58 protein-coding genes, 1 tRNA gene and 1 pseudogene (1 of these 60 running past the window's edge) are annotated in these 55,052 nt (G+C 68.3%); 26 read left to right on the top strand and 34 right to left on the bottom strand.

Annotated elements, in window-relative coordinates:
* Positions 1-422, top strand: the 3' portion of a protein-coding gene (locus PSV23_RS01715; RefSeq protein WP_055830056.1) for a DUF1013 domain-containing protein. 250 nt of this gene lie to the left of the window's left edge; 422 of the gene's 672 nt are visible here — the last part of the coding sequence; its start codon lies off the left edge, out of view; the stop codon is at positions 420-422.
* A gap of 61 nt (positions 423-483) precedes the next feature.
* On the opposite strand, the gene PSV23_RS01710 is transcribed toward PSV23_RS01715, so the two are convergent.
* Positions 484-657 (bottom strand): YdcH family protein, encoded by a 174-nt coding sequence (locus PSV23_RS01710; protein WP_056620699.1) that lies wholly within the window; start codon positions 655-657, stop codon positions 484-486.
* A gap of 128 nt (positions 658-785) precedes the next feature.
* Between PSV23_RS01710 and PSV23_RS01705 the strand changes: the two genes are divergently transcribed.
* The 3 genes from PSV23_RS01705 to PSV23_RS01695 are packed head-to-tail and all read left to right on the top strand — an operon-like array spanning position 786 to position 2,123.
* A complete protein-coding gene (locus tag PSV23_RS01705) occupies positions 786-1,400 on the top strand; it encodes a UbiX family flavin prenyltransferase (RefSeq protein ID WP_300465788.1) in 615 nt (204 codons plus the stop codon).
* Positions 1,397-1,861, top strand: a complete 465-nt coding sequence (locus tag PSV23_RS01700; protein ID WP_300465775.1) for a TIGR02444 family protein — start codon at positions 1,397-1,399, stop codon at positions 1,859-1,861. The genes PSV23_RS01705 and PSV23_RS01700 overlap by 4 nt, the downstream gene beginning before the upstream one ends.
* Positions 1,862-1,898: 37 nt before the next feature.
* A complete protein-coding gene (locus PSV23_RS01695; RefSeq protein WP_300465774.1) occupies positions 1,899-2,123 on the top strand; it encodes a YdcH family protein in 225 nt (74 codons plus the stop codon).
* A gap of 6 nt (positions 2,124-2,129) precedes the next feature.
* On the opposite strand, the gene PSV23_RS01690 is transcribed toward PSV23_RS01695, so the two are convergent.
* Positions 2,130-2,693: a GGDEF domain-containing protein gene (locus PSV23_RS01690; protein WP_300465773.1), complete on the bottom strand. Its 564-nt coding sequence runs from the start codon at positions 2,691-2,693 to the stop codon at positions 2,130-2,132.
* A 125-nt stretch (positions 2,694-2,818) separates the two neighbouring features.
* On the opposite strand from PSV23_RS01690, the gene purE reads away from it, so the two are divergent.
* From purE to PSV23_RS01675, 3 genes are all read left to right on the top strand, one after another.
* Entirely contained in the window at positions 2,819-3,307 is a 489-nt protein-coding gene (gene purE, locus PSV23_RS01685; protein WP_300465772.1) for a 5-(carboxyamino)imidazole ribonucleotide mutase, read from the top strand.
* The gene (locus tag PSV23_RS01680) at positions 3,308-4,381 is read left to right on the top strand and encodes a 5-(carboxyamino)imidazole ribonucleotide synthase (RefSeq protein ID WP_300465771.1); all 1,074 of its coding nucleotides are present in this window, start codon (positions 3,308-3,310) and stop codon (positions 4,379-4,381) included.
* A 415-nt stretch (positions 4,382-4,796) separates the two neighbouring features.
* Positions 4,797-5,126 carry an endonuclease domain-containing protein gene (locus PSV23_RS01675; protein ID WP_300465770.1) on the top strand — a complete coding sequence of 110 codons (330 nt, stop codon included), beginning with the start codon at positions 4,797-4,799 and terminating at the stop codon, positions 5,124-5,126.
* Positions 5,127-5,247: 121 nt separating this feature from the next.
* Here the strand turns inward: PSV23_RS01675 and PSV23_RS01670 are convergent, their stop codons facing one another.
* Positions 5,248-5,925, bottom strand: coding sequence for a COQ9 family protein (locus PSV23_RS01670; protein ID WP_300465769.1), 678 nt, complete (start codon positions 5,923-5,925; stop codon positions 5,248-5,250).
* A 190-nt stretch (positions 5,926-6,115) separates the two neighbouring features.
* On the opposite strand from PSV23_RS01670, the gene rpsU reads away from it, so the two are divergent.
* Positions 6,116-6,373, top strand: coding sequence for a 30S ribosomal protein S21 (gene rpsU / locus PSV23_RS01665; protein WP_056621430.1), 258 nt, complete (start codon positions 6,116-6,118; stop codon positions 6,371-6,373).
* Between the two features lie 235 nt (positions 6,374-6,608).
* Here rpsU and PSV23_RS01660 read toward each other — a convergent pair whose 3' ends face one another.
* Complete coding sequence (locus tag PSV23_RS01660; RefSeq protein ID WP_300465768.1) at positions 6,609-7,997, bottom strand: ABC transporter permease; 1,389 nt, start codon at positions 7,995-7,997, stop codon at positions 6,609-6,611.
* Positions 7,994-8,950 carry an ABC transporter ATP-binding protein gene (locus PSV23_RS01655; protein ID WP_300465767.1) on the bottom strand — a complete coding sequence of 319 codons (957 nt, stop codon included), beginning with the start codon at positions 8,948-8,950 and terminating at the stop codon, positions 7,994-7,996. The genes PSV23_RS01660 and PSV23_RS01655 overlap by 4 nt, the downstream gene beginning before the upstream one ends.
* Before the next feature lie 151 nt (positions 8,951-9,101).
* Between PSV23_RS01655 and PSV23_RS01650 the strand changes: the two genes are divergently transcribed.
* From PSV23_RS01650 to phoB, 6 genes are all read left to right on the top strand, one after another.
* Positions 9,102-10,499, top strand: coding sequence for a cell wall metabolism sensor histidine kinase WalK (locus PSV23_RS01650; protein ID WP_300465766.1), 1,398 nt, complete (start codon positions 9,102-9,104; stop codon positions 10,497-10,499).
* 137 nt (positions 10,500-10,636) lie between these two features.
* Entirely contained in the window at positions 10,637-12,067 is a 1,431-nt protein-coding gene (gene pstC / locus PSV23_RS01645) for a phosphate ABC transporter permease subunit PstC (RefSeq protein ID WP_300465765.1), read from the top strand.
* The gene (pstA, locus tag PSV23_RS01640; protein ID WP_300465764.1) at positions 12,060-13,346 is read left to right on the top strand and encodes a phosphate ABC transporter permease PstA; all 1,287 of its coding nucleotides are present in this window, start codon (positions 12,060-12,062) and stop codon (positions 13,344-13,346) included. Before pstC ends, pstA begins: the two co-directional genes overlap by 8 nt.
* A gap of 70 nt (positions 13,347-13,416) precedes the next feature.
* Positions 13,417-14,214 carry a phosphate ABC transporter ATP-binding protein PstB gene (gene pstB, locus PSV23_RS01635; protein WP_300465786.1) on the top strand — a complete coding sequence of 266 codons (798 nt, stop codon included), beginning with the start codon at positions 13,417-13,419 and terminating at the stop codon, positions 14,212-14,214.
* Entirely contained in the window at positions 14,214-14,942 is a 729-nt protein-coding gene (gene phoU, locus PSV23_RS01630) for a phosphate signaling complex protein PhoU (RefSeq protein ID WP_300465763.1), read from the top strand. The genes pstB and phoU overlap by 1 nt, the downstream gene beginning before the upstream one ends.
* Positions 14,943-14,956: 14 nt before the next feature.
* Positions 14,957-15,646 (top strand): phosphate regulon transcriptional regulator PhoB, encoded by a 690-nt coding sequence (gene phoB / locus PSV23_RS01625; protein WP_300465762.1) that lies wholly within the window; start codon positions 14,957-14,959, stop codon positions 15,644-15,646.
* Here the strand turns inward: phoB and PSV23_RS01620 are convergent.
* A complete protein-coding gene (locus tag PSV23_RS01620) occupies positions 15,591-16,508 on the bottom strand; it encodes a hypothetical protein (RefSeq protein WP_300465761.1) in 918 nt (305 codons plus the stop codon). The two genes, phoB and PSV23_RS01620, sit on opposite strands and share 56 nt — an antisense overlap.
* 118 nt (positions 16,509-16,626) lie before the next feature.
* Positions 16,627-16,977 (bottom strand): hypothetical protein, encoded by a 351-nt coding sequence (locus tag PSV23_RS01615; protein WP_300465760.1) that lies wholly within the window; start codon positions 16,975-16,977, stop codon positions 16,627-16,629.
* A gap of 117 nt (positions 16,978-17,094) precedes the next feature.
* Between PSV23_RS01615 and PSV23_RS01610 the strand changes: the two genes are divergently transcribed.
* Complete coding sequence (locus PSV23_RS01610; protein ID WP_300465759.1) at positions 17,095-18,927, top strand: gamma-glutamyltransferase family protein; 1,833 nt, start codon at positions 17,095-17,097, stop codon at positions 18,925-18,927.
* Positions 18,928-19,005: 78 nt separating this feature from the next.
* Positions 19,006-19,809 (top strand): hypothetical protein, encoded by an 804-nt coding sequence (locus tag PSV23_RS01605; RefSeq protein ID WP_300465758.1) that lies wholly within the window; start codon positions 19,006-19,008, stop codon positions 19,807-19,809.
* On the opposite strand, the gene PSV23_RS01600 is transcribed toward PSV23_RS01605, so the two are convergent.
* Together PSV23_RS01600 and PSV23_RS01595 are read right to left on the bottom strand one after the other, a co-directional pair.
* Positions 19,795-20,775, bottom strand: coding sequence for a hypothetical protein (locus PSV23_RS01600; RefSeq protein ID WP_300465757.1), 981 nt, complete (start codon positions 20,773-20,775; stop codon positions 19,795-19,797). The two genes, PSV23_RS01605 and PSV23_RS01600, sit on opposite strands and share 15 nt — an antisense overlap.
* 62 nt (positions 20,776-20,837) lie before the next feature.
* Entirely contained in the window at positions 20,838-21,761 is a 924-nt protein-coding gene (locus PSV23_RS01595; protein ID WP_300465756.1) for an Hsp33 family molecular chaperone, read from the bottom strand.
* A 336-nt stretch (positions 21,762-22,097) separates the two neighbouring features.
* On the opposite strand from PSV23_RS01595, the gene PSV23_RS01590 reads away from it, so the two are divergent.
* From PSV23_RS01590 to PSV23_RS01570, 6 genes and pseudogenes are all read left to right on the top strand, one after another.
* On the top strand, positions 22,098-23,504 hold the full coding sequence (locus PSV23_RS01590) for an SDR family oxidoreductase (RefSeq protein ID WP_300465755.1): 1,407 nt from the start codon (positions 22,098-22,100) through the stop codon (positions 23,502-23,504).
* A gap of 76 nt (positions 23,505-23,580) precedes the next feature.
* A pseudogene (locus PSV23_RS17345) lies at positions 23,581-24,171 on the top strand (HAD family hydrolase); the annotation flags it as partial.
* A 105-nt stretch (positions 24,172-24,276) separates the two neighbouring features.
* Positions 24,277-25,533: a phosphoglycerate dehydrogenase gene (gene serA / locus PSV23_RS17340; protein WP_370460976.1), complete on the top strand. Its 1,257-nt coding sequence runs from the start codon at positions 24,277-24,279 to the stop codon at positions 25,531-25,533.
* 89 nt (positions 25,534-25,622) lie between these two features.
* The gene (locus PSV23_RS01580) at positions 25,623-27,437 is read left to right on the top strand and encodes an autotransporter domain-containing protein (protein ID WP_300465753.1); all 1,815 of its coding nucleotides are present in this window, start codon (positions 25,623-25,625) and stop codon (positions 27,435-27,437) included.
* A gap of 220 nt (positions 27,438-27,657) precedes the next feature.
* Positions 27,658-28,281, top strand: a complete 624-nt coding sequence (locus PSV23_RS01575; protein ID WP_300465752.1) for a M23 family metallopeptidase — start codon at positions 27,658-27,660, stop codon at positions 28,279-28,281.
* A gap of 173 nt (positions 28,282-28,454) precedes the next feature.
* Entirely contained in the window at positions 28,455-30,071 is a 1,617-nt protein-coding gene (locus PSV23_RS01570; RefSeq protein WP_300465751.1) for an ATP-binding protein, read from the top strand.
* A 3-nt stretch (positions 30,072-30,074) separates the two neighbouring features.
* On the opposite strand, the gene PSV23_RS01565 is transcribed toward PSV23_RS01570, so the two are convergent.
* A complete protein-coding gene (locus tag PSV23_RS01565; RefSeq protein WP_300465750.1) occupies positions 30,075-30,284 on the bottom strand; it encodes a hypothetical protein in 210 nt (69 codons plus the stop codon).
* A 14-nt stretch (positions 30,285-30,298) separates the two neighbouring features.
* Positions 30,299-31,591: an isocitrate lyase gene (gene aceA, locus PSV23_RS01560; protein ID WP_300465749.1), complete on the bottom strand. Its 1,293-nt coding sequence runs from the start codon at positions 31,589-31,591 to the stop codon at positions 30,299-30,301.
* 148 nt (positions 31,592-31,739) lie between these two features.
* On the opposite strand from aceA, the gene PSV23_RS01555 reads away from it, so the two are divergent.
* Complete coding sequence (locus tag PSV23_RS01555) at positions 31,740-33,173, top strand: short-chain fatty acyl-CoA regulator family protein (RefSeq protein WP_300465748.1); 1,434 nt, start codon at positions 31,740-31,742, stop codon at positions 33,171-33,173.
* 181 nt (positions 33,174-33,354) lie between these two features.
* Here PSV23_RS01555 and PSV23_RS01550 read toward each other — a convergent pair whose 3' ends face one another.
* Together PSV23_RS01550 and PSV23_RS01545 are read right to left on the bottom strand one after the other, a co-directional pair.
* Positions 33,355-34,761, bottom strand: coding sequence for a hypothetical protein (locus PSV23_RS01550; RefSeq protein ID WP_300465747.1), 1,407 nt, complete (start codon positions 34,759-34,761; stop codon positions 33,355-33,357).
* Positions 34,762-34,883: 122 nt separating this feature from the next.
* The gene (locus tag PSV23_RS01545; protein ID WP_300465746.1) at positions 34,884-35,867 is read right to left on the bottom strand and encodes a YafY family protein; all 984 of its coding nucleotides are present in this window, start codon (positions 35,865-35,867) and stop codon (positions 34,884-34,886) included.
* 84 nt (positions 35,868-35,951) lie between these two features.
* On the opposite strand from PSV23_RS01545, the gene PSV23_RS01540 reads away from it, so the two are divergent.
* Positions 35,952-36,188, top strand: coding sequence for a hypothetical protein (locus tag PSV23_RS01540; protein WP_300465745.1), 237 nt, complete (start codon positions 35,952-35,954; stop codon positions 36,186-36,188).
* Here the strand turns inward: PSV23_RS01540 and PSV23_RS01535 are convergent, their stop codons facing one another.
* The 12 genes from PSV23_RS01535 to PSV23_RS01480 form a co-directional block, all read right to left on the bottom strand.
* Complete coding sequence (locus tag PSV23_RS01535; protein ID WP_300465744.1) at positions 36,189-36,614, bottom strand: DUF1801 domain-containing protein; 426 nt, start codon at positions 36,612-36,614, stop codon at positions 36,189-36,191.
* A 57-nt stretch (positions 36,615-36,671) separates the two neighbouring features.
* On the bottom strand, positions 36,672-37,052 hold the full coding sequence (locus tag PSV23_RS01530) for a hypothetical protein (protein ID WP_300465743.1): 381 nt from the start codon (positions 37,050-37,052) through the stop codon (positions 36,672-36,674).
* Between the two features lie 74 nt (positions 37,053-37,126).
* Positions 37,127-38,542 (bottom strand): NAD(P)(+) transhydrogenase (Re/Si-specific) subunit beta, encoded by a 1,416-nt coding sequence (locus PSV23_RS01525; protein ID WP_300465742.1) that lies wholly within the window; start codon positions 38,540-38,542, stop codon positions 37,127-37,129.
* A 22-nt stretch (positions 38,543-38,564) separates the two neighbouring features.
* The gene (locus PSV23_RS01520; protein ID WP_300465741.1) at positions 38,565-38,927 is read right to left on the bottom strand and encodes a hypothetical protein; all 363 of its coding nucleotides are present in this window, start codon (positions 38,925-38,927) and stop codon (positions 38,565-38,567) included.
* 25 nt (positions 38,928-38,952) lie between these two features.
* Positions 38,953-39,240 (bottom strand): hypothetical protein, encoded by a 288-nt coding sequence (locus PSV23_RS01515; protein WP_300465740.1) that lies wholly within the window; start codon positions 39,238-39,240, stop codon positions 38,953-38,955.
* The gene (locus PSV23_RS01510) at positions 39,237-39,539 is read right to left on the bottom strand and encodes a hypothetical protein (protein ID WP_300465739.1); all 303 of its coding nucleotides are present in this window, start codon (positions 39,537-39,539) and stop codon (positions 39,237-39,239) included. Before PSV23_RS01510 ends, PSV23_RS01515 begins: the two co-directional genes overlap by 4 nt.
* The gene (locus tag PSV23_RS01505; protein ID WP_300465738.1) at positions 39,536-39,865 is read right to left on the bottom strand and encodes an NAD(P) transhydrogenase subunit alpha; all 330 of its coding nucleotides are present in this window, start codon (positions 39,863-39,865) and stop codon (positions 39,536-39,538) included. Before PSV23_RS01505 ends, PSV23_RS01510 begins: the two co-directional genes overlap by 4 nt.
* Before the next feature lie 2 nt (positions 39,866-39,867).
* Complete coding sequence (locus tag PSV23_RS01500; RefSeq protein WP_300465737.1) at positions 39,868-40,095, bottom strand: hypothetical protein; 228 nt, start codon at positions 40,093-40,095, stop codon at positions 39,868-39,870.
* 7 nt (positions 40,096-40,102) lie between these two features.
* Positions 40,103-41,236 carry a Re/Si-specific NAD(P)(+) transhydrogenase subunit alpha gene (locus PSV23_RS01495; RefSeq protein ID WP_300465736.1) on the bottom strand — a complete coding sequence of 378 codons (1,134 nt, stop codon included), beginning with the start codon at positions 41,234-41,236 and terminating at the stop codon, positions 40,103-40,105.
* 239 nt (positions 41,237-41,475) lie between these two features.
* A complete protein-coding gene (locus tag PSV23_RS01490) occupies positions 41,476-41,727 on the bottom strand; it encodes an aa3-type cytochrome c oxidase subunit IV (RefSeq protein WP_300465735.1) in 252 nt (83 codons plus the stop codon).
* 92 nt (positions 41,728-41,819) lie between these two features.
* Complete coding sequence (locus PSV23_RS01485; RefSeq protein WP_300465734.1) at positions 41,820-43,163, bottom strand: serine hydrolase; 1,344 nt, start codon at positions 43,161-43,163, stop codon at positions 41,820-41,822.
* A gap of 225 nt (positions 43,164-43,388) precedes the next feature.
* Positions 43,389-45,191, bottom strand: coding sequence for a M3 family oligoendopeptidase (locus PSV23_RS01480; protein WP_300465733.1), 1,803 nt, complete (start codon positions 45,189-45,191; stop codon positions 43,389-43,391).
* A gap of 99 nt (positions 45,192-45,290) precedes the next feature.
* Between PSV23_RS01480 and PSV23_RS01475 the strand changes: the two genes are divergently transcribed.
* The gene (locus tag PSV23_RS01475; RefSeq protein ID WP_300465732.1) at positions 45,291-45,758 is read left to right on the top strand and encodes a DUF1203 domain-containing protein; all 468 of its coding nucleotides are present in this window, start codon (positions 45,291-45,293) and stop codon (positions 45,756-45,758) included.
* On the opposite strand, the gene PSV23_RS01470 is transcribed toward PSV23_RS01475, so the two are convergent.
* From PSV23_RS01470 to rplK, 4 genes are all read right to left on the bottom strand, one after another.
* Positions 45,755-46,189, bottom strand: a complete 435-nt coding sequence (locus tag PSV23_RS01470; protein ID WP_300465731.1) for an NUDIX hydrolase — start codon at positions 46,187-46,189, stop codon at positions 45,755-45,757. The two genes, PSV23_RS01475 and PSV23_RS01470, sit on opposite strands and share 4 nt — an antisense overlap.
* Positions 46,190-46,426: 237 nt before the next feature.
* Positions 46,427-46,945, bottom strand: coding sequence for a DUF2059 domain-containing protein (locus PSV23_RS01465; protein WP_300465730.1), 519 nt, complete (start codon positions 46,943-46,945; stop codon positions 46,427-46,429).
* Between the two features lie 159 nt (positions 46,946-47,104).
* Positions 47,105-47,794 (bottom strand): 50S ribosomal protein L1, encoded by a 690-nt coding sequence (gene rplA / locus PSV23_RS01460; RefSeq protein ID WP_300465729.1) that lies wholly within the window; start codon positions 47,792-47,794, stop codon positions 47,105-47,107.
* Positions 47,795-47,798: 4 nt separating this feature from the next.
* Complete coding sequence (gene rplK / locus PSV23_RS01455; RefSeq protein WP_055829960.1) at positions 47,799-48,230, bottom strand: 50S ribosomal protein L11; 432 nt, start codon at positions 48,228-48,230, stop codon at positions 47,799-47,801.
* A gap of 517 nt (positions 48,231-48,747) precedes the next feature.
* On the opposite strand from rplK, the gene PSV23_RS01450 reads away from it, so the two are divergent.
* Complete coding sequence (locus PSV23_RS01450; RefSeq protein WP_300465728.1) at positions 48,748-51,732, top strand: TonB-dependent siderophore receptor; 2,985 nt, start codon at positions 48,748-48,750, stop codon at positions 51,730-51,732.
* 243 nt (positions 51,733-51,975) lie between these two features.
* On the opposite strand, the gene nusG is transcribed toward PSV23_RS01450, so the two are convergent.
* From nusG to PSV23_RS01425, 5 genes are all read right to left on the bottom strand, one after another.
* Positions 51,976-52,566 (bottom strand): transcription termination/antitermination protein NusG, encoded by a 591-nt coding sequence (gene nusG / locus PSV23_RS01445; protein ID WP_300465727.1) that lies wholly within the window; start codon positions 52,564-52,566, stop codon positions 51,976-51,978.
* Between the two features lie 12 nt (positions 52,567-52,578).
* The gene (secE, locus tag PSV23_RS01440) at positions 52,579-52,869 is read right to left on the bottom strand and encodes a preprotein translocase subunit SecE (protein WP_300465726.1); all 291 of its coding nucleotides are present in this window, start codon (positions 52,867-52,869) and stop codon (positions 52,579-52,581) included.
* A gap of 64 nt (positions 52,870-52,933) precedes the next feature.
* Positions 52,934-53,009: transfer RNA gene (locus tag PSV23_RS01435), tRNA-Trp, on the bottom strand.
* A gap of 112 nt (positions 53,010-53,121) precedes the next feature.
* Entirely contained in the window at positions 53,122-54,456 is a 1,335-nt protein-coding gene (locus PSV23_RS01430) for a hemolysin family protein (RefSeq protein WP_300465725.1), read from the bottom strand.
* Between the two features lie 94 nt (positions 54,457-54,550).
* Positions 54,551-54,676: a hypothetical protein gene (locus PSV23_RS01425; RefSeq protein WP_300465724.1), complete on the bottom strand. Its 126-nt coding sequence runs from the start codon at positions 54,674-54,676 to the stop codon at positions 54,551-54,553.
* Between the last annotated feature and the right edge of the window lie 376 nt (positions 54,677-55,052).

Below are 55,052 nucleotides of genomic sequence, written 5' to 3'. Positions count from 1 at the left end.
AACTGATGAAGGGCGGCAAGCCCGCTCCGAAGTACACGCCCGTCTCGCGCCGCCAGGACCGCCCGGACGCCATTGCCTGGTTCGTGCGCAACCACCCCGAGGTGACCGACGCCCAGATCGCCAAGATGCTCGGCACCACCAAGTCGACCATCGAGAGCGTGCGCAACCGCACCCACTGGAACAGCCCCAACATCAAGCCGGTCGACCCGGTGACCCTGGGCCTGGTCGGCCAGCTGGCCCTGGACGAACTGGTCCGCAAGGCCGCCGACAAGAAGGCGAAGGACGATGCGAAGAAGGGCGGCGCCACCCTGCAGCCCGTCGATGCGCCCGCCGAACCGGCCGAGGAGGAGTTCGTCCCCGAGGCCCGCGAACGCCGCGGGGCCGAGCCCACCGCGGCCTCGGTATTCGGCAACAAGGACTGATCGAAAAACGACCCCGGAGATTGCTCTCCGGGGCCGATGTCTTTTTCGGGAAGCCCCCTCGCTATCCCGCGCGGGCCTCCAGGCTGGTGATCTGTTCCTTGAGCCGGAGCTTCTGCTGCTTCAGCTCCCTGACGTGAAGCGAGTCCGTGGCCGGGTGGATCATCTCCCGCCGGATGGTCTCATCCAGGTTGCGGTGACGGTTTCCCAGTTCGCGGATACGAGCTTCGATGGTCATGGCTTGCGCCTCCATGTCTAAGGGACCAGTACAGTCAGCGCCGGGTCTGACCGGCTGTAGAATCACATTCCAGTGAATTGCCGACCGTCCTGATACGGACCACCCTGGAGCCCGAATTGGCCGAAGATGTGAACGGAGCCGTAAGGAACCTTTCCGGCTCGACGCCCGCCAGACTGATCGTCGGAATTTCCGGCGCATCCGGCGTGACTTACGGCGTCCGGGTGCTGGACGCCCTGCGCGAACTGGGTGTCGAAAGCCATCTGGTCGTCACCCGCGCCGCCCTGCTGACCTTGTCGCAGGAGACCGATATTTCCGCCGACGACCTGATGGGCCGCGCCGACGTGTCGCACCGGCTCAACGACGTCGGCGCCTCGATCGCCTCGGGCTCGTTCCGGACCATGGGCATGATCATCGCCCCCTGTTCCGTCCGCACCATGAGCGAGATCGCCACCGGGGTGACATCTACCCTGCTGACCCGCGCCGCCGACGTGGTCCTGAAAGAGCGCCGGCCGCTGGTGCTGATGGTGCGGGAGACGCCGTTGCACCTGGGCCATCTGCGCACCATGACCGCCCTCGCCGAGATGGGCGCGATCATCGCCCCGCCCCTGCCCGCCTTCTATGCGAAGCCCGCCAGCATCGCCGAGATGGTCGACCAGTCCGTCGGGCGCGCGCTGGATCTGTTCGGCCTCGACTGGTCCCCCGTCCGGCGCTGGGATGGGCTGAAGGGTGCGGCGGGCGAATGAGCCTGTGGGACTGGGCCGTAGCCGCCTACGCCGCCGATGGCGTGGCCGACGCCTGCCTGGAACTGCAGGACACCGCCGGCCAGAACATTCCCTTGCTTCTCTGGGCCGCCTGGTGCGCCGCCGAGGGCCGGGCGCCCGACGAGGACGCCCTGGAAGCCGCCAGCGACACCGCCCGGGCCTGGCAGGAGACCGCCATCGCCCCGCTGCGCGCCGTTCGCCGGGCGCTCAAGTCCCGCGCACCCGATCTGGATGACGCCGACCGCGAAGCTGTCCGGTCCCGGGTCAAGGCGGTGGAACTGGAGGCGGAACGCCGCCTTCTGACCGCTCTGGAGACCCTCGCCCCTTCGTCGACGGGTCCCCGCAAACCGCCGCTCGGTGCCCTCGTGGCCATAGCCCGGATCTGGTCGCCGATCACGCCCCGCGCGGGGCTGGTTCGTCTCGCCGAGCGCCTTCCGGCCTGATGCGACGCACGGTATAAATGAGGTTCGGGATCCTGGCATGAATGACGATGAACCCTTTCTGACCGAGGAAGAGCTGGCGCTCCATGCCCGGCTGAAGCTGCTTCAGCTCGAGCACGCCGACCTCGACGCCTCGATCGAGGCCCTGGCGCGCATGCCGGTGCCGGATCAGCTGATGATCGCGCGGCTGAAGCGGAAGAAGCTGGTCCTGCGCGACGAGATCACCAAGATCGAAGACCGGATCCTGCCCGACATCATCGCCTGAACGGGATCACCGCCCCTTCTTGCGAACCCACATGGCCGCGTCGGCCTCGGCCAGCCAGACCTCGGGATCGGTGTGACCGTTGAAGGCCCGGACGCCGAACGAGCCGCCCAGACGCGCCGACTGGCCGTTCCAGGCGAATTCCTCGGCCGCCAGGGCGTCGGCCAGCCGTTGCGCCTTCTCGCGGCCGCCGTTCAGGCCGGCGTTGAGCAGCAGCAGGCCGAACTCGTCGCCGCCCAGACGACCGACGGTATCCGATTCGCGTAGATTGGCCGCCAGCAGGTTGGCGATGTGAACCAGGGCGGCGTCCCCCGCGGCGTGGCCCAGACTGTCGTTGACGCCCTTGAACCCGTCCAGATCGAGATACAGCAGCACCGCCGGCGTGCCGTGGCGCTGGCAGAAGGCCATCGCGCTCTTCATTGCGGCGATGAATCCGCGCCGGTTCAGGACCGGCGTCAGCACGTCATGATCCGCCGCCGCCTCGGCCGCTTCGGCGCGACGGCGCAGGGCCTCGATCTCGGCGCGCAGGCGCTCGATCTCGTCGTAAGGGTCGATGACAGCCGCGTTGGTCACGAGCGAAGAGGGCTCCCCGGCCAGCGACTCAACACGTCCGGCCAAGGGTCAGCCTAACGCCGTCGGTTGCGGGCGCAACGCGAGTCCTGTATCGCGCCGCTTTCCCGCGAAAGGCGTGCGCATCCATGGCGACCCAGACTCCCGTGGCGATCATCATGGGCAGCCGCTCGGACTGGCCGACCATGAAACACGCCGCCGACGCGCTGGACCGGCTCGGCGTGGCCTGGGAGGCGAAGGTCGTCAGCGCCCACCGCACGCCGCAGCGCCTGTTCGACTTCGCCACCGGGGCCAGGGCGGCGGGCTTCAAGATCATCATCGCCGGGGCCGGCGGGGCGGCCCACCTGCCGGGCATGGCCGCCTCCATGACCGAACTGCCGGTGCTGGGCGTACCGGTCGAGTCCAAGGCGCTCAAGGGGATGGACAGCCTGCTCTCCATTGTCCAGATGCCGGGCGGCGTCCCGGTCGCCACCCTCGCCATCGGCGAGGCGGGGGCCAAGAACGCCGGCATCCTGGCGGCGCAGATCCTGGCCTTGGCCGATCCAGTGCTCGCAGGCCGGCTGACGGCGTTCCGCGAAGCCCAGACCGAGGCGGTCCACGAGACGGTCGAGGACTGAGTGGCTCCTCTGGCTCCCGGCGCGACCCTCGGCATTCTCGGCGGCGGCCAGCTGGGCCGCATGCTCAGCCAGGCGGCGTCACGCCTCGGCTTTAACGTCGTCATCCTCGATCCCGAGGAGAACAGTCCCGCCGGACGCGTGTCCCAGGGCCAGATCGTCGCCGCCTATGACGATCCCACGGCCTTGATGGTGCTGGGCCAGACCTGTCAGGCGGTGACCTTCGAGTTCGAAAACGTCCCCGCGACCTCGGTCGAGCGGCTGGTCGAGGGCGGCGCGGTCGTGGCGCCCGGCCCCATGGCCCTCGCCGTGGCCCAGGACCGGGTCGACGAGAAGACCTTCCTCAACGGCGTCGGCGCGACCACGGTCGACTTCGCCGCCGTCGACAGCCTCGACGACCTGCTGGCCGGGCTGGAGCGGCTCGGGACGCCGGCGGTGCTCAAGACCCGCCGCGAGGGCTATGACGGCAAGGGCCAGGTCTGGGTGCGGTCCGCGGCCATGGCGGCCGACGCCTGGAACGCCGTCGGCCAGACCCCGTCGGTGCTGGAGGCCAAGGCCCCGTTCGTGCGGGAGCTGTCGATCATCGCCGCGCGCGGCCGCGACGGCGCCATCGCCGTCTATCCCTTGGGCGAGAACGTTCACAAGGGCGGCGTGCTGAAGACCACCCTCGCCCCCGCCGCCGTCGATGCGAAGACGGAGAAGCGGGCGCGGGCCATCGCGAAGGCGGTGCTGGAGGGCCTCGACTATGTCGGGGTGCTCGGCGTCGAACTGTTCGATCTCGGAGACGGCCGCCTGCTGGTCAACGAGATCGCGCCACGCGTTCACAACACCGGCCACTGGACCCAGGACGGCTGCGTCTGCGACCAGTTCGAACAGCATATCCGCGCCATCGCCGGCTGGCCGCTGGGCCCGACCACGGCCCACGCCCGCGTCGAGATGACCAACCTGCTGGGCGACGAGATCGAACAGTGGACGAAGCTGTCCGGCAAGGCCGACGCCCGCCTGCACCTCTACGGCAAGGCCGAGGCCCGACCCGGCCGCAAGATGGGCCATGTGAACCGGGTGAAGCCGCTCTGATCCGGGACGGTTCGAGGGGCGAGAGTCTCGTATAGCCGCCGAAAAAATGCGAGCGGCAAACTCCGCGGAAGACGCCGTGCCGGCGGAGACGTTTCGACGGCTCCCGAGGACGCGCGACGGCAGGGTGGACAGTGTCAAAGACCAGGCCCGGCGGGCATTCCTCTATTATGCACAGGCTCGCGTCAGAAACGGTCGCAGGTCTGTTTGCAGCGAGGCAGACGCCGGTTCGCCGGGGCGGAAGTAGCGGATTCCTGTCCTCAAAAGGGCGGGTCGGAAGGGGCGAGAGTCTCCATTTCTCGCCCCCTCTCCCGTTGGGAGAGGGCTTGAGCGCGCGAGAGCGAAGCGATCGCCCTTGCGCGAAAGGGTGAGGGCCGGCTATCGAACTTGTAAACTTATAGGTTGTTTCACTCACCTCATGTCATACAACCGGACTGACCGCGCTCGGGCCTTGTGTCAGTCGTCGGGACTCGCCGAGATTCGCGTCTGGTCACGTCTGCGCGGGGGTCAGGTCGATGGTCACAAATTCAGGCGCCAGCACCGCGAAGGTCCGTATTACGCCGATTTCGCCTGTGACCGGCTCCGACTCGTGATCGAGATTGACGGGGGCGTTCACACGCGTGAGGACGTGATGCTGAAAGATATTCACCGACAGCAGGCCCTGGAGGCGCTGGGCTGGGCGGTCCTGCGCTTCACCAACGATCAGGCGTTGGCGGAGCCGGAGCGGCTTGTGGCGGCCGTTCGGTAGCACGCGGCGGCGGTGGGCTTGTGAGGCTTGTCGGTGAACAGGCGACCCTCACCCTTTCGCGCAAGGACGACGGCCTGCGGCCGCCGTGCGCTCAAGCCCTCTCCCAACGGGAGAGGGGGCGCTATCGGGTTTTCGCCCCGTACCGCATCCGGCCCAGCACATCCGTCACCTTTCGCAATGGCGCGTCGAAGTCCTTGCCGGCCTTCCATTTCTCGAAGCTCATCACATTCTCGATCCGGGCGGCGACGAAGGCCTCGGCGGCTTCCCGGCCGTCGAACCAGCGCATGGTCAGGGCCGGGATCAGGATGCCCGACAGGATCGCCCGCTTGGAATAGTGGTTCCAGTCCGTCGCCGTGTCCCCGGCCCAATGCCACAGGTGGTCGGCGCTCTCCCACGCCAGCTTCAGGCCCAGATCGGCGTTGGTCGGCAGGGCGAGGAAGGCGGCGCAGCGGCGCGTGGCGTCCAGATCGGCGGCCCCCGCCTCCATCCGGGCCGAAACGGCGCGGGCGATTCGCTCGCGCATCTTCAGCGATTTCGCATCGACCCCGGCCAGAACGGCCAAGGCCCGGTCGTCATGCCGGCGCGACAGCAGGGCCGCCAGGTCCCGCGCGCCATTGGGCAGCAGCAGTTCCTCGTCTCCGGGCGACAGGCCGTTTTCGGCGCAGGCCTTCCTCGTCATCCGGCTGTTCCAGCCCAGGGCCGGGGCCAGGCGCACGGCGGCGTCCAGCACGGACTGCTCCATCCGGTCGCCCCAGTCTCCCTCGGGCGTCTCGTTCGACAGGTGTGGCGCATCGGTCATGGCGGCAGCATATCCCCGTCAGCCGGGGGTTTCGACCCTTCAGATTGAAGCGCGACGATCTGGACACGAGGGGGCCGAACGTGTATCAGCCCGCCTTCATCCGCGGACCCCTGTCCGTCGGACCGAGATTTTATTTGTCTGCCCGTCTCCCTTTCGAGGTGCGCGGCGGGCGGCCAAAGGAGAGTTCAACCTGGTACAGATTTTCGTTCGCGATAATAACGTCGATCAAGCGCTCAAGGCCCTCAAGAAGAAAATGCAGCGCGAAGGCAGCTTCCGCGAGATGAAGCGCCACGTGCACTACGAGAAGCCCTCGGAGAAGCGCGCCCGCCAGAAGGCCGAGGCCGTGCGCCGCGCCCGCAAACTGGCCCGCAAGCGCATGCAGCGCGAAGGCCTGCTGCCGCCGCCGAAGCCCCGGGTTCCGGGCGTGGGCGGTCCGAGCCGCGGCTAAACCCCGCTCGACAGCCGAACGAACAGATCAAGGGCCGCCCCGGGAAACCGGAGCGGCCCTTTTTTATTCTGCCCTTCTCCCCTTGCGGGAGAAGGTGGCCGAGCGAAGCGAGGTCGGATGAGGGGTCACGCGGGGTTCCCTCAGCGATCGCCGGATCACTCCCCGCCGGCAAGACCCCTCATCCGTCGGCCCTTCGGGCCGCCACCTTCTCCCGCAAGGGGAGAAGGATTGAGTCTTACCGCCCGCCCTTCACCGCCCCGGCGAACGTCTTCCAGCTCAGCTTCACGTCTGACAGGGCTCCCGCCCGGAACGCCCGGCCCGCGATCCACACCATCAGCAGGGCGAAGGCGAACATTCCGCCCATGGCGCCGATGACCTCGATCAGCGGCGGGTCGCTCGGCATGCGGGCGATCATCAGGAAGGGGGTGAAGAACGGGATCCACGACATGATCCGCACCACCGGCGCGTCCGGCGTCTGCAGCGCCATCTGCATGGTGATCATCGGAATGACGAGGATCATCATGATCGGCCCCATCAGCGTCTGGGCGTCACGCGGCGTCTCGCAGAAGGCGCCGATGGCCGCGAACAGGACCGCATACATCAGATAGCCGCCCAGCATGAAGGCGCCGAACCACGCCAGCATGCCGCCGTTCAGCAGGATGTCGCCGACCATGCCGCCCTGCTCGGGCGCGAACCAGAACAGCCCCGCGGCCCCGATCCCGCCCCAGGCCGCCATCACCGTCAGGGTCAGCAGCGCCACGCCCAGCACCTTGCCGGTCAGAATTTCGGTCGCCGAGGCCGAGGACAGCAGAACTTCGAGGATCTTGTTCGACTTCTCCTCCATCACGCTGTTCAGCAGGATCGAGGCTCCGGTGATGATCAGCGACCACAGCAGGAAGCCGGACGCCAGGCCGATGATGGCCGGCAGCTTGTCGCGGAAAGACACCTCCCCGCCGCTGGCCGATTTGGGCGAGAAGACGCTGACGTCCGCGCGGAAGGCTTCCGTCTGGTCGACCACGCCGGGATCGATGCCCGCGGCCTCGAACACCGTCTTGCGGTTGGCCGAGTTGAGGGCGTCGCGGATGAAGTCCTCGACCGTGTCGTCCGTGGCCCGCGCGGTCCAGACCCGCGCCGTCGGCTTGCCGTCCGCGCGGTTGAGGAAGACCACCGCGTCCAGCCGCTGATCCTTGGGCGTGTCGTCGGTCATGTGGCGTCGCACGGCCGCGTCCTGCCCGAGCCCCGCCGGCAGGGTGGAAATATCGGTCGGCGTCGGGACAAGCCGCATCTTCGGCCGGGAAAGATTGGCCATCGCCCCCTGCGCCATGCCGGGATCCGCCGAAGCGCCCGTCGAGGCGGCGGCCTTTTCGGCCGTTTCCCGGGCGCGGGCGTTCCGCCGCTCGGCGTCGTTGCGCAGGGAATCCCGCACCGCCGCCGCCAGGCCGGACGCCTGCGGCCCCTCCTCCACGATGGCCACGGCCCGCACGGGCTCCGAGGAGCGGATCATCAGCGGCACCGCCCCGCCCAGAACCGCGAACAGCGGGAAGGCCAGCAGCGACAGCCAGAAGCCGACGGTGCGGGCATAGGCGCCGTATTCACGCCGCGCGATCAGCAGGGTGCGGTTCATCGGGCGGCCTCCGCGGCTTTGGTGGATTGATCGACGTCGGGATTGTCGCCGGTCAGGCTGATGAAGGCGTCATGCAGGCTGGGCTCGCGCAGTTCGAACCGCCGCACGTCCAGCCCGCCGAGGAAGGCCGCCTTCAGCGCCTCCTGCCCCTTGCCGCCCCGGCCGAGCGCCGCCTTCAGCACGCGCACACCGTCGATGTCGGACACCACCTCGACGTCGGTGACGCCCGGGAGGGTCGCCGCCTGGGCCGCATCGATGGCCCCTTCCAGCTCCAGAAACCGCTTCGAGGTCGCGCGCGCCTCGGTCACCGTGCCCTCGAACGCCTTCTGGCCGCGCGCCAGAAGCACGACCTTGTCGCACAGCCGTTCGGCGTGCTGCATCACATGGGTGGAGAACAGCACCGTGGCGCCATCCGCCGCCAGGCCGCGGATCACCGCTTCCAGCCCCTGCTGGTTGACCGGGTCCAGCCCCGAGAAGGGCTCGTCGAGAATCACGAACTCGGGCCGATGCACCACCGAGGCGATCAGCTGGACCTTCTGGGCCATCCCCTTGGACAGCTCCTTCATCTTCTTGCGCCTGGAGGCGCCCAGACCCTGGGCGTCCAGCATCTCCCGGGCGCGTTTGCGACCCTCGCCGATCGGCAGGCCCTTCAGCGAGCCGAAGAAGGCGATGGCGTCCACGGGCGTCATCTTCTTGTAGAGGCCGCGCTCCTCCGGCAGGAAGCCGATGCGGTCGCGCACCTTGCGCCCGTCGTCGGCGCCGAGGATGACGATCCGGCCCGCCGAGACGCCCTGCAGGCCCAGGATCATGCGGATGGTCGAGGTCTTGCCGGCCCCGTTCGGCCCGAGGAAGCCGCAGATCGTGCCCTTCCCGACCTCGAAGCTCAGGTCCTTCACGGCCTGAAACTCGCCGTATCGCTTGCTCACGCCGTCCAGCGTCAATGCCGCCGCCATGGTCCCCTCCGCCGAACTCAAACCGTCGCCATCAGGGATAGGGATGTAAAGGATGTTTGACAACCCGTCGCAATGCTCATCAACGCGCCGCTGTCATGAATTCCGTGTCATGTTCGCGGCCAGCGAGTCACCCGCGCCAGCGAAAGCGTGAATGCCCTACGAAGTGTCATCCTCTCCCGTCGCCCCTCCGTCCGGATCCCGGCTGTGGACGGTCGGCGCCAGCGCGGGCATCGCGATCGTCGCCCTCATCGCGGCGGCCATCCTTCAACCGGCGACGGCATGGCTGCTCGGCGCCGCGTTTCTGGTCGGGCTGGCCACCTGGGTGATCCATCGCCCCACCCGCGTCGAGGCCGGCCCGGCGGACAAGGCCCAGATCACCGAGCCCCCCTCTGACCGGGCCCTGCTCGACAGCGTCTTCGAGGCCCTGGCCGACCCGGTGCTGGTGGTGTCGGGCGGCGAAGCCGATGACATCGCCGGCCGCCGTATCGTCCTGGCCAACACCGCCGCGCGCGATCTGCTGCGCATCCAGGCCGAGGGGGCCCTACTGGTGCCGGTGCTCCGCGATCCGGCGGTGCTGGAGGCTGTGGACGAAGCCCTGTTCGGGGGCCTGACGCGCACCACCGACTATGCCGGCGTCGGCGCCCAGACGCGGCACTGGCGCGCCCTGACCCGTCCCCTCCCATCCCCCGATGACCGGACGCTGGCCCTGCTGGTCCTGCGCGACGAGACCGAGGTGCGGCGCATGGAGCTGATGCGCGTCGACTTCCTCGCCAACGCCAGCCACGAACTCAAGACGCCGCTGGCCTCGCTGTCGGGCTTCATCGAGACGTTGAAGGGTCACGCAAGGGACGATCCCAAGGCGCGGGACAAATTCCTCGACATCATGGCGACCCAGGCCGATCGCATGAGCCGGCTGGTCGCCGACCTGCTGTCGCTCAGCCGGATCGAGCTGAACGAACACATCCCGCCCGCCGGCCGGGTCGATCTGGCGCGGGCCGCCGCGGACGTGGTCGACGCCGTCAGCGTGCTGTCCGCGGATCGTGCGGTCTCCGTCCATCTGCCGGACCGGGGATCGAGCGCGCCGGTGAGCGGAGACCGCGACGAGATTCTGCAGGTGGTTCAGAACCTGGTCGACAACGCCATCAAATATTCCCCTTCCGGCGGGACCGTCGAGATCGTCATCCAGCCCGACATCACACTGGACGAGGCCTCGGCCCCCTGGTCCGGCGGCAATCGCGGCGAGGGAGCGACCCGACTGCCGCTGGTCACGCCCGACCGCGAAACGGGCCAGCGCTACGCCGCCATCACGGTGCGCGACCACGGCCCCGGTCTGGCGCGCGAGCATCTGCCGCGGCTGACCGAACGATTCTATCGCGTCGAGGGTCAGAAGAGCGGCGAACGCCAGGGCACGGGTCTGGGTCTGGCGATCGTCAAACACATCGTCAACCGCCACCGCGGCGGGCTGACGGTCGAAAGCGCCCCGGGCCATGGCGCGGTATTTACAGCCTATTTTCCCGTCGCCGCTTCCCGCGCCACGACGGTCGTGTGACAGGACGGCGTCGCAGGGCCCTGCAGCGTAACAGAACTGTCATTCACCCGTCGTAATCCGCTGACCATTCCCGGGCAGTTATCGCCGCGGGGCGTACGGGATACCGCGCGTTCCGATTCCCGTTGTTCCGGACGTCCATGACCTGGCTTTTCCTGCCGATCCTGATCGCCGCAGCCGTCGCCGCCTATATCGGCGGCCGTGGGCTTGCGCGTCGGCGGGGTGAGGGTCAGCGCCCCCATTCCCGGCCCGGCCAGCACGGCGCCTACGCCCTGATCTGGACCGTGGTCCCAGCTCTCGCGATCCTGATCGCCGCCAACGTCTTCTCCGGCCCTCTCGAGCAGTCGCTGACCGCCTCCGGCGCGCCCGAGGCCGTTCAGCAGCTCGAGCCGTTCCGCCGCGAAGCCTTCTTCGCCGACGCCCGCGCGGTCGGCGCCGGCCGTCCGGCCGCTCAGATCTGGCCCGCCCCCTACGCCGAACTCCTGCCGGCAGAGGGCCAGCGGGCCGCGCGCATCAACCTGATGCTGCAGATCGGCGCCGGCGTGGCCGCCCTGCTCGTCGGCCTTCTCGGAGCCCTGTTCGTCTTCGGCCAGATCCGCCCCGGCATGCGCGCCCGCAACCGGGTGGAGGGCTGGATCGTCGGCGTGCTGTTCGTCTGTTCGGCCGTGGCCATCCTGACCACCGTCGGCATCATCGCCTCGCTGGTCTATGACTCGATGCGATTCTTCTCCTCGGTGCCGATCGCGGAGTTCCTGTTCGGGACCCAGTGGAGCCCGCAGACCGCCATTCGCGCCGACCAGGTCGGATCGACCGGCGCCTTCGGGGCCCTGCCCCTGTTCGCCGGCACCTTCCTGATCATGCTGATCGCCATGGCCGTGGCCGCCCCGGTGGGCCTGTTCTCGGCCATCTATCTGTCGGAGTACGCCGGGCCGACCTTCCGGGCCGTGGTCAAGCCGGTGCTCGAAATTCTGGCCGGCGTGCCGACCGTCGTCTACGGCTTCTTCGCCGCCCTGACCGTCGGACCGGCGTTCCGCGGCTTCTTCAACGGCATCGGCGCCATGCTGGTCGGCGGTCCGCTGGACGGGCTGGGCCAGTATCTGATGCTGGTGCAGAACCAGATGGCCCTGGTCGCCGGCATGGTCATGGGCATCATGCTGATCCCCTTCGTCAGCTCCCTGTCGGACGACATCATCAACGCCGTGCCCCAGTCGCTGCGCGACGGCTCCTACGCCATGGGCGCGACGAAGTCGGAGACGGTGAAGCGGGTGCTGCTGCCGGCCGCCCTGCCCGGCGTCGCCGGCGCCATGCTGCTGGCCATGTCGCGAGCCATCGGCGAAACCATGATCGTGACCATGGCCGCCGGCCTCGCCGCGCGCCTGACCCTGAACCCGCTCGACACCGTCACCACCGTGACCGTCCAGATCGTCACCCTGCTGACCGGCGACCAGGAGTTCAACAGCGCCAAGACCCTGTCGGCCTTCGGTCTCGGCCTGACCCTGTTCCTGGTGACCCTGGCGCTGAACATCGTCGCCCAACGCATCGTCCAGACCTATCGGCAGCAATATGACTGACGCGACCGTCACGCCCGAGGTTCGCGCCGACCGCCTGCGGGCGGGGCTGAAGCGCCGCTACGCCCGCGAGGGCCGGTTCAGGCTGTACGGCCTGCTGGCCATCGGCGTGGCCGTCGGCTTCCTGCTGCTGCTGCTGGGCCGCATCATCGAACAGGGCCACACCGCCTTCTACACCCACACGATCACCGTGCCCGTCTACATGGACCCGGCCCGCGTCGACCGCGCCTATCCGCAGGGCACGAATTTCGAACTGCTGGTGGCCGAGCAGCAATTGGCGCGCATGGGCGTCGCCGACGACGCCCAGGGGACGAAGGCCGCGGCCATGCGCGGCCTGTTCTCGTCCGAGCTGAAGTTCGCCGCCGCCGAACGCATCCAGGGCAATCCGAACCTGATCGGCCAGACCGTGCCGATCGCGGCGCCGGTGTCCGACGACGCGGACCTGTTCTTCAAGGGCGAAATCTCGCGCGACACGCCCGCGGACCAGCGCCGCCTCAGCGACGAACAGATCGGCTGGCTGGACGGGATGAAGGCCTCGGGCCTCGTCGCCACACATTTCAACAGCGGCCTTTTCACCAGGGGCGACTCCACCGAGCCGGAACTGGCCGGGGTGCTGGGCGCCGTGGTCGGTTCGGCCCTGATGCTGCTGGTCACCGCCTTCATCGCCATTCCGCTGGGCGTTGGCGCCGCCCTGTATCTGGAAGAGTTCGCGCCGCGCGGCCGGATCACCGACATGATCGAGGTCAATATCAACAACCTGGCCGCGGTGCCGTCGATCATCTACGGCCTGCTGGGTCTGGCCCTGTTCATCAACTGGATGCACCTGCCGCGCGCCAGCCCGCTGGTCGGCGGCCTGGTCCTGGCCCTGATGGCCTTGCCCACCATCATCATCGCCACCCGCTCGTCGCTGAAGGCGGTGCCGCCCTCGATCCGCGAGGCCGCCCTGGCCATGGGCGCGTCGAAGACCCAGACCGTCTTCCACCACACACTGCCGCTGGCCATGCCCGGCGTCATGACCGGCGCCATCATCTCCATGGCCCACGCCCTCGGCGAGACCGCCCCCCTGCTGCTGATCGGCATGGTCAGCTTCATCCCGGGCATTCCGGCCGCGATCGGCGAACCCAGCGGCGCCCTGCCCTCCCTCGTCTACATCTGGGAAAATGCTTCCGAGCGCGCCTTCCACGAGCGCACGGCCGCGGCCATCCTTGTCCTTCTCGCCTTCATGATCGTCATGAACGCCGCCGCCATCTTCCTGCGCCGGCGTTTCGAACGCCGGTGGTAGCCCGATGAAATTCAATCTCTTCCGCGCTCCTGACGGCGTCGAGGGCGGCGCGCCTTCCGAAACGCCGGTCATGGCCGCGCCGCCGGTCGTGCACAGTTCGGGGCCCGTCGGTCCAACCAAGATCGCCGCGCGCGACGTCTCGGTCTTCTACAGCGGCAAACAGGCCCTCTATGACGTCTCGCTGGACATTCCGGACAAGACCGTCACCGCCCTGATCGGCCCGTCCGGCTGCGGCAAGTCCACCTTCCTGCGGACCATGAACCGCATGAACGACACCATTCCGGGCGCCAAGGTCACCGGCCGCATCGAGATGGACGGCGAGGACATCAACGCGAAGTCCGTCGACCCCGTGCTGCTGCGCGCCCGCGTCGGCATGGTGTTCCAGAAGCCGAACCCCTTCCCCAAGACCATCTACGAGAACGTCGCCTACGGACCCCGCATCCATGGCCTGGCCACGTCCAAGGCCGAACTCGACGTCGTCGTCGAGGCCTCGCTGAAACGCGCCGGCCTGTGGGAAGAGGTCGCCGACCGCCTGCATTCGCCGGGCACCGGCCTGTCCGGCGGCCAGCAGCAGCGCCTCGTCATCGCCCGCGCCATCGCCGTCGAGCCCGAGGTCATCCTGATGGACGAGCCCTGCTCGGCCCTGGACCCCATCGCGACGGCCAAGATCGAGGAGCTGATCGACGAGCTGCGCGAGCGCTATTGCATCGTCATCGTGACCCATTCGATGGCCCAGGCCGCGCGGGTCAGCCAGCGCACCGCCTTCTTCCACATGGGCCGCCTGATCGAGACGGGCGACACCGAAGACATCTTCACCAACCCGCGCGAGCGGCGCACGCTGGACTACATCACCGGAAGGTTCGGCTGATGAACCAGCACACCGTCAAGGCCTATGGCGACGAACTGAACCAGCTGACCGCCGAGGTCGCCCGCATGGGCGGTCTGGCCGAGGCCCAGGTCGCCGACGCCGTCGACAGCGTCGCCCGCCGCGACATCGCCCTGGCCCGCGCCGTGGTCGACCGCGACGCGAAACTCGACGCCATGCACCGCGACATCGAGCGCAAGGCCATCCGCCTGATCGCCCTGCGCCAACCCGTCGCCTCGGACCTGCGCCGCACCCTGGCGTCGATGAAGCTGGCGGTGGATCTCGAGCGCACCGGCGACCTGGCCAAGAACATCGCCAAGCGCGGCCTGATCCTCGCCGAGGGCGACCCCATGCCGCCCCTGACGCGATCCATCGAGCGGATGGGCAAGCTGGTGTCGATGCGGCTGCGCGACGTGCTGGACGCCTACGCCGCCGCCGAGGTCGACCGCGCCATCGCCGTCTGGAACACCGACGACGAGGTCGACGAGCACTACAACGCCCTGTTCCGCGAACTGCTGACCTACATGATGGGCGACCCGCGCACGATCACGGCCGGCACCCATCTGCTGTTCATGGCCAAGAACCTCGAGCGCATCGGCGACCACGCCACCAACATCGCCGAAACCATCTACTACGAGATCACGGGCCAGGAATTCACCGGCGAACGCCCCCGGTGGAATCCCGACCCGCTCGCGCCGACCGACGACACTGACCCGACGACGACCGCCTGACCGGAGAGTTCGACGTGCAGCCTTATGTTCTGGTGATGGAAGACGAGGACGCCCTGGCGACCTTGCTCTCGTACAATCTCGAAAAGGAAGGCTATCGCGTCGTCGTCGCCTCGGACGGCGAGGAAGGCATGCTGCAGATCGACGAACGTCTGCCCGACCTGGTTCTGCTGGACTGGATGCTGCCCAAGCTGTCGGGCATCGAGGTCTGCCGCCGCATCCGCGGCCGGGCCGAGACGCGCAACCTGCCGATCATCATGCTGACCGCCAGGGGCGAGGAAAGCGACCGCATCCGCGGCCTCGACACCGGCGCCGACGACTATCTGACGAAGCCCTTCTCGATGTCGGAGCTGATCGCCCGAATCCGCGCCGTCCTGCGCCGCATCCGCCCGGGTCTGGCGGACGACCGCATCAACCACGGCGACATCGTCATAGACCGCGTCGCCCACCGCGTGCGCCGCTCGGGCCAGGAGATTCACCTCGGCCCCACCGAGTTCCGCCTGCTCGATCACCTGATGCAGCATCCCGGCCGGGTCTTCAGCCGCGAACAGCTGCTGGACGCCGTCTGGGGCTCGGACGTCTATGTCGAGGCCCGCACCGTCGACGTCCACGTCGGCCGCCTGCGCAAGGCCCTGAACGTCGAGGGCACAGTCAATCCGATCCGGACGGTGCGCTCTGCGGGCTATTCGCTGGATCTGGGCGGCTGATTGCCGGCTCCGCGAGCCCGCGCCTCATCCGAAGCTGAATTTCCATCTGCTGGAGGCTGAACAGGTCATCCGGTGTCACGCCGTATAGCGCGTCGATAAACGCCCGGTCCCAGCGGGTCAGCGCCCGGGGCCGGTCGGGGGCCGTCTCGTCGAACAGCGACAGGATCGTCCGCTGTCCCGCCGCCGACGGCTCGGGAGGCAGATCGACCAGGGCGATGAAAGCGATATAGGCCGCCAGCGCGTCCAGAGGCGCCGCCGACGCCCGTTCCGCATCCACCAGAATGATCGCCTGCTCGATGGCGCGGGCCGTCGATGTCATTATGCGCGAGTTGGACATCCGGCCCAGTTCGGCCGCGAAGCCCTCGGCCAGAGTCTCCTCTCTCGGGTCGACTCCGACCGGTCCGGTTCGGGTCACGTGCTGCCAGCGCACTGGCCGCGGCGGCCCCAGGAACTGCGCGACGGCTCCTGCGCGGGTCTTGAAAATCCGGTTCCGGTTGCTGCGGGAGAACGCCTCCGCGAAGGCGTCCGCCTCTGTCGAGATCACCACCGCGACCGTCGGCTCGCAGCCAGGCTTCCCGTGGGGGACATCGAGAGACCGGAAATTGGCTGTGATCTGTTCGGTCAGCCAGGCGTTCACCTCGGGCGAAGAGCCGACGACGCTGACGCACAGGTCGGCGTCCCATCGTGCGACCTGCCCCTGATACCGCCCGTGCTCGCCCGGTACCGTGATCCCCCGGACGAACTGACCGACGGGATCGCCCGGCGCGAACTGGACCACGACCTCGGGAAGGGTGACAGGCGGCTGTTGAGGGGCGTCCTGCCCCCCCAGCAGCGCAAGCGCCATGATCGTCGACACCACCATATGGCGAGGATCGCTCCTTCCGAAGGAGGGTGTCAACCCGTGGTTGCTCCGACGCGGCCTACCCGGTCTTCCACGCGCTGAACGTTCCTGGCTGGCTCAGGCCGCGAAGCCGTACCCGCTATTCGCCCGATCGGGGCGGATGAAACCGGACCGGCGGAGCGGTGCGTCCCAGTTCCCGGATGAGGCCGTCCTGCCCGTCGGGAACGGCGTATGAAATCGGCGCCGGGCAACCCCTGACCGTCCGATCCAGCAACAGATAGCGCCGGACCTCGCCAGCGGCCCTCCAGGTCATGTCAGGCCGCAGGTCCCGGGAGCCGGACGGCTCCTCGATCCGCTGATACCCGCCGCCATCGCATTGCGGCACGCCCGAGGTGTCGATTACCCGGAGGCGAATCCCGGGATCAGGCGTCGGAACCGGTGCGACTTGCGCCAGCGGGTCTGAAACAAGCATCAGCAGAAGCGGCAGCATGACAACGTCTCCGTGCGCGAACACCCTACTCCAGGTCGCGACCTTCGTCATCGCCCGGTTTCTCCTTCCCACTGGATGCGAAGCGGTTAGGTTGATCGTCCCAGACAGGAGTCCATCATGCGCCGTCGCACCTTCCTCTCGACCCTGCCCGCCGGAGCCCTGCTCGCGGGAGCGAGCGCAGCCTCCGCCGGCGCGACCTCCGCTGCGCCCAAAGCCCCTCCCCGCCAGACCCCGCCCGCCGACCCCTACGCCGGCGTCGGTCCCGGCAACCGCAATAGCGGCGTCCAGTTCGTCGGCCGCTCGACCGTCTGGGGCGCGCACGGGGCCGCCGCCACGGCCCATCCGCGCGCCACCCTGATCGGCATCGACACCCTGCGGCGAGGCGGCTCGGCCATCGACGCGGCCATCGCCATCAACGCCGCCCTGGGCTTCCTCGAGCCCACCGCCAACGGCATCGGCGGCGACGCCTTCTGCATGATGTGGGACCCGGCCCAGCGGAAGGTCGTCGGCTTCAACGGTTCGGGGAACAGCCCCCGCGGCCTGTCGCTGGAGACCGCCCGGTCGAAGAAGGCCGAGGACGGCTATCTGCCGCCCTATGGCGCGGTGACCGTCAACGTCCCGGGCACGGTCGACGCCTGGTGGAGCGCCCACCAGCGCTACGGCAAGCTGCCGTGGAAGGACGTCCTGCTGCCGGTCGCCGAGCTGTGCGAGGAGGGCGTGCCCATGCCCCAGCTGATCGCCTGGTACCTCGAGCGCAACATGGCCAATTTCGACCGGCGCGCCGCGATCATCGAGGAGAACGACAACCGCAAGAAGGTCTACGCCCGCGACGGCCGCACGCCCGCGGTCGGCGAGGTCTTCGCCAATCCCGACCTCGGCCGCACCCTGCGCCTGATCGCCGAGGGCGGCCGCGACGCCTTCTACGACGGGCCCATCGCCGACCACATCGAACGCTATTTCCGCCGCATCGGCGGCTGGCTGACCCGCGCCGACATGGCCCCGCACCGCACCGAATGGGTCGAGCCGATCCGTACTGACTATCGCGGCGTCGATGTTTACGGCCTTGGCCCCAACACCCAGGGCCTGTCGACCAACCAGATCCTCAACATCTGCGAACAGTTCGACCTCAAGGGCATGGGCTTCCAGTCCGCCGCCTCGATCCACCATCAGGCCGAGGCCAAGCGTCTGGCCTTCGAGGACCGGGCGAAATGGTTCGCCGACGAGCGGTTCAGCCGCACCCCGGTCGAATGGCTGAACTCGAAAGCCTACGCCGCCGAACGCGCCGCCCTGATCCGGCCCGACCGGGTCATGGACCGCGTCTTCCCGGGAGACGCCCCGACGCAAGGGGACACCACCTATTTCAGCGTCGCCGACAAGGACGGCATGATGGTCAGCTGGATCCAGTCCAACTATCGCGGCATGGGCTCGGGCCTGGTCTCCGACGGTCCCGACGGCGGCACCCTGGGCTTCATGTTCCAGGACCGGGGCGAGCTGTTCAACCTCAACGACGGCCACCCCAACGTCTATGCGCCGGCCAAGCGGCCCTTCCACACCATCATCCCCGGCTTCGCCTGCAAGAATGGCGAGCCGTGGATGGCCTATGGCGTCATGGGCGGCGGCATGCAGCCGCAGGGCCAGGCCCAGATCATCATCAACATGGTCGACTATGGCCTCGACCCGCAGGAGGCGGGCGACGCGCCGCGCTGGCAGCACGAGGGCTCGTCCGAACCGACCGGCCAGCCGGCCGAGGGCGTCGGGACCCTGTTCCTCGAGACCGGCGTGCCCGCCGCCTCGAAGGCACAGCTCGAAGCCATGGGCTGGGTTCTGGGCGGCCCCAACGGCGGCTTCGGCGGCTATCAGAACGTGGTGCGCCAGGCGAACGCGCGCGGGCCGTGGACCTACGGGGCGGCGTCGGAGATGCGCAAGGACGGGATCGCGCTGGCCTACTGACCCGCCACGCGACCGCCGCAATCGGGCGTCAACCCTTGCACACGCACAGGTATGGCCCATGCGTGACCGGGGGTTCTCATGATCGCACTGTTCGCCGCCGCAACGATTTTCGCCGCCGCTCCCTGTTCGCCTCCGTCCGGGCACGAGGCCTTGTGGACGCCGGAGGCCCGCTTCGTGATCGTGGGGGAAATCCACGGCGCCGCGGAGACGCCCGCCGCCTTCGCGCAACTGGTCTGCGCCGCGGCGGAACAGGGACCGGTGACCGTGGCGCTGGAGCTGCCTGTGGAAATGCAGCCCCGGCTGGACGCCTTCCTCGCGGCTCCGGACGACACGACGGCCGCGGAGGCTCTGCGCGACACCATTTTCCACAATGCGACCATGGCGGACGGTCGCACCAGCCTGGCCATGCTGGAGATGATGCAGTCGATCCGCCGGTTGAAGGCCGGCGGGGCCGATGTGGCGTTCCGCGCCTTCCAGCCCTCCAGCCCGAGGCCGGCCGCCTTCGACCAGAACTACTATGAGCTGGACATGGCGGTGGAGCTGTCGCGGGCGGCGACCGAACGGCCGGAGTCCCGGGTGCTGGTGCTGGTCGGCAACATCCACGCCAGCAAGACGCGCTTCGACCGGTTTGACCTCATGCCTGCCGCGGCCCACCTGCCGCCCAGGGAGACCATCACCCTCAACGTCGCCCAGCAGGGCGGGCAGTCGTGGAGCTGTCAGGCGGACGGCTGTCGGGCCCATGACTCCATGACCCGCTACGACGCCGAAGCGCGCGGAGTCGTCATGGGCCCCGTCAGCGACGGGGCCTATGACGGCGTCATCGCCATCGGACCATGGACCGCATCTCCGCCGGTCGCGGCCCAGGCCTCAGCGGCTCCGTAGAGCCCTCTCGATCAGCCGGTCCGCCGTGGCGCCCCGGGGAGCGAACGCCAGCGCCGGCCAGTCCGGCGTCAGGCGGTCGGCGGCCAGCATGATCCCCAGCCCTTCGTCCTGACTCCAGCGGTTGCCCCCGCCGCGCACGAAGGTGGTGGCGTCCGACGGGCTCAGATGGCCGCCGCGCGGGTCGGTGAGCCACATCCAGGCGGCCCAGTTGCCCGTGCCCTCCAGCGTCAGGAACACGTCGTCCGCCTCGGCGTAGAGCGCGTCCGGCCCACGGAACCAGCGCGCGCGCCGGGCTTCCATCGCCTGCGCGGCCGAGGCCAGACTGTCGCGCGCGGGGGCCGCGTCGGTCGCTGCGGCGGCCTGATAGAACAGGTCCCGCTCGCCCTCATAGGCCGTCCGATAGTCCGGCTGCTCGCCGAACCGGTCCTGGATCACGTCGTCATCGCTGTCCTCGGGCAGGCCGCGGGCCAGCAGGTCGTCGATCCGCACGCCCAGGCTCGCGGCCTGCTGGGTGTGGGCGAACTCGTGCATGAAGACGACCATCGACAGCCGGCGCCAGTCGCGCGGCTCGCTGCGATCCGCCCGCCAGACCGGCGGCAGGGCCATGATGAAGAACATCCGGCCGTCGGACATCGGGGAGGCGAAGGCCAGCTTCCGGGCCGGAACCGTCCCGCCGTCGGGCAGGCCCACCTCTCCTGAATGCGCCGCGCCGGCGGTGCGATAGCGCCGCGCGCCGACGCGGAAATCGCCACGGGCGTCAGGGGTCAGCGTCCAGGCGCAGGCCTCGTCGAACAGGGTGATGACCGGAGTCACGGGCTCGGCGATCCGCAGCCGCTCATGATCCAGCCGGTCCCAGGACGCCAGCGCCGCGGCCGTCCAGGCGCGCGGCTCTCCCGCGAAGCGGCACGGCGGCGGCGTGGGCGCGGCGGCGGTCAGGAAGATGGAGGCGGCGAGAATGCTGATCATGGTTCGCCAATGACGGGCCGCGACCTGAACTTCAAATGAACTCGCGGTCACGCTTCGGCGGATCAGTCGGTGGTGATCTCTTCCGGCTCCAGCTCATACACCGTCGCGCAATATTCACAGGTCACCCGGATCATGCCGTCGGCCTCGACCATTTCGGCCCGCTCCTCGGCCTTGAACGACGTCAGGACCCCGGCGATGCGGTCGCGCGAACAGCGGCAACGGGCCACCAGCGACCGCGCATCCTCCAGCCGCACGCCGTCCTCGTGGAACAGGCGGAACAGCAGGGTTTCCGGCGTGATCGTCGGGTCCAGCAATTCGTCGTCGCCAAGGGTCTGGAACAGGGCCCTCGACCGGTCCCACGCCTCCTCGGTCGAGCCGCGCGCGTCGTCGCCCGCGATCAGCTGGATCAGGGCGCCGCCGGCCCGCCAGCCCGTGCCCGCGTCCGTGGTGACCGAGCCGACCGACAGCCGGACCTTGGTCGGGATCTGCTCGGACTGCTGGAAATAGTGTTCGGCGGCCAGCGACAGGCTTTCGCCCTCGATCGGCGTGATGCCCTGGGTGCGTTCGAACTCTGGCCCCCGGTCCAGCGTCATGACGAACACGCCCTGCCCCAGCAATGAGCGCGCGCCCGGCCGGGCGAAACCCTGCGACGCCGCGGCGACCTCGGCCTCGTCGAACCGGCAGTAGCCGCGCATATGCCCCTGGGTGTCATAGTCGGCGACGACGTAACGCACGGGCCCGTCGCCCTGCGCCTGGACGATCAGCCGACCCTCGAACTTCAGGCTCGACCCTACCAGGGCCGCCAGGGCGCACGCCTCGCCCAGCAGCGCCGCCACGGGCTCCGGATAGGCGTGGGCCGACAGGATGGCGTCGATGGTCTCGCCCAGCCGCACCAGCCGGCCGCGCACGGGCCAGCCCTCGATCTGGAAGGCGGCGGCCAGATCGTCGGCGGGGTCGGCGGGCGTCGTATGCGCGTGATCGGTCACGGGCGATCCTCGAAGGGAATATGGAGCCCGACAAGATAGGGAGCCGTTGCAGCGATGATAAGGCGTCTCTCTTTGTCGTCATCCCGGGGCGCGCAGCGACCCCGGGACCCAGCGGCGCGCGAGAGCGCGACCCTGTCGCGGACACTCCCGGCAACCAGCGTAGGTGAACAGGTCGCCTCCGGCGCCGCTGGGTCCCGGCCTTCGCCGGGATGACGACAGCCGGGGAGGATTGGAGCCGAATACCGTGGGCATACGTTCTCGCCGAAGCTCCGAGCCTTGCCCATGCCCGGAATGACGGAGATACAGTCCAGACGCCCGAAGGATGAGTCCGCGATCATGACCAAAGCGACCCTCAAGCCCCTGAGCCAGCAGGCTGTCGTCATCACCGGCGCCACCTCGGGCGTCGGCCTGGCGACCGCGCAGCGGGCGGCGAAGGCCGGGGCCTGCGTCTTCCTGATCGCGCGCGGCGAAAACGACCTCAAGGCTCTCACCGAGGAACTGCAGGCCACCGGCGCCCGCGCCGCATGGGCCGTCGCGGACGTGGCGGACTATGACGCCCTGGCCGAAGCGGCGGAGAAATGCGTGCGCCTGTTCGGCGGCTTCGACACCTGGATCAACAACGCCGGGGTCTCGATCTTCGGCAATATCCGCGCGACGACGCTCGAGGATCAGCGGCGGCTGTTCGAGACCAACTACTGGGGCGTGGTCAACGGCTCGATGATCGCCGCCGACCATCTGCGCGAACGGCCTGGCGGCGGGGCCATCGTCAATGTCGGCTCGACCCTGTCCGACGCGCCGAGCCCGATCCAGGGCGTTTATTCAGCGTCCAAACATGCGGTGAAGGGCTTCACCAACGCCTTCCGTCTGGAGCTGATGCGCGAACAGGCGCCGATCACCCTGTCGCTGGTCAAGCCGTCGGCGATCGACACGCCCTACAACAAACACGCCCGCAACCTGACCGGTCAGGCGGTGCAGAATCCGCAACCGGTCTATGCGACCCACGTCGTGGCCGACACCATCCTGTACTGCGCCAGCCATCCGATCCGCGAGATCACCGTGGGGGGCGGCGGACGGCTGATCGCCAGCTTCTATTCCGCCCTGCCGGGTCTGGCGGAACCACTTCTGGCGCGGTTCGCTCCTGTCATGATGCGGGACAGGGGTTCCGCGTACCAGCCGTTCGACGACGGGCTCTACGACCCGAACGACGACGGCCTCGATGAAGAGGTTCACTATCCCATGGTCCGCCAGTTCTCCGCCCTCGCCGAAGTCCGCAAACACCCGGGAATCACCGGCGGCGTCGTCGCCATCCTGGCCGGAATCGGCGTCGCCGCCCTGTTGCTGAACCAGCGGTCGGGTCCGACCCGCTACGAGCGCATGCGCGGCCGCTTCGACCCGCGCGGCTGGGTTGACGCCGACGCCCTGCGCGACCGCTTCGGCGATCTGGCCGAGACGGTGCGTCATGGCCTGAGCGATGCCGGCGAACGCGCCACCGACATCGGCGACGAGGCGCGCCACCGCGGCGAGCGCATCCTGCACGGCGCACGACATTCCTCGCGCAAAGCCTTGAAGAAGCACGGCAAGACGGCTCGACGTTATGCGCATGACGCCGGCGCCTACGCCAAGGATCACGCTCGAGAAGGCGGAGCCGCCCTGGCCCTGATCACCATCGCCGCCGCCATCGGCGCCGCCGCCATGGACGCCCGCCGTCCCGACAGCCGGCTGCGCAGCCTCGGAAAGTTCTGAGGCCTGCGTCCGGTTCCGGCCTGACGCCATGCCAGACTGATCGCCGGTCGTCCCTCGCGGGGCGGCCGGCGTTTGCATGTGGTTTCCCCTGGCCAAACCCATTGCTGCAACTGCGAAGGTAGGCGAAGGTCGCGCCATGGCTGATCCGGCGACCTATATTTTCGACTTCGACTCGACCCTCGTCCGTATCGAGACGCTGGAGGCGCTGGCCGACATCGCCCTGGCCGGCGCGCCCGACGCCGAGGCGATCCGCGCCGAGATCGTTCGCCTGACCGACCAGGCCATGACCGGCGGCATCCCCTTCGGCGAAGCCCTGCGCCGCCGCCTCGAGTTGCTGCCCCTGACCCGCGACCACATCGCCGAACTGGCGGGCCGCATCCTCGACGAAGGCACGCCCTCGGTGCGCCGCAACCTGCGTTTCTTCCGCGAGAACGCCGACCGGATCGTCATCCTGTCGGGGGGCTTTCGCGAGATCGTCGCTCCGCTCGCCGAACACCTGCACATCGCGCCCGAGCGGGTGCTGTGCAACGACCTGACCTACGACGCCGAAGGCCGCGTCACCGGCGTCGATCAGGACAATCCACTGGCCCACGCCGACGGCAAATCCGTCGCCGTCCGCGCCCAGGGCTTCAGCGGTCCCGTGATCATGGTCGGGGACGGCTGGACCGACGCCGAGGTCCGCCTGTCCGGCGTCGCCGACCGCTTCCACGCCTTCACCGAGATCGTCCGTCGCGACCGGGTCGTGGCCGCCGCCGATGCCGTTTCCCCGTCGATGGACGAGTTCCTGCACGCCGAGGGTCTGGCCGGCCGCTGGTCCTATCCCCGCGCGCGCATCCGCATCCTGCTGCTCGAGAACATCCACCCCGCCGCCGTCGAGCGGCTGCATGAGGCCGGCTATTCGGTCGAGAGCCTGAAGGGCGCGCTCGACGAGGACGCCCTGATCGAGGCCCTGCAGGGCGTCCATGTGCTGGGCGTGCGCTCCAAGACCCAGGTCAGCGCCCGCGTGCTGGAGGCGTCGCCCCGGCTGATGGCCATCGCCGCCTTCTGCATCGGCACCAACCAGATCGACCTCGAAGCCGCCGCCGACCGGGGCGTGGCCGTATTCAACGCCCCCTATTCCAACACCCGCTCCGTGGTGGAGCTGGCCGTCGGCCTGACCATCGCCCTGATGCGCGACGTGGCCGACAAGTCGGCCGCCATGCACCGCGGAGAGTGGAACAAGTCGGCGACCGGCTCGCGCGAACTGCGCGGCAAGACCCTGGGCATCGTCGGCTATGGCGCCATCGGCTCGCAGCTGTCGGTGCTGGCCGAGGGCCTGGGCATGCGGGTGATCTTCCACGACCTGACCGAGCGCCTGGCCCTGGGCAACGCCCGCCGCATGGCCTCGCTGGACGCCCTTCTGGCCGAGAGCGACGTGGTCAGCCTGCATGTCGACGGCCGCACCGACAATACCGCCCTGATCGATGCCGCCCGACTGTCGAAGATGAAGCCGGGCGCCCTGCTGGTGAACCTGTCGCGCGGCCATGTCGTCGACATCGGCGCCCTGGCCCAGGCCCTGGGCGCGGGCCGTATCGGCGGGGCCGCCATCGATGTCTTCCCCGACGAGCCGGCGACCAACGCCGACCCCTTCGACAGCCCCCTGCGCGGACTGCCCAACGTCATCCTGACGCCCCACATCGGCGGCTCGACCGAGGAAGCCCAGGAAGCCATCGGCGAATTCGCCGCCGAACGGCTGTTGGCCTACCTCAACCGCGGCGACACCACCTTCTGCGTCAACCTGCCCAATGTGCAGCTGGCCGAGGTGACGGGCGCGCACCGCATCCTGCACATCCACCGCAACCAGCCCGGCGTCCTCGCCGAGCTGAACCGCGAACTTGCCGCGGCGGGACTGAACATCCTCGGCCAGCATCTGAAGACCGACGAACGCACCGGCTATGTCATCACCGACGTCGACCGCGACTATGATCCGGAAGCCCTCCGTGCCCTGAAGAGTGTTGCGGGAACGCTGCGTTTCAGAATGCTGCACTGAAACCTTCCCTGACGGCATCTTGCGCCGACGCGAAACCAGCGCACACTGGCCTCAACGGTCGCATCATGACGACCGAGGGAGGATCATCGATGTCTCGTTTCCTGCGCAGCGCGGCGCTTGCCGCACTGACGGTCGCCGCCGCCGGCGCCATGGCCTCGGCCGCCAGCGCCCAGAGCTACAGCCGCCTCGTCGTGTTCGGCGACAGCCTGAGCGACAACGGCAACCTGTACGCTATCTCCGGCCAGCCCACCTCGCCGCCCTATTTCCAGGGCCGCTTCTCGAATGGCCCGGTCTTCACCGAGCTTCTGGGGTTCAGCGCCGGACGCTATACGGCCGGCGCCCCCGTGACCGGCAGCGTCAACTACGCCTTCGGCGGCGCCCGAACCGACAGCTCGGCCAGCCCCCCGGGAATGCGCAACCAGCTGTTGGCCTACACCGGCGCGGGCGGCACCTTCCGCTCCACGGATCTGGTCAGCATCCTGGGCGGCGCCAACAACATCTTCCAGGCGGTTCCGGCCGCCGGCGCCTCGGCCAACCCCACCGGCGCCATCCAGCCTGTGGCTTTCGCCGCCGCGGCGGACATCAACTTCATCGTCAACAGCGTGGCCGCCGCCGGGGCCGGAACCATTCTCGTATCGAACCTGCCCAACCTGGCCCTGACTCCGCAGTTCAACCAGGGCGCGGGGGCCCCTGCCGCGCCGCTGGCCGACTACGCCGGCACGCAATTCAACGGCGCCCTGCTCAGCGGACTGATGACAACGGCCGCGGCCCGCCCGGGCACGAACATCATCCTGATGGACCTGTACAAGATCGGGACCACGCTCGCTGGCAATCCGGGCGCGTTCGGCCTGACGAACGCCAGGGACACCTGCTTCAACGGCGTGACCGTCTGCGCCACACCCGGAACCTACCTCTACTGGGACACGGTCCACCCCACCGCGGCCGGCCACCAGTTGCTGGCCCGGCTGGCCACCGACTATCTCTACTACGGCGATATCGGCGCCCAATCGACCGTACAGGCCGAAACCGCCTTCCGTCAGCGCGAGGACCTTCTGGATCTGACCAGCGAGGGTCTGTCGGCGCGCGCCGCCTGGGAGACGGGCACCCACCTGACTTTCGGAGCCATCGCCGACAGCGTCGAGACCGACGCGCGCGGCAGCGTGGCCGCGGCGGATGCGACCGGCTGGGGCGTCCGCGCCGGCGTGGATCACGTCGCGTCCGAAAGCACGCGAATGGGCTTCACGGCCACTTACCGCACGGCCGAGGTCGAAGCCGGGGCCATGGCGTTTGACGTCGAAACCTTCGCCTTCGACGCCTTCGCAGGCTGGCGTTCGGGCTCCATGTTCGTGAACGCCACGGTCGGCGGCTCGATCGACCAGTATGACGACATCACGCGCGTCACCTCGCTGGCGCCCATCGTCCACAGCGGCGAAACGGACGGCGGAAGCCTCGGCGCCCGCCTCCAGGGCGGGGTCTGGTTCGACATGGGCGGCATCGGTCTGTCGCCGCGCGCGGCGGTCAGCTTCGTCTCCACCGACGTGAACGGCTACACCGAGCAGGGCATCGGGGCCCAGTACGAGTATCAGGACCGCACCGTCCAGGCCGCCAGCGGGGAAGTCTCGTTGAGGGCAGAAGGCGGCGGCGACGGCTTCACCTTCTATGTCGAGGGCGGTTATCGCGACTCCTTCGGCGACAGCAGCGACGCGGTCCGCACGCGGATCACCGCCAACCCCGCGCAGATCCTGTCGCGGGAAATCGAGGATCCGTTCGGCGGCTCCCTGATCGCCTCGGCCGGCGTCGACGCCGGGTTTGGCCCGGTGACCATGAACATCGGCTACCGCGGCCGCTTTGGCGACCAGGCCGACGCCCACGTGGGCGCCATCACCTTCCGTCTGCCGCTCTAGGCCAACCCATATCCGTCAAGGGGGCGCGCGATCCGGCGGGGTCGCGCGCCCTTTTTCGTTCCACCCTGCGACGACCTGACGCTCCCGTTCGCCCCAAAGCAGCCCCACCGACCCGTGAAAAGGCGCGCTCTCCGGTCGCTGGCCGCAGTGTGTCGCGTATGTTGCGGCCCGCCGGCGCCCCCTCCCCGCTCTCACGAGCCGAAGACGGAGCCGACGCCGCATGCGACGCCTGTTGCCGACCGCAAGGTCGTTTCTCATCCATTCCGGCCAGGCCGCCGTCCTGACCGGTGTCGCCGTGCTGGCCATGGCCGCCGCGCCCCTGTCGGCGCCCGACCCGATGCTGCCGGTCGAGACCTTCGCCGTTCCGGAGGCGCCGCCCGTGACCGCAGTGGCCGAGGCAGCGGGTCCGATCACCCGCCTGATCGCCTTTGACGGGCCTGTGAAGGGCTATGCGATCAACTCCCCCTTCGGCCCACGCCAGATGCCCGGCCAGGCCATGCGCAACCACGAGGGCGTGGACATCGCGGCGCCCCAGGGAACGGGCGTCTTCGTAGCGGCCGAGGGTTCGGTCCTCCGCGCGGGGTATGACCCGGAGGGCTACGGTCGCTTCGTGGAAATCCGCCATCCCAACGGGATGAGCACCCTCTACGGCCACCTGAGCCGTCTGGATGTGGCCTCCGGCGACCGGGTTGAGGGCGGTCAGCGTATCGGTCTGGTGGGCTCGACCGGGCGTTCGACCGGCCCTCACCTGCATTTCGAGGTCCGCCGCGGCGATCGTCAGGTGAATCCGGCGAAGGTGCTGGGGCGCCGGTTCCCGGTCGTCGTGGGCACTGCCGTGACCTGAACGCGACACGACACGACAACCACAGTTTGTTCACCCCTTTCCTGCATTCTTCGAATTCGGGCGGGGGATCTGGTGGACAGAATTTTCCACATTTTCGATGACATGGCCGACGGTGACCGCCTTTCGCCCGGCGCGCCGGCGGAGGCTGTCGCATGAACGGCGTCCGGAGGTTCATGGCTGGCCTGCCGGGCGTTTCCGCCCTGGCCGGTTGGCCGCGCAGGCCACTGCGCCGCGGTCTGGCTGATTTCCGCGACGCTCTGGACGCCATGCCCGATGGCCTCGCCTTCTTTGATAGCGGCGATCGGCTCGTGTTGTGGAACCACCGCTATGCCGAAGTGAACCCCGAATTGTCTTCCAACCTCGAAGCGGGGATGACCTTCCTCGAAATCATCGAGATCGGCCTGGCCGAAGGGCTTTATGCGGACGCTATCGGTCGGGAAAACGAATGGATCTCCGAGCGTCTGGAATCCCGCAAGGCGCTATCGACCACGATGGAGCAGCGCATCGCCGGAGACCGGTGGCTGCGCGTATCCGATCGCCGCACGTCCGCGGGCGGTATCGTCACCGTCTGCACTGACATCACGGACCTGAAGAACGACGCCGCCGCCCTGGCCGAGGCCCGCGACGCCGCCCAGGCGGCCAGCAGCGCCAAGAGTCAGTTCCTGGCCAATATGAGTCACGAGATCCGCACGCCGCTGAACGGCGTCATCGGCCTGGCCCAGGCCATGGCCCGGACCGGTCTCTCGGAAGATCAGCGCGAGATGCTGGAGCTGATCCAGTCGTCCGGCCGCACCCTGCAGGTCCTGCTCAGCGACATTCTGGACCTGGCCCGCGTCGAATCCGGCCGGCTGGAACTGGCCGAGGAAACCTTCGATCTGGGCTGCGCCGTCCGCGAGGCGGCCCGTCTGTATGAAAGCGCGGCCAGCGAGAAGGGCCTGCAGTTCTTCGTCGAGATCACGCCCGGAGCCGACTGCTGGATCACCGGCGACATGGTGCGGTTGAAGCAGATCCTGACCAATCTGGTCTCCAACGCCGTAAAATTCACCAGCACCGGCTTCGTCAGCCTGACCGCCTCGCCCGGCCCCGACCGGGACGGCGCGCCGACGCTCCGGTTCTCGGTCGAGGACACAGGCATCGGCTTTGACTGCGAAACCCGCGCCCGCCTGTTCAGCCGCTTTGAGCAGGCCGACGGCGCGATCACCCGCAAGTTTGGAGGCTCGGGCCTGGGCCTCGCCATCTCGCGCCAGCTGGCCGAAATGATGGGCGGCGACCTGGATTGCGAAAGCGAGCCCGGCGGCGGCTCCGCCTTCATCCTGACCATTCCCTTCCGCGCCGCCGGCAGGCCCGTGGCCGCGGGGCTGTCGCCGAGCCGCGCGGCTGACGGCGACCAACCCGTGATCCGGGTCCTTCTGGCCGATGACCACCCGGTGAATCGCAAGGTCGTCGAACTGATCCTGGCTCAGGCTTCCGTCGAGCTGGTCTCGGTCGAGGACGGCGCCCTCGCCCTGCAGGCATGCCGCGACGGCGACTTTGACCTGATCCTCATGGATATGCAGATGCCCGTGATGGACGGCCTGACGGCGATCCGCGAGATCCGGCTGCATGAGGCGGCCATGGGCCTGGGGCGCACGCCGATCGTCATGCTGACAGCCAACGCCCTGGGCGAGCACATAACCATGGCCGAGGCGGCGGGCGCGGACCGGCATCTGGCCAAACCCTTCGACGCGGCTGAACTGCTGGAGCTCGTCGTCTCCATGCCGCGGGCGGCGGCCGCGGCTATCGCCGCCTGACCCCTATTCGTAGCCGTGCGCGGCTTCGTTGATGACCTGCGAGGGCATGGACGAAAAGTCGACGCTGACCGGCTGGGCCGCCTTGGCCCGGAAGGTCTTGATGACGTGCTCCAGCCGGCGGCGCACCTCGCGCTCCGCCTCGGTCCCGGTGTCCAGGTTCAGCGGGGCGAGGCAGCAGTCGATGATGGCCGTGGGGTTGTCCAGGGGTTGCATGGTCTCTCTCCTGCTTACTCGGCCGCCACGAACTGGGCGGTCTCGGTGGAATCCTTCAGCGCCGTCGTCGACGACTGGCCGTTGGAGATGACGGTGGCGACCTGATCGAAATAGCCGGTGCCGACCTCGCGCTGGTGACGGGTCGCGGTGTAGCCGGCGGCCTCGTTGGCGAACTCGCGCTGCTGCAGCTCGGAATAGGCGGCCATGCCCCGGTCGCGATAGCCGTCGGCCAGCTCGAACATCGAGTTGTTCAGGCTGTGGAAGCCGGCCAGGGTCACGAACTGGAATTTGTAGCCCATGGCCCCCAGCTCGCGCTGGAATTTGGCGATGGTGGCATCGTCCAGCCTGGCCTTCCAGTTGAACGACGGCGAGCAGTTGTAGGCCATCAGCTTGCCGGGATGTTCCTTGTGCACGGCCTCGGCGAAGCGGCGGGCGTCGTCCAGATCGGGATGGGAGGTCTCCCACCACAGGACGTCGGCGTATTTGGCGTAGGACAGGCCGCGGGCGATGCAGTGGTCAAGACCCGTGCCTTCCTTGAGGCGGAAGAAGCCTTCGGGCGTGCGGTTGTCGCGGTCGATGAAGGGCCGGTCGCGCTCGTCCACGTCCGAGGTGATCAGCTGGGCCGACTCGGCGTCGGTGCGGGCCACGGTCAGGGTCGGCGTGCCCATGACGTCTGCGGCCAGACGCGCGGCGATCAGGTTGCGCTCATGCGCCTGGGTCGGGATCAGCACCTTGCCGCCCAGGTGGCCGCACTTCTTCTCGGAGGCCAACTGGTCCTCGAAGTGAACACCGGCCGCGCCGGCCTCGATGAAGGCCTTCATGATTTCGAAGCTGTTCAGAGGCCCGCCGAATCCGGCCTCGGCGTCGGCGACGATGGGGGCGAACCAGTCGCGTTTGGCCCCCTCCCCTGGCTTGGCCTCGGCATGCTCGATCTGGTCGGCCCGCTGCAGGGTGCGGTTGATGCGGCGGCACAGTTCGGGCGCGGCATTGGCCGGGTACAGGGACTGGTCGGGATACATGGCCCCGGCCGTGTTGGCGTCGGCGGCGACCTGCCAGCCCGACAGATAGATGGCCTTGAGGCCCGCGCGCACCATCTGCATGGCCTGGTTGCCGGTCACGGCGCCCAGGGCGTTCACGAACGGCTCGTCGTGCAGCAGTTCCCACAGCCGGTTGGCGCCGCGCGCGGCCAGCGTATGCGTGATCGGCACCGAGCCGCGCAGACGCAGCACGTCCTCCGGCGAATACGGGCGTTCGATGCCGTCGAAGCGGCCGTAGGGCGAGGGAACGAGGTCAGCAAAGGTGGTCATGGTCTGTGCTCGGTTCGGGCCTGTGCGGCGGGTATGCCCAACCAGAACACGAGGAAGTCACGATTGACACAGACAAGCCGCCGACATTTTAGTCATATAGTCACAATATGACACTTGCTGTTAAGTCATTTTGTGACCTAATCGAACCATGGACGCCGCCGCCGATCGCAAACTGTTCCTCGGAGGCCGCCTCAAGCGGCTGCGGCGCGACCTCGCCCTGACCCAGACCGCCATGGCCGCCGACCTCGGCGTCTCCCCCAGCTACCTCAATCATATCGAGCGCAACCAGCGGCCCGTCTCGGCGCAACTGTTGCTGCGCCTGGCCGACACCTATGACGTGGACCTGCGCACCCTCGGCCAGTCCGGCGGCCCGGCGTCGGAAGCCGAACTGACCGAGGCCTTCGCCGATCCGGTCTTCCAGGGCCTGTCGGTGCCGCGTCACGAGATCGTCCAGCTGGCCGAAGACCAGCCCGCCGCCGCCGACGCCCTGCTGCGCCTGTACCGCGCCTTCGCCGATCGCCGCACCCGCGACCGGGCCGAAGCCGACGCCCTCGGCGGCCGCGGCGACGACAGTCCCGCCGACTGGGTGCGCGAATACGTCCAGGCCCGACGCAACCATTTCCCCGATCTGGACACGCTGGGCGAGGCCCTGTCGGACACCATGGAGGCCGAGACTCCCGGCGAGACCTTCGAGACCCGCGCCCGCGCCCGGCTTCTGGCGCGCCACGGCCTGACCGTCCGCACCCTGCCCGCCGAGGTCATGGTCGAATGGACCCGCCGCTATGATCCGCACCGCAAACGGCTGCTGCTGTCCGAAACCCTGGGCGGCTCCTCCCGCGCCTTCGCGGTCGCCTACCAGCTGGCCCTCGCCGAACATGACGCCGACCTGACCGCGCTCGCGGACGCGGCGGCGGCGCCGGACGAACCGACCCGCCGCCTTCTGAAGGTCTCCCTGACCAACACCCTCGCCGCCGCGATCCTGATGCCCTACGTCGCCTTCCAGCGCGCGGCGGAGGAGACCGCCTATGACATGACGCGGCTTCAGGCCCGGTTCGGCGTCGGCTTCGAACAGGCCGCCCACCGCCTGACCACCCTGTCGCGGCCCACCGCGCGAGGCGTGCCCTTCTTCCTGATGCGGGTCGATCAGGCCGGCAACATCTCCAAACGCTTCGCCTCGGGCGCCTTCCCATTCTCCCGGTTCGGCGGCGCCTGTCCGCGCTGGCGGCTGCACAGCGCCTTCCGCACGCCCGGCAAGATCGTCACCCAGATCGTCGAGACGCCCGATGGCGGCCGCTGGTTCACCCTGGCCCGCACCGTGGACCGTCAGGGGCATGACGCCTTCACCGAGGGCCACGACCTCGCCATCGGCCTGGGCTGCGAGCTGAAACACGCCCATCGCCTGATCCATGCACGCGGCCTCGATCTGGCGGCGCCCGAGGTCACCCCGATCGGCCCGGCCTGCCGCCTGTGCCATCGCCACCCCTGCGCCGAACGCGCCGCCCCCCCGGTCGACCGCTCATTGACGGTCGATGACTGGTCGAAGTCGGTCAGTCCCTACCCGTTCGCGGGGCCGACCGACTGACGTTGAACCCGATGCGGTTTCAGGGGTTTCGACCGCTCGGTTGATCAGGGCCCGTCGTGAATCTCGTATCGTTTGTCCGGAAGCACTGGCTTCTGGTTTTCGTCGTCATCGAACTTGTCACCGCCGCGGCGCTGGCCGGCTGGCTCCTGGCCGGCCTCGCCCTTCGGACCGGCTGAAGCCGTCAATCAAGCCGGATATTTCCCGCCTCGCGCCGATAGCCGACGCCCGTGCGGTCGAACAGACCGGCGATGACCGTCGCCGGATCGGCGACGCCGCTGTCCAGCAGGGTCTCCATATCCGCCCGCAGGGAAGCGTCGCCCGACACCCGGGTCAGCTCCGTCAGCCATTCCTCCCGCGTCAGCACCCCGTCCTCGCGATTGGCGTCGATCAGCGGCTTGAGGAAGGCGAACCAGTCGCCGCCCGTCGCCCGCCGCTGCACGCCCTCCGCCGTCATCGCGAACACGGCTCCGCAGGCGTAGAGCGCGCGATGCTCGCCGCGCCCGGCGGCCTCGGCCACGGGCTCGTCGGCCAGACGGGCGCAGTCATCGACCTCCTTCTGCAGTTCGGCGCGGGCGTCATAGTCTGGATCGACCGCCTTCAGGGCCCGGACCGCCATCAGATCGGCGCCCCCCTCCATGATCCAGGCGTCCCGCGCGCGTTCATAGCGGACGATCTGACCCAGCCAGAAGTGCGCGCTCTCATGGCCGATGAACCAGCGCGCCGTGGCCAGGACTCCGGCGGTGGGCTGAAGCACGCCGCTCCCCTCGAACCGCGCGACGATCAGGCCCGGCATGACGCTGCCGCCCATCGACGTTTTCCCGGCGGTCGGACCGGCCCAGCTGACCATCACCATCGGCCGGTCAGTCTGGCCCGCGCCCAGCCGGCTGGCGTAATGGTCGGCCACACGGGGCGCGAAATCCTGGATGGCGCTGCCGATCCATTCAGGCAGCCGGGGGTCCACGACCGTGACCAGCCGCTCATTCCCGCTCATTTCCGCCGCGCCGAACAGCACATAGGTGTCGGCGTCCGCCGCGACGGCCTGCGCCACCCGCTCGCCCCGGAACAGCACCGGGCCGGCGCGGTCGCGCCACGTCACCGTCGCGGGATCGGCCTCCAGCGGATAGTCGTTCAGATCCTCTGGAACCGCCTCGGCCGCCGCCACCGACGGCAGCGGAAAAACGTCGAACTGCCCGCTGGGCATGGCCACCGATCCGTCGGTGAAGGCGAGGACGCCAGAGTCGGCCTCGAGGTCCTCCGATTTCGGCGTGAAGCCTATGCTGACGCGGCGCGGCACCGGTCCGCCGTCGAGGGCGCGCAGGATGTCCCGGTTTCCGGCCCGCTCCAGCACCACGCCGGGCGTGACGACCCGCCACTGCTCCGGCCGCCACGGCCTGCGCGAGTCCTGGATCAGCGCCGACCGGAAGAAGGCCCAGACCGGCGCGTCCCGATCCAGTTCGTAATCCGCCGTCCAGGCGTCGCCGTCGCGGGTGACCGCCACGGCAGGACGGGAGGGCGTCTCCTGCGCGACCGCTGGAACGCCTGTTCCAAACGCCAGCAGGGCCAGAATCGTCAGTATCGTGGCGCGCATGTCGGCTCCCCCCATCCGGACTCCGGCATAAGGCCGGGCGGAGGCTCCCGTCAGCTTAAGCTTTGGTCAGACTCGGGACATTTCCCGGACCCGGGAACGGCCCGAAGACCCCGCCGGCCCGCTCAACTCGGTTCGAGAGCGCGCCGCGCGGCCTCCAGTTCGCCCTTCATCACCGCCCTGAGCCTCACCGGCGCGACGATCTCGACCTGATCGCCCCAGCTGAACAGGTGCCAGGCCAGTTCGCGCATGCCCGAGGCCCGGAAGCGCACGATCACGCCGCCGTCGGCCTGATCCTCCAGCGTCTGGGTCGGATGCCAGCGCCACGCGCGCGCCTCGGCCGCGCCGGCGGGGGTCACGCGCAGCACCACATCCTCGATCTCGTCCTGATAGATGCCGAACGACTGGCTGGCGAAGGCCTGCAGGTCGAAGTCGGCGGGCGGCGAGGCGACGCCGTCCTCGGCCCGGACCGCGCTCATCCGGTCGAGGCGGAAGGTCTGGATGCGCCCGCTCTCGCGGTCGGCGGCGACCAGATAGTTGGCCCGCCCGAACATCACCCCGCACGGCGCGACGATGCGCCGGCGCGCCTCGGCCCCCGGGCGGCTGTAGATGAAGCCCAGCGGCTGGCCGGCCAGGATGGCGTGACGGATCCGGGTCAGCACCGTCTCGTCCGCCGAGGGCCGGGGACCGGCCTGCACCGCGATGGTCTCGGCCCGCACCAGCGCTTCCAGATCGGGGGCCAGCCGGTTCAGGGTCGTCGACCGCATCGCCGACTTCAGCTTGCGCTCAAGCCCCTCCAGCGCCGCCGCGCGGCCCGGTTCTCCGGTCGCGCGCAGGCCCTGGGCCGCCTTGCTCAGCTCGACCAGCTCCTCGGTCGTCGGGGCCTGTTCGAAGGCGGACAGGCCGCCGCGGATGCGCCAGCGCTTGCCCGGTGGGTCCGACACCTCTTCCGCCTGGGGGAACAGGACCAGCACGGCGTCGCGCAGCCGCTCGGCCGTGCGCCGTCCGACGCCGGCTTCCTGCGCCATCTCGTCCAGCGTCAGGCCCTCGGCGCTGGCCGCCATGCGCCGGGCCAGTTCGATCAACACGGCCGCCTTGTCCATTCTCATGGAATCAAAATCGCATACGACCGTTTTTGACGCAACGCTGGTTCAAGGTCGTTTCAACAGAGACCCCCGACCCGGAGACATCCCATGGCCCGCGCCTTCGCCCCCCACGCTTCCGTCGCCGCCTCCCGCTACCTGATCGTCCCCTGCGATGCCGAGGGCTGCGGCGGTCTGGCCGTCATCTGGGACCGGCTGGAAGAGCAGGTGATCGACGTCATCGACGCCAGCGCCAGCGCCAGCGCCCGCTACGCCGATGAGGACGCCCTGTGGGACGAAGCCCGCCCCGCCTTCGCCCCGGCCGAAGACTTCCGCATGGCGGCCTGATCAGCCTTCGGGGTAGCGCTCGCGCATCTCGACCAGCGAGGCGGCGGCAAGGTCGCGCAGCACGCCCAGGTCGATCTGGTCCAGCCGATTGATGTACAGGCAGGCCACGCTGGTCTTCACCTTGCCCAGCCGGCCGATGAACGCGTCCCACCCCGAGAACCCCGGCAGGATGTAGACCACGGTCTGCGCCTTGCGCGGCGAAAACCCCAGCCGGGGCGCGTCCCCCTCGTGCCCGCTGGCGTAGCGGTAGTGGTAGCGCCCGAAGCCGATGATCGACGGCCCCCACATCTTCGAGGGCTCTCCGCTGATCTCCTCGAACAGGGCGCACAGGGTTTCGGCGTCGGCGCGGCGCGTCGGGTTCTCGACGCTGGCGATGAAGTCGGCGACGGAGACTTCGGTGGGTTTGGTTTTGGCTTCATAGGCCATGGTCCGGTCCTCCCATCCCGCTAGGGCGCCGATAAATCCGACCTCCGTGGCGATCGTTCACCGCGCCGTTAATTGCGCCCGACGCCAGCCGCCGTTCGCAAAGATGACCCGCGCTCCCGGTCCTTCTCCATACCAAGGCACGTTCGGCAAACGCCCGGTCCAGCCGGTGCCCGAGAATTCATATTCGGTGTTCGCCTTCAACGGAACAGGCCCTGCGCTCGTCGGGATGCCGCCCGGAGCACGTCCATAGGTGACGGACGTCACTTTTGCGCATTCGGTCTCTAGGTCGCCGATCTCCCAGACCGGACTGCGCGGAGCGGGCGCGTCGGATTCGTAGACGTAAAGCCGGCCGAGACAAACGCGCTCCGGCCTGTCCCCACCGTGTTTGGAAAAGGTGATGACCGGGCTTTCGAGGGAGCCCGCGATGGCGATCTCCATTGTCGTGGAACATGACCCGACGCCGAGGCACAATATGACGACCCCGCCCGCTGCCATGATGCGGCGCAGGACAATCACAGCGCCTTCACGATCCCCTCGACCATCTTCTTGGCGTCGGCGAACAGCATCATGGTGTTGTCGCGGAAGAACAGTTCGTTCTCGACCCCCGCATAGCCCGCCGCCATGCCGCGCTTGATGAACAGCACCGTGCCGGCCTTCTCCACGTCCAGCACCGGCATGCCGTAGATCGGGCTCTGGGGATCGGTCTTGGCGGCCGGGTTGGTGACGTCGTTGGCGCCGATGACGAAGGCCACGTCGCACGAGCTGAACTCCGAGTTGATGTCCTCCAGCTCGAACACCTCGTCATAGGGCACATTGGCCTCGGCCAGCAGCACGTTCATGTGGCCGGGCATGCGGCCGGCGACGGGGTGGATGGCGTATTTCACCTCGACCCCCTCGGCCTTCAGCTTGTCGGCCATTTCGCGCAGGGCGTGCTGGGCCTGGGCCACGGCCATGCCGTAGCCGGGCACGATGATGACCTTCGAGGCGTTTTTCATGATGAAGGCCGCGTCGTCCGCGCTGCCCTGTTTGACCGGCCGGGTCTCGACCGCGCCGGCCGGGCCGGTCGCCGCGTCGCCGCCGAAGCCGCCCAGGATCACCGAGATGAAGCTGCGGTTCATGGCCTTGCACATGATGTAGCTCAGGATCGCCCCCGAGCTGCCGACCAGCGCCCCGGTGATGATCAGGGCGATGTTCTCCAGCGTGAAGCCCAGCGCCGCCGCGGCCCAGCCGGAATAGGAGTTGAGCATCGACACCACCACCGGCATGTCGGCCCCGCCGATGGGGATGATCAGGGTCGCGCCGAGGATCAGGGCCAGCAGGAAGACTCCCCAGAAGGCCCAGGTCGCCGTCCCCCCCGAACCGATCATGACTCCGATCAGAAGCACGAGGCCCAGGGCCAGGCCGATGTTGATCAGGTGCCGCGCCGGCAGCAGGATCGGCGCCCCCGACATGCGTCCGTCCAGCTTGGCGAAGGCGATGACCGAGCCGGTGAAGGTGATGGCCCCGATGGCCACGCCCAGCGCCAGTTCGATGATCGACTGGATCTTGATCCCGCCCGCCCCGTCGGCGATGCCGAAGCTCTCGGGCGCATAGACCGCCCCCACCGCGACCAGACAGGCCGCCATGCCGACCAGGCTGTGGAAGGCCGCCACCAGCTGGGGCATCTGCGTCATCTGCACCCGGGCGGCGATCAGCGCCCCCGCCCCGCCGCCGACGATCACCCCGCCCGCGATCAGGCCCAGGGTCAGCGGATCCAGCGTCCCCGTGCTCCACAGCGTCAGCAGCGTCACCCCGACCGCCAGCGCCATGCCGATCATGCCGAATGTATTGCCCTGCCGGCTCGTCTCCGGGCTGGACAGGCCGCGCAGGCTGAGAATGAACAGGACGCCGGAGACCAGATAGGCCAGGGCCGCCAAGGATGCGTTCATGCCGTGTCCCCGAATCTCGACATCAGAAAAATCCCACCGCGGCAGGCCGGGCCGGGTCGCTCGTGACCGCGACCTGCGACTGGCCGTTCTTGATCATGGCGATCGCCACCGCGCCGCGGCCGCCGGTCTTGGTCACGGTGCAGCTGCCGTTGTCGGACGGCAACCGACCACCCTCGGAGCCGCGCCCGGTCTGGGCGATCCGGTTGGCCCAGGCCTCCCTGTTGTAGGCGGAGGCCTCATACACGACCGGCCGGAAGCGGCAGACCAACGACCAGCTCGCGCCCTGCGGCGCCGCGACATGCCAGGGCAGACCGCTCTCCAGGTTGGCGCCCACATTGGTCTGGGCGTCCGCCGCCGTGGCCGCCAGCGCGGCCAGCATCACCATCGCCCCGATCCGCCCCGATCGCATCTCAGCGCCCTCCCGGCGGACAGGCCGTCCGCGCCAGCCGCCACAGGGCGGCGGTGATGAACAGCGGGGCCACGAACACCATGGCCCAGTCCCAGACGCTCATCGGCTTGTCCTGGGCCACGATGCGCAGCAGCACCGAGGCGAACAGCAGCACCACGCCGCAGTCGAGAAAGCGCAGCTTGCGGATGGCGTCCGTCTCCCGCAGCCAGCTCCACAGCCACAGCCCGGCCCCGATCGCCGTGGCGACCCAGGACGCGCCGACCGCGAACTGATGGGCGTCCAGCGTCATCCCTGACGGCTCCGGAACCGGGGGAAAAGGGTGCGGGATCGCAGGGCCAAAACGAACTGCGTCGCGAACGCAGCGACGAGGATCAGCATCAGGCCGAACCCGAGCCAGTCGCCCTGCCGCTGGTTGTCCCACGCCTGCCACGCCCACGTCAGGATGACGACGGGATAGAAGATCAGAATCAGGCCGAGCTCGACACGTCGCCGCAACCCGTCGCTCATCCGCCCGCTCAGCAGAACGAAGGCGAGGACCATCAGTAGCGCCGCCGGCACGAGGGCCGTGAAAAGAATGGCCAGGGTCACGACTGCGCCGCCTCAACAGGCTTGGGCCGTTCCTTCTTCTTGTACATCGCCAGCATCCGCCGCGTGACCATGAAGCCGCCGAAGATGTTGACGCTGGCCAGGGTCACGGCCGCGACACCGGCCCCCTTGGCGATCCAGCCGCCGTCGGCGCTGGCGGCGGCCGCCGCGATCAGCCCGCCGACCACGATCACCGAGGAAATGGCGTTGGTCACCGCCATCAGCGGCGTGTGCAGGGCCGGCGTGACGCTCCAGACGACATAGTAGCCGACGAAGATCGCCAGCACGAAGATAGCCAGGCGGAAGACGGTGGGATCGACGTGTTCCATATCTAGGCTTTCCGTTCCAGCCGCTCGTCGATGGACGCCAGCAGCCAGAGTCCGCCGCCCGCGACGATCGTTGGGATGATGCTATCAAACATCCGGTCCAGCATCGCGCCGAAGGCCTCCGCCGACGCAGGTGCTCCTCGGGTCATGAATACAATCGCCATTGCAGCCACGCCCCACGCTGGAGCTGCCACGACGAGAAACAATCCCAAGCCTTTCAAAAAGCGCCGCATCATCCCCTCACCCCCTCACCCCCTCATGCACCATGGCCCCGCCGTGCGTCACCGCCGCCGCCTTGAGGATCTCGTCCTCCAGGTCCAGGGCCAGCGCCCCGTCCCTGATCATCAGCCCGACGAAGGCGACGAGGTTCTTCGCATAGAGGGCCGAGGCGTCCGCCGCGATCCGGCCCGGCAGGTTCGTGTGGCCGACGATCTGCACCCCGTTGGCCGTGGTCACCACCTCGCCGGCCTTCGCCCCCTCGACATTGCCGCCCGCCTCGACCGCCAGATCGATCAGCACCGAGCCCGGCTTCATCGTCGCCACCTGCGCCGCGGTGACCAGCACCGGCGCGGCGCGGCCCGGGATCAGGGCCGTGGTGATGACGATGTCCTGCTTCTTGATGTGTTCGCCGGTCAGCTCGGCCTGTTTGGCCTGATATTCGGGCGACATCGGCTTGGCGTAGCCGCCGGCCGTCTGCGCGTTCCTGAACTCCTCGTCCTCGACGGCGAGGAATTTGGCCCCCAGCGATTCCACCTGCTCCTTGGTCGCCGGCCGCACGTCGGTGGCGGTGACCACGGCTCCCAGCCGCCGCGCCGTGGCGATGGCCTGCAGACCCGCCACGCCCACGCCCATGACGAAGACCTTGGCCGGCGCGACCGTGCCCGCCGCCGTCATCATCATCGGAAAACCCTTGCCATAGGCGTACGCCGCCTCGATCACTGCCCGGTATCCGGCCAGATTGGCCTGGGACGACAGGGCGTCCATCACCTGGGCCCGCGAGATGCGCGGCACGAACTCCATGGCGAAGGCTGTGGCGCCGGCCTGGGCCAGGGCCGTCACCGTCTCCTTGTCGCGGTATGCGTCCAGCAGGGCCACGACGATGGCGCCCGGTTTCAGAGCGCTGGTCTCCTGCGCCGTCGGCCCGCGCACCTTCAGCACGATGTCGGCCCCCGACAGCACCGCCTTGGTGTCCGGCGCGACGGTCGCGCCTGCCGCGACATAGTCCGCGTCAGGAAGGGACGAGCCCGTCCCGGTCCCGGCCTCGACCGTCACGGTCGCGCCCATGGCGATCAGCTTCCTGACCGTGTCCGGAGTGACGGCGCAGCGCGTCTCGCCATCTCGGCGTTCGCGGGTCACGGCGATGGCGACAGCCAAGCGAATCCCTCCGTCTCTCTCGACGGACGACGTTAGGCTGATCGGAGAGGTTGCGTCAAAAGGGGAGCACGTCCCTTCTCCCCTTGCGGGAGAAGGTGGCAGCCGAAGGCTGACGGATGAGGGGTCACGCCGACGGTCGGGCGCTCGTACAAGTCGTCCAATGAGGTTATCGCCTCAGCGACCCCTCATCCGACCCGCTTCGCGGGCCACCTTCTCCCGCAAGGGGAGAAGGGCGGTTTTCAGTGCCCGGTCTTGCCGGACTTCAGGGCGAAATAGCCGATCGCCAGCATCGCCACGAAGGTGATCGCGCCGCCGATGAAGCTGCCGCCCGGCTGGAACCAGATCACCAGGAAGGCCAGCAGGGCCGCGAGCCACAGCGAACCCCATTTGGCCATGCCGATGAAGGCGATGAAGGTCGACGACTGTTCGCTGATCTCCTGGGAGCCGCGAACATAGGCGTCGTGGGAATCGGCGTGGTGCGGGTCGGCCATGTCAGTGTCCGGGAATCTGGAACGTCGGTTGCCGCCCTTATAGCGAGGCCTGCGGGCGGCTCAAGCGGCGGGCGACAATTCGCGCGGCTTGATCAATCGAGCGCGGCCAGGACGTCGCGGGTGAACGGAATGAACTGGAACGGCTTTCCGGCCGGATCCTCGCCGCGCCTCACGATCACGATGTTGCGGCTCGGAACGACAATCACATACTGGCCGCGGTTGCCGTTGGCCGAGATGGCGTCGGCGGGAATGCCCTCCGACTTGTTGAAAAGCCAGAAGGTCGCGCCGTATCCCTGCTCGCCGTTCGGCTGGGGACCCGAAGGGCGCGAGACATGGTCGCGCCAGCCCTCGGGCAGGATGCGCTCGCCGTCGACGACGCCGTCATTCAGATACAGCCGCCCGAACCGCGCCAGATCACGGGCCGTCGACCAGACCTGGCTGGACAGCATGTAGTTGCCGCGCCAGTCCGTCTCGGCCCAGGTGTCGTACATGCCCAGCCGTGCGAACAGCTCGGCCGGCGGGTGGTCGGCGAAGGTCGGCGCGATGGCGAGGACGGCCAGCAGAATGTCGTTGTTGGCGTAACGGAACCGCGTCCCGGGAGTGGTGATCAGCGGCCAGCTCGTGGCCTGCTCGTCGATCCCCACCCCGCCGAAATACAGGGCGTCCGTGCGGTTGCCCGCCGTGTCGCTGGTCAGGCCCGAGCCCATGCGCATCAGCTGGTCCAGGGTGATGGCCGCGCGCGGATCGCCCGGCCGGCTCCAGTCGGCGATGGCGGCGGGGGCGTTCACATCCGCTTCGCCGCGCTGGACCGCCGCGCCGATGATCGTCCCGGCGAGGCTCTTGCCGACCGACCATGTGCGCTGGGGCGTGTCGACGCCGAAGTCCGCGCCGTATTCCTCCGCGACCACGCGGTCCGCCTGCAGCACCAGCACCGCCGTGGTGTTGGCGCCCTCGCCGTAGCGGCCCTCGAAAGCGCCTTCGACGGCTTCGTTCAGCAGGGCGGCGTTTCCCCGGGGGTCGGCGACGACGAAGGGCTCGTTCACCCGCACGCCCGGCAGGACTGTCCCGGGACTCTCGCCCGTCCAGCCGACCGGCAGAATTGCGCAGCCCCGACCCGGCGAGAACACGGCCACCCGGGGCGGCATGGCCTCGTCCCACGGCACGGACACCTGCCGCTCGCCGACCTCGACCGGCATCCCGCGAACCAGCGGGTCCAGCTCGGGATAGATGCCCGTCAGCTCATTGGCCTCGATGCTCTCGAGCGTCCGGGCGCCGCCCGCCGCCTCGGCGTTCTTCAACGCGCTGCACACGGTCAGGGCCTTGTATCCCGCCGCCATGGCGCGAACGCCGGCGGATGGGGCCGCAGGCTGGGTCTGGGCGAAGGCGGCGAACGGCGAGGCGGCGATCAGGGCCGCGGCGAGGATCAGGGTGCGCATGAGCCGACGCTCGCCCGGGGTCATCGGCGCGTCAATGGCTCACGATCAGCACCGAGGAAATCCACGTTGATCCGTCACCCTCGGGCCTGTCCCGAGGGCCCATTCACCGGCCCGCAAGGCAGGTGAAGCCTCGCGCGCTCCGACCATCGCTGCTCACCGAATGTCGCGTCCGCCGAACGATGGGTCCTCGGGACAAGCCCGAGGATGGCGGAGATATCTGTGGTTTCAGGCCACCGCCTCGAATTGGTCGATCAACCCCTCGAGCCGTTTCGTGCCGATGGTCCAGAACGCCGGGTCGCGCGGGTTCAGGCCGAACGGAGCCAGCGCCTCGACATAACCCCGCGAACCCCCGGCCGCCAGCAGCTCGCGATACAGCGGCGTGAAGCCGGCGGGGTCCTTGGCCCGCGTCTCCATCAGCGCCGCCACCAGCAGGTCGCCGAAGGCGTAGGCATAGACATAGAAGGGCGAGTGGACGAAGTGGCTGACATAGCTCCACCAATGTTCATAGCCGGCGTTCAGGGTCACCGCCGGGCCCAGCGAGGCCCCCATCTCCTCCATCCAGATTTCGCCGATCCGCTCGACGGGGACCTCGCCGGCCGCGCGCTCATCGTGGAACCGCGTCTCGAACCGGTGGAAGGCGATCTGGCGCACCACGGTGTTCAGCCCGTCCTCGATCCGCCCGGCCAGCAGGCCGCGCTGCTCGGCCCGGGGCGCGGTCTTCAGAAGGCGGTCGAACGTCAGCCCCTCGGCGAAGATCGACGCCGTCTCGGCCAGGGTCAGCGGCGTATCGGCCAGCAAACTCCCCTGCCCCGCCGCCAGCGTCTGGTGCACGCCGTGTCCCAGCTCATGCGCCAGGGTCAGCACGTCGCGCCGCTCGCCCATCCAGTTCAGGAACACATAGGGGTGCCGGTCCGACGTCACCGGGTGGGCATAGGCGCCCGATTGTTTCCCCGCCCGGGCCTTGCCGTCGATCCACGGCCTGTCGAAGAAGCCGCCGGCCCGGTCCGCGAACTCGGGACCCAGGTCGGCGAAACTCTCCAGCACCAATTCCTTGCCCGCGGCCCAGTCATACCCGCGCGGCGGCGTCGTCTCGATCGGCGCGTTGCGGTCCCACTGATCCAGCGTCGCCTTGCCCATGGCCCTGGCCTTAAGGGCGTAATAGCGGTGCGACAGTCTGGGATAGGCGGCCGCCACGGCCTCGGCCATGGCGTCGACCGCTTCGCCGTCGACCTCGTTTGACAGGTGCCGTCCGTCGGCGGGCCGCCTGAAGCCCCGCCATCTGTCCTCCAGCGCCTTGTCGGCCGCCACCGTGTTGATCACCATCGCCATGGTCGCGGTCCGCTGGCCCAGCGCCGCGTTCAGGCCCTCCGCCGCCGACTTGCGCCGGGCGGCCTTCGGATCGGACAGGCGGTTCAGCGCCTCCGCCAGCGTCAGCTCGTCCTTGCCCGCCTTGACCTTCATCGCCGCCAGCGTCTCGTCGAACAGGCGCGGCCACTGGGCGCTGATCGGCCCGCGCTCGGCCAGGAAGGTCTCCAGCTCCTGCGACAGCTCGTGCGGCTTCATGGCCCGCACCCGGCGCAGCCACGGGCGCCAGCGCGCGCCGGCCGGATGCGCGGTCAGGGCGGTCTCGATCTCGGCCTCCTCCAGCTGGTTGACCTCGAGCGTGACCCAGACCGTCGGCGTGGCGATGGCCGTCATCTTCTCGCGCACCGTGGCCTCGAAGCCGGTCGCGGCCGCGTCATTGCGGCTGGTCGAGGCGGCCATGAAGGCATAGGCCCCCAGTCCGCCCAGGACGTCAGACGCCTGTTCGTACAGGGTCACGGCCCGGTCCAGCCTCTGACCCAGCGTCGCCGCATCGGCCCGCGCCCCGACCAGCTGGCCCTGCAGGGCGTTCAGTTCGGCCACCATCCCCCTCGCCCGTTCCAGATCGGCGTCGATGCGGGCGTCCTCGCGGGACGCGTACAGGTCGGACAGGTCCCACAGGGGGGCGTCCAGCGGATCGGAGGAGGTCTTGAAGGGAGCGTTCATGCCCTCCGTTGTGGGGATTCGGCGCTGCGCGCGCAACGTCCGAAAGCCGCCAGACGCCTGATCGGTCGCGCCCCATACCCGGGCCAAAGGAGATCCCGCATGAGCTTTCGCATCCTGCCCCTGCCCCTCGCGCTGTTTCAGCCGCTCTTCGCTCTGGACGACCCCGCGCTGAGGGCGATCGGCGCGCGCCGCATGGTCGCCGATGAACCCCACAGCGCGCCGTGCCGCGTCAGCCTGACCGACGCTGACCCTGGCGATCGCCTGATCCTGCTGACCCACCGCCACCTTGACGACCCCACCAGCCCCTACCGCTCGGAAGGCCCGGTCTTCGTCCGCGAAACGGCGGTCGAGGCAGCGCCCGATCCCGGGATCGTGCCGGACATGCTGTCCCGGCGCCTGCTGTCCGTTCGCGTCTATGATGCGGACTGGATGATGACCGACGCCGATGTGGTCGAGGGCCGCGATCTGGCGGTGCGGCTGGATCAATGGTTCGAGGACGAAGCCGTCGCGCGCGTCCACCTCCACACCGCCCGCCGGGGCTGCTTCATGGCCGCCGCCGCGCGCTAGCCGTTGAAGGCGGCGATCAGGGCCTTCAGGTCGGGCTCGTCGACCCGGCGCACGGCCTCGTCCCGGCTGACCCAGATCCGCTCGCGCTGCGCGCGTTCATGCCAGTCGTCATGCTGGACGTGAACCTCCAGAGCGTAGACGGCGACCACGCACCAGCGCGGCGCCCGGCGCTTCAGGATCTTCAGATAGCGGAACGTTCCCAACGGCTCCCCGGTCGTGACGCCCTCGACGCCCGCTTCCTCCAGCGCCTCCAGGGCGGCGGCCTCGGCGTCGGTCTTGCCGGGCATCCGTCCGCCCTTGGGCGTCACCCAGCGCCGGGTCTCGCGCGAGGTGACCAGCAGGATCTCGATCCCGGACCCGACCCTTCGCCACGGCAGGGCCGCGACCTGACGCCGCTCGGTCGTCCGGGTCCGGACCATGTCGCCTGTCATCAGATCGGCGCTTCGGCGCACCTGGTCAGGGTCGCGACGAGCGCGTCGAACAGCCGGAAGGCGCTGTCTTCCTTCAGTGGCCGCGTCTGGCGCCAGTCCGACATTGACGAATCTCCCGCGGAACCCCTGTGCGGTCAGTCCCGCGTCCGCGCCAGCAGGTCAACCCGTCAGTCAACGGATGAAACGGCGGCATGAACCGCTCTCCGCCGCTGCATTCAGCCTCGCGGGTCGTCCGGGTCAGGGCTTGTCGTTCGATGACGGCGGCGTATCCGCGCCCGCCCCCTGCATCGCCGCCCGCATTTCATCCGCGTCGCAGCCGAAACGCGCGCAAATCCGGGTGGCCATCTTGTCGAACAGCTGGGGCATGACGGACATCATGGCGGCATTGGCCTCCGGCATGCTGGTGATGCTCTTCCGGGCGATCGAGCGCCCCATCTCGGTATCAAAAAAGGTCACCAGCGCCGACAGTTCCTCCTCAGTGAACGTGCGGGCGTAGATCGGGACAAGGCGATCCAGCATTTGAGGCAGAAGGTCGATGGTCAGCTCGGTCGCCAGGTCGACCAGGAACGCACGGTCCTCGGCCGGAACCTCGCGCATGGACGGATCGTCGTTCGCCTCGCCCACGATCGCACTCCGGATCGCCTCCTCCATCTGATCGCTCTGGGTCAGTTCGATATAGCGCCGGCTAAGATGCATCTGCCGGGCGGACGGCTGGTCCGCGCCCGGGGCCGGCGGCGTCGGCTTGACCTGCGCCATCGCGCCTGACGCCAACGTCAGGCCAGAGAAAAAGACCGCCCAGAACCGCATGACAACCCCCGTTTGCACGTCAATATCGCGGCCGGGTCGCCGTCGCGCAAACAAAAAGGGCGGCAGACCCTGCGGTCGCCGCCCTTCCAGTTGCAGTTCAAGGACCGGTCAGGCGTTCAGCGAGGCCGGATCGATCTTGAAGCCCGGTCCCATGGTCGAGGACAGGGTGATGCGCTTGACGTAGGTGCCCTTGGCGCCCGACGGACGGGCGCGTTGCAGGGCGTCGACATAGGCCTTCACGTTGGCTTCGAGGGCTTCCTGGGTGAAGGAGGCCTTGCCGATGCCGCCGTGGGCGATGCCGGCCTTCTCGACGCGGAACTCGACCGCGCCGCCCTTGGCGTCCTTGACCGCTTGCGCGACGTTCGGGGTCACGGTGCCGACCTTGGGGTTGGGCATCAGGCCGCGGGGGCCCAGCACCTTACCCAGACGACCGACCAGGGCCATCATGTCCGGGGACGCGATGACGCGGTCGAAGTCCATGAAGCCGCCGTTGATCTTCTCGTACAGATCCTCGGCGCCCACGATGTCGGCGCCGGCGGCCAGGGCCTCGGCGGCCTTCGCGTCCTTCGCGAACACAGCCACCCGGACGTCACGACCCGTGCCCGAGGGCAGGTTCACGACGCCGCGGACCTGCTGGTCGGCGTGACGCGGATCGACGCCCAGGTTGACGGCGATCTCGATGGACTCGTCGAACTTGGCGGTGGCGTTGGATTTGACGGCGGCGATCGCCTCGGCGAAGTCCATCGGGGCGACGGTGTCGCCGGTCCGGGCCTTGGTGCGCTTGGTTTGCTTGGCCATGTGCTTAGCCCTCCACGACGTTGAGGCCCATGGCGCGAGCCGAGCCTTCGATGATCTTGGTCGCGGCGTCCAGGTCGTTCGCGTTCAGATCCTTCATCTTCTTTTCGGCGATCTCGCGCAGCTGGCTGCGCTTGATCTTGCCGGCCACTTCGCGGCCGGTCATCTTCGAGCCCGAGGTAATCCCGGCGGCCTGCTTGATATAGTGGGTCGCGGGCGGGGTCTTGGTGACGAAGGTGAAGCTCTTGTCCTGGTAGACCGTGATCACGGTCGGCAGGGGGGTGCCCTTCACTTCCTTCTCGGTGCGCGCGTTGAACTCCTTGACGAAGCCCATGATGTTCACGCCGCGTTGACCCAGTGCGGGCCCGATCGGGGGCGAAGGCGTGGCGTTGCCGGCCGGCACCTGCAATTTGATGTAGCCGAGAATCTTCTTGGCCATTGGTCTCTCCTTACGGTGGCCCTGAACTCAATCAGGGCCGGTGAGCCGTGGTCGTGGCATGGCTGCCTCCCACGGATTTATCCCCCACGCGGACGTGGAAGGAGGCGCGCGTTTAGCAAACCGCGACCTCCAAGGCAAACCGCTTCTTTGCCCGGGCCCGTCGGCGGCCCCGGTGAGAGAGATCGGGAACCCGGAGCGGCGATATCGAACCGCCTGGATCACGCCCGAACGGGCGGTGAACAAGGCGGGGCTTCTGTTGTTACAGAGTAGTTACGCCATTGTGTCGAAGTAATTGCATATAGAAACATCTGAAGTACAATAACTTTCAGTGATTATTTGGTAACACGGCGTCCGGCAATTTTCCATTTCTGCCATATTTGAATTGTGGTTCTTCTTTGTTGGGGTCTAGCGTCGCGTCGCTATTGCCAATCCGCTTCTTTTTACCATTACCAGGCGGATCACGGCCCCCGATTCTCACTTTCGGGGCGTCCGGCACCCATCAATCGGAGGGCTAACCTTGAGAACGCAAAAAACCCGTCAGCGCTTGCTGGCGACGACCATCATCACCGGGGCCGCGATGCTCGCATTCGCCGTACCTGCCATGGCGCAGGACGCGCCGGAGCCGCAGGACGAGTCGCAGCTCGACGAGGTCGTCGTCACCGGCTCGCGCATCCCCCAGGCCAACCTGGTCACCACCAGCCCCGTCAGCCAGGTGACCGGCCAGGACGTCGACGCCGCCGGCGTGACCCGGGTCGAGGATCTGATCTCGCAACTGCCCCAGGCCTTCGCCGCCCAGAACGCGACCGCGTCGAACGGCGCCACCGGCACGGCCACGGTTTCGCTGCGCAACCTCGGCTCGACGCGCACCCTGGTCCTGATCGACGGTCGCCGGATGGGCTACGGCTCGCCGGCCGATCCCTCGGCCGACCTCAACCAGGTTCCGGAACAACTGATCGAGCGGGTCGAAGTGCTGACCGGCGGCGCCTCCGCCGTCTATGGTTCGGATGCCCTGGCGGGCGTCGTGAACTTCATCATGAAGAAGAGCTTCGAGGGCGTTCAGCTGGACGCCCAGTACGCCTTCTACCAGCACAACAACGACTATGACGGCATCGGCAATCTGCGCGCGGAAATTGCTCGTCGCGGCGCGACCAACCCGGCCCAGTTCGCCCTGCCAGACGACAATGTGTCGGACGGTGAGAGCCGCTCGATCAACCTGACCCTCGGCACATCCTCTGCTGACGGCAAGGGCAACCTGATGGCTTACGCCGGCTATCGCAACAACAACGCGATCCTGCAACGCGACCGCGACTACTCGGCTTGCGCGCTCGGGCAGCCGAACACCGCTACGGGTCCGACGACCTATTCGTGCGGTGGTTCGGGCACCTCGTTCCCCGGCCAGTTCACGACGGACTTCACAGCCGCGAACACCTTCACCCTCGGCGCTGGCCGAACCTTCGTGCCATACAATACCAACATCAACGCCTACAACTTCGGCCCGATCAACTTCTACCAGCGTCCTGACGAGCGCTATACGATGGGCGCCCTGGGCAGCTATCAGGTCAACGACCACGCCGAGGTGTTCGCCCAGCTGATGTTCTCTGACTATCAGTCGGTCGCGCAGATCGCGCCGTCCGGAAGCTTCTTCAGCACCTCCGACATCAACTGCGACAGCCCCCTCCTGTCGGCCCAGCAGGCCGGCTTGATCGGCTGTACGCCGGCTGACGTCCTCGCCGGCAACCGCGTGCCGCTCTACATCGGTCGCCGGAACGTCGAAGGCGGTGGTCGTCAGGACAACCTGAACTATGAATCCTACCGCGGCGTCGTCGGCGTCCGCGGCGAGATCAAGGCGGGCTGGAACTATGACATCGCGGCGCAATTCTCGCGCGTCCGCCTGCAACGCGCCTATCAGAACGATTTCTCCGTGACCCGTCTGACCCGCGCCCTTGATGTCGTCAGCGTGGGTGGTACGCCGACCTGTCGGTCCGTCGTCAACGGCACCGATCCCAACTGCGTGCCCTATGACGTCTTCACTTCCGGTGGCGTGACGGCAGCGGCGCTCGACTACCTGCAAATTCCGCTCGTCGCGACGGGCGAGACGACCCAGCAGGTCGTGACCGCCGCCGTCACTGGCGACACGGGCTGGACCCTGCCGACAGCTTCGCGCACGATCCAGATCGCCTTCGGCGCCGAATATCGTCGTGACTACCTGGGCTCCATCACGGATCTCGCCTTCCAGACGGGCGACGGCGCCGGTCAAGGCGGCCCGACGATCGGGATCAACGGTGACACGGACGTCGCGGAGGTGTTCGGCGAGTTCCAGATTCCGCTGGCCGACGATCAGCCGTGGGCTTATTCGGCCTCGATCGACGGCGCCTATCGCCGGTCGGAGTACGAGAACTTCGGCACCAACACCTACAAGATCGGCGCCGACTACGCCCCGATTGAAGACATCCGCTTCCGCGCCAGCATCTCGCGCGCGGTTCGCGCCCCGAACGTGATCGACATGTTCGCAGCCCAGGGCGCGGGTCTGTTCAGCGCCGACCGCGATCCTTGCGACGCCACAACCGGCGCGGTCGCCGCCAACTGCATCGGCGCCAACCCGTGGCAGGTCACCTCCGCTCAATCGACCGGCGGCGGCCTGAACAATGTCGCCGGACAGTACAACATGCGGAGCAGCGGTACCCCCACTCTCCGTCCGGAGGCGTCTGACACCACGACGTTCGGCGTCGTGCTCACTCCCGGATTCCTGCCCGGGTTCAACCTCTCGATCGACTATTTCGATATCCAGATCGAAGACTTCATCCAGCCGTTCGGTGGTCTGACCACCCTGGACGGTTGCTACATCAGCAACGACGCGGCGGCGTGCGCCCGCATTCAGCGGAGCTCCAACGGCTCTCTGTTCGTGGGCACCGGGTTTGTGGACAATCCGAACACCAACATCGGCGGCCTCAGCACGGCGGGCGTGGACGTCAACGCCAACTATCGCGCTGACCTCGAAGACTTCGGGGTGTCCGGCTACGGCTCACTGGGGCTGAGCTTCGTCGGCACCTGGCTGTCGAGCCTCGAGGTGGACAACGGCGGCATTGCGCCGAACTCGGTGTACGATTGCGCCGGGTTCTTCGCCAACCAGTGCAACACGCCGAACCCCGAATGGCGTCATCGCGCCAGGGCGACGTGGATTACGCCGTGGAAGATCGATGTCGCGGCGACCTGGCGCTACTTCGCCGAGGTCGAGCTCGCCGTGCTCAGCAAGACGGACAGTTCGTTGAACAACGGCGGAACGCGTATGGACCGCTTCTTCGACGCCGAAAACTACCTCGACCTCGCCGCGACCTGGCAGGTGATGGACACAGTCACGCTCCGTGCCGGCGTCAACAACATCCTCGACAACGACCCGCAAATCACCACCAGCGCGGGCGACGACGGTAACGGGAACACCTTCCCGCAGATGTATGATGCGATGGGCCGGTACTTCTTCTTCGGCGTCACGGCCAACTTCTAGGGCCTGACGTCAGAGACAAACGGGGGCGGAGGATCTGATCCTCCGCCCCTTTTTGTTGCGATGAAGCGGAACCACGGCAGGCCGCCCGATCAGGAAGCCGGCGGCCTCGCGGAGCCTGTGCCACTCATAGAGCGACGACATCGTCCCCAGGGGCCCGGGGCCGAAGCCAGAAACGGAAATGGGCGGAAGATCTCGCGATCCTCCGCCCTTTTTTCTTGCCTGCCCTGACGAAAAGTCCGGGCTTCAGCCCGCGCTCTTCTCGACCTGATTGTATTCCAGATCGACCGGGGTCGGACGGCCGAAGATGGACACCGCGACCCGCAGGCGCGCCGCGTCCTCGTCGACGCTCTCGACCTGGCCGTCGAAGCTGGCGAACGGACCGTCGATGACCTTGACCGTCTCGCCGATGTCGAATCGGATGGTGGGCTTCGGACGTTCGACGCCCTCCTCCACCTGGCCGATGATGTTCTGGACCTCACGCTCCGATACCGGCAGCGGCTTGGTGCCGCCCGCGGCGCCCAGGAAGCCCGTGACCTTGGGCGTGTTCTTGACCAGGTGATAGGCGTCGTCGGTCATCTCCATCTTCACCAGCACATAGCCGGGGAAGAATTTGCGCTCCGAGTTGACCTTGCGGCCGCGGCGGATCTCGACGACGTCCTCGGTCGGCACCAGGATTTCCGAGAAACAGTCCTCAAGCCCCTGCTGGCGCGCCTGGTCCGTCAGGTGCTGGGCGACCTTCTTCTCGAAATTCGAATAGGCGTGGACGATGTACCACTTGTGCCGGGGATTGGCGGCGGGCTTGCCAGAGTTCGGGGCGGAGGCTGCGTCGGTCATGAGGGGTCTTTCTTACTGGCCGATCGCGAGCACGAAGCGCGATACGAAAGCCAGGCCGGTGTCGACGACGAAGAAGAAGATCGCGGCGATCAAAACCATGATCAGCACCATCACCGAGGTGATCCACGTTTCCTTGCGGCTGGGCCACACGATCTTGCGCCCTTCGGCGCGGACCTGGCTGGCGAACTGCGGGATCGAGGTCCGTTTCTTCGGCGCGACGGCGTCAGTCGCCACGGCCGCGCCGGCGATGGCGGGCTGAACGGTCTGGGTACGGCGCCCCGAAGGGCTCTTGGCCTTGGCCATGCTCGGTTCTCGTTTTCAACGCAGTCTGACGATGCAGATGGGGACCCGCACCGTCAGTGAAAAGTGGCAGGAGTGGAGGGACTCGAACCCACGACCCTCGGTTTTGGAGACCGATGCTCTACCAGCTGAGCTACACTCCTGTGGTCCCGGTGGAAACTACAACGCGCCAGAGGGTGTCCCCCCGGGCGCGTTCGGCCTCCCCAGACCGCGCCGTATGCCCGACCACGCCGGGGTTTTCAAGCACGGATACGGTCAGTCGTCGTACTGCGCCGCCACCGCCCGTGCCTCGTCCTGGGCGTTGATCACCTGCTTGAACAGCAGCTTGTCGATGCGACGGTCGTCCATGTCGATGATCTCGACCTCGAACCGGCCCAGCTGCAGGATTTCGCCCTCGTGGGGCACGCGCGACAGCTGGTGCAGCACCAGGCCCGCGATGGTGTGGAAACCCTCCGCCTCGCCGAAATCCTCGCCCAGGGCGTCGGCCAGTTCGTCGATGTCGGTCTGGCCGTCGACCAGCCAGCTGCCGTCCTCGCGCTGGCGCACATTGACCTCGGCGTCGTCGTGACCCTCGTCGAAATCGCCGGCGATCATCTCCAGCAGGTCCGTGGCCGTCACCACCCCCTCGAAGGCCCCGAATTCGTCCACCAGAAAGGCCATGTGAACCCTGGAGGCCTTCATGATCTCCAGCGCCTTCAGCACCGAGGTCGACTGCGGGATGAAGGCCGGCGTCTGTACATGGCGTTCGACGTTGAACTCGCCGTTGTCCAGCAGGCTGTCCAGCAGGTCTTTCTTGTGGACCACGCCCAGCGGGTTATCGACGTCATTCTCGCGCGCCACCACGATGCGCGAATAGGGGCAGGTGCGGATCTCTGTACGCAAGGTCTCTTCCGAGTCGTCCAGCGCGATCCAGAACACTTCGTGGCGTGGCGTCATCGCCACCCGGATCGGCCGGTCGCCCAGACGCAGGATCTCCTCGATCATGGTCTGTTCCTCGGGCTCGATCAGGCCGGCCGAGGTGCCCTCCGCGATCATCGTCTCGACCTCTTCCTGGGTCACGTCAGAACCGTCCCGGTCCTTGACGCCCATGACCTTCAGGATGGCCGACGTGGAGGCCGTCAGAACGACCACGAACGGCTTCAGCACCACGGATACGAGTGAGATCGGCGCCGCCATCTTGGCGGCGATGGTTTCGGGGAAGATCAGCGCCAGTCGTTTGGGCACCAGCTCTCCCACGATCACCGACACATAGGTGATGAAGATGATCACCAGCACCGTCGAGAAGACTTCCGTATAGGCCGCCAGCCCCGGGAAGGCCGCCTCGAGGATATGGTTGAGCTCGCCCGCGATGGCCGCCTGACCGTAGGCGCCGGCGGCGATGCCGATCAGGGTGATCCCCACCTGGACGGCCGACAGGAAATGGGTCGGGTCCTCGGCCAGCTTCAGCGCGACGCGGGCGCCCTTGTCGCCCCGCTCGGCGCGGCTCTGCAGCTTGGATCTGCGCGAGGATACGACCGCCAGCTCGGTCATGGCGAACAGGCCGTTGAGCACCACGAGGAGCAGAACGACAACGATGGCGATGGCTAACATCTAGGGGGAGCGGACCGACGCGGCGCTACCGTCGGCGTCCGCGGAACCGATGATAGGGGGAATTCTCCCCCGCCGCCACGGTTTCCTTGCGGGATCAGCGGGTCCGACCGGCCTCGACCGACCCGTAGGGGCCCCGCGCGCCGTCGTCGGGCATGGCCGCACAGGCCGACATGCCCAGGAAGGTGCCGATGAACAGGCCGATACGGATCGCGCGTCGCATGGTTACTGAATTCCTAACGTCCGGAATGCGAACGTAGGGACCCGGACGCGGTTCCGCGCAAGTGCGGACGCCTGCGAGGAGAGAGATACGGTAAACGCAGCCGCGCCTCCCCCGCCTCCGGTCGCAAAACAAGACGGCCCCCGGATTGCTCCGGGGGCCGTCTGAATCTTTTCTCCCTCCCCTTTATGGGGAGGGACGCCGAGCCGCAGGCGAAGCCGGGTGGGGAAGTATCGCCTCGGACGCGATCGCGCCCGCTTCAAACTTCCCCACCCGGATCGCTTCGCGATCGTCCCTCCCCACTTCGGGGGAGGGAGAAGGCCATTACTCGGTGATCTTGCTGACCACGCCGGCGCCGACGGTGCGGCCGCCTTCGCGG

Source organism: Brevundimonas sp., assembly GCF_029946145.1.
In the GTDB taxonomy this organism is placed as follows: Bacteria; Pseudomonadota; Alphaproteobacteria; order Caulobacterales; family Caulobacteraceae; genus Brevundimonas.
Note: the sequence above shows the minus strand (reverse complement) of the source record. Positions and strands in the feature narration are given on the sequence as shown.

Coding starts and splice junctions, on each gene's coding strand:
- rplK (WP_055829960.1), bottom strand. CDS start 48,230: ATGGCCAAGAAGATTCTCGGCTACATCAAATTGCAGGTGCCGGCCGGC.
- PSV23_RS01565 (WP_300465750.1), bottom strand. CDS start 30,284: ATGCAACCCCTGGACAACCCCACGGCCATCATCGACTGCTGCCTCGCC.
- PSV23_RS01580 (WP_300465753.1), top strand. CDS start 25,623: ATGTCTCGTTTCCTGCGCAGCGCGGCGCTTGCCGCACTGACGGTCGCC.
- PSV23_RS01505 (WP_300465738.1), bottom strand. CDS start 39,865: ATGGAACACGTCGATCCCACCGTCTTCCGCCTGGCTATCTTCGTGCTG.
- rplA (WP_300465729.1), bottom strand. CDS start 47,794: ATGGCCAAGCAAACCAAGCGCACCAAGGCCCGGACCGGCGACACCGTC.
- aceA (WP_300465749.1), bottom strand. CDS start 31,591: ATGACCACCTTTGCTGACCTCGTTCCCTCGCCCTACGGCCGCTTCGAC.
- pstC (WP_300465765.1), top strand. CDS start 10,637: ATGACCTGGCTTTTCCTGCCGATCCTGATCGCCGCAGCCGTCGCCGCC.
- pstB (WP_300465786.1), top strand. CDS start 13,417: ATGGCCGCGCCGCCGGTCGTGCACAGTTCGGGGCCCGTCGGTCCAACC.
- PSV23_RS01515 (WP_300465740.1), bottom strand. CDS start 39,240: ATGACGCTGGACGCCCATCAGTTCGCGGTCGGCGCGTCCTGGGTCGCC.
- PSV23_RS01655 (WP_300465767.1), bottom strand. CDS start 8,950: ATGGCGGCGGCATTGACGCTGGACGGCGTGAGCAAGCGATACGGCGAG.
- PSV23_RS01710 (WP_056620699.1), bottom strand. CDS start 657: ATGACCATCGAAGCTCGTATCCGCGAACTGGGAAACCGTCACCGCAAC.
- nusG (WP_300465727.1), bottom strand. CDS start 52,566: ATGACCGACGCAGCCTCCGCCCCGAACTCTGGCAAGCCCGCCGCCAAT.
- PSV23_RS01590 (WP_300465755.1), top strand. CDS start 22,098: ATGACCAAAGCGACCCTCAAGCCCCTGAGCCAGCAGGCTGTCGTCATC.
- PSV23_RS01670 (WP_300465769.1), bottom strand. CDS start 5,925: ATGACCGATGCGCCACACCTGTCGAACGAGACGCCCGAGGGAGACTGG.
- PSV23_RS01550 (WP_300465747.1), bottom strand. CDS start 34,761: ATGCGCGCCACGATACTGACGATTCTGGCCCTGCTGGCGTTTGGAACA.
- PSV23_RS01530 (WP_300465743.1), bottom strand. CDS start 37,052: ATGGAGATCGCCATCGCGGGCTCCCTCGAAAGCCCGGTCATCACCTTT.
- PSV23_RS01430 (WP_300465725.1), bottom strand. CDS start 54,456: ATGTTAGCCATCGCCATCGTTGTCGTTCTGCTCCTCGTGGTGCTCAAC.
- PSV23_RS01610 (WP_300465759.1), top strand. CDS start 17,095: ATGCGCCGTCGCACCTTCCTCTCGACCCTGCCCGCCGGAGCCCTGCTC.
- purE (WP_300465772.1), top strand. CDS start 2,819: ATGGCGACCCAGACTCCCGTGGCGATCATCATGGGCAGCCGCTCGGAC.
- serA (WP_370460976.1), top strand. CDS start 24,277: ATGGACGAGTTCCTGCACGCCGAGGGTCTGGCCGGCCGCTGGTCCTAT.
- phoU (WP_300465763.1), top strand. CDS start 14,214: ATGAACCAGCACACCGTCAAGGCCTATGGCGACGAACTGAACCAGCTG.
- PSV23_RS01695 (WP_300465774.1), top strand. CDS start 1,899: ATGAATGACGATGAACCCTTTCTGACCGAGGAAGAGCTGGCGCTCCAT.
- pstA (WP_300465764.1), top strand. CDS start 12,060: ATGACTGACGCGACCGTCACGCCCGAGGTTCGCGCCGACCGCCTGCGG.
- PSV23_RS01615 (WP_300465760.1), bottom strand. CDS start 16,977: ATGCTGCCGCTTCTGCTGATGCTTGTTTCAGACCCGCTGGCGCAAGTC.
- PSV23_RS01520 (WP_300465741.1), bottom strand. CDS start 38,927: ATGGTGATGCTGGCCGCGCTGGCGGCCACGGCGGCGGACGCCCAGACC.
- PSV23_RS01575 (WP_300465752.1), top strand. CDS start 27,658: ATGCGACGCCTGTTGCCGACCGCAAGGTCGTTTCTCATCCATTCCGGC.
- PSV23_RS01525 (WP_300465742.1), bottom strand. CDS start 38,542: ATGAACGCATCCTTGGCGGCCCTGGCCTATCTGGTCTCCGGCGTCCTG.
- PSV23_RS01490 (WP_300465735.1), bottom strand. CDS start 41,727: ATGGCCGACCCGCACCACGCCGATTCCCACGACGCCTATGTTCGCGGC.
- PSV23_RS01480 (WP_300465733.1), bottom strand. CDS start 45,191: ATGAACGCTCCCTTCAAGACCTCCTCCGATCCGCTGGACGCCCCCCTG.
- PSV23_RS01475 (WP_300465732.1), top strand. CDS start 45,291: ATGAGCTTTCGCATCCTGCCCCTGCCCCTCGCGCTGTTTCAGCCGCTC.
- PSV23_RS01600 (WP_300465757.1), bottom strand. CDS start 20,775: ATGATCAGCATTCTCGCCGCCTCCATCTTCCTGACCGCCGCCGCGCCC.
- PSV23_RS01605 (WP_300465758.1), top strand. CDS start 19,006: ATGATCGCACTGTTCGCCGCCGCAACGATTTTCGCCGCCGCTCCCTGT.
- PSV23_RS01465 (WP_300465730.1), bottom strand. CDS start 46,945: ATGGCGCAGGTCAAGCCGACGCCGCCGGCCCCGGGCGCGGACCAGCCG.
- PSV23_RS01675 (WP_300465770.1), top strand. CDS start 4,797: ATGTCATACAACCGGACTGACCGCGCTCGGGCCTTGTGTCAGTCGTCG.
- PSV23_RS01570 (WP_300465751.1), top strand. CDS start 28,455: ATGGCTGGCCTGCCGGGCGTTTCCGCCCTGGCCGGTTGGCCGCGCAGG.
- PSV23_RS01545 (WP_300465746.1), bottom strand. CDS start 35,867: ATGAGAATGGACAAGGCGGCCGTGTTGATCGAACTGGCCCGGCGCATG.
- PSV23_RS01555 (WP_300465748.1), top strand. CDS start 31,740: ATGGACGCCGCCGCCGATCGCAAACTGTTCCTCGGAGGCCGCCTCAAG.
- PSV23_RS01485 (WP_300465734.1), bottom strand. CDS start 43,163: ATGCGCACCCTGATCCTCGCCGCGGCCCTGATCGCCGCCTCGCCGTTC.
- PSV23_RS01500 (WP_300465737.1), bottom strand. CDS start 40,095: ATGCGGCGCTTTTTGAAAGGCTTGGGATTGTTTCTCGTCGTGGCAGCT.
- PSV23_RS01425 (WP_300465724.1), bottom strand. CDS start 54,676: ATGCGACGCGCGATCCGTATCGGCCTGTTCATCGGCACCTTCCTGGGC.
- PSV23_RS01470 (WP_300465731.1), bottom strand. CDS start 46,189: ATGACAGGCGACATGGTCCGGACCCGGACGACCGAGCGGCGTCAGGTC.
- PSV23_RS01660 (WP_300465768.1), bottom strand. CDS start 7,997: ATGAACCGCACCCTGCTGATCGCGCGGCGTGAATACGGCGCCTATGCC.
- PSV23_RS01540 (WP_300465745.1), top strand. CDS start 35,952: ATGGCCCGCGCCTTCGCCCCCCACGCTTCCGTCGCCGCCTCCCGCTAC.
- PSV23_RS01650 (WP_300465766.1), top strand. CDS start 9,102: ATGCCCTACGAAGTGTCATCCTCTCCCGTCGCCCCTCCGTCCGGATCC.
- PSV23_RS01700 (WP_300465775.1), top strand. CDS start 1,397: ATGAGCCTGTGGGACTGGGCCGTAGCCGCCTACGCCGCCGATGGCGTG.
- secE (WP_300465726.1), bottom strand. CDS start 52,869: ATGGCCAAGGCCAAGAGCCCTTCGGGGCGCCGTACCCAGACCGTTCAG.
- PSV23_RS01620 (WP_300465761.1), bottom strand. CDS start 16,508: ATGGTGGTGTCGACGATCATGGCGCTTGCGCTGCTGGGGGGGCAGGAC.
- PSV23_RS01535 (WP_300465744.1), bottom strand. CDS start 36,614: ATGGCCTATGAAGCCAAAACCAAACCCACCGAAGTCTCCGTCGCCGAC.